The sequence below is a fragment of the Mycobacterium arosiense ATCC BAA-1401 = DSM 45069 genome, from assembly GCF_002086125.1.
In the GTDB taxonomy this organism is placed as follows: domain Bacteria; phylum Actinomycetota; class Actinomycetes; order Mycobacteriales; family Mycobacteriaceae; genus Mycobacterium; species Mycobacterium arosiense.
Window position 1 is genome coordinate 56,231 of record NZ_MVHG01000010.1, and the last position, 45,720, is coordinate 101,950.

50 protein-coding genes and 1 pseudogene (1 of these 51 running past the window's edge) are annotated in these 45,720 nt (G+C 68.5%); 25 read left to right on the forward strand and 26 right to left on the reverse strand.

Annotated features, from left to right (window positions below; genetic code table 11):
• A protein-coding gene (locus BST14_RS06855) for an LGFP repeat-containing protein (RefSeq protein ID WP_083063823.1) crosses the window boundary here: on the forward strand, positions 1-900 show its final stretch. It extends 1,302 nt beyond the left edge of the window; 900 of the gene's 2,202 nt are visible here — the last part of the coding sequence; its start codon lies off the left edge, out of view; it ends in the stop codon at positions 898-900.
• 11 nt (positions 901-911) lie between these two features.
• Here BST14_RS06855 and lexA read toward each other — a convergent pair whose 3' ends face one another.
• Complete coding sequence (gene lexA / locus BST14_RS06860) at positions 912-1,610, reverse strand: transcriptional repressor LexA (protein WP_083063829.1); 699 nt, start codon at positions 1,608-1,610, stop codon at positions 912-914.
• A 291-nt stretch (positions 1,611-1,901) separates the two neighbouring features.
• Here lexA and BST14_RS06865 point away from each other — a divergent pair, with 291 nt between their 5' ends.
• The 3 genes from BST14_RS06865 (at position 1,902) to BST14_RS06875 (ending at position 3,499) form a co-directional block, all read left to right on the forward strand.
• Complete coding sequence (locus BST14_RS06865; protein ID WP_083063830.1) at positions 1,902-2,396, forward strand: LysM peptidoglycan-binding domain-containing protein; 495 nt, start codon at positions 1,902-1,904, stop codon at positions 2,394-2,396.
• Positions 2,397-2,494: 98 nt separating this feature from the next.
• Positions 2,495-2,959: a transcriptional regulator NrdR gene (gene nrdR, locus BST14_RS06870; protein WP_083063831.1), complete on the forward strand. Its 465-nt coding sequence runs from the start codon at positions 2,495-2,497 to the stop codon at positions 2,957-2,959.
• A gap of 54 nt (positions 2,960-3,013) precedes the next feature.
• A complete protein-coding gene (locus BST14_RS06875; RefSeq protein WP_083063832.1) occupies positions 3,014-3,499 on the forward strand; it encodes a peroxynitrite isomerase in 486 nt (161 codons plus the stop codon).
• A gap of 23 nt (positions 3,500-3,522) precedes the next feature.
• On the opposite strand, the gene BST14_RS06880 is transcribed toward BST14_RS06875, so the two are convergent.
• The 3 genes from BST14_RS06880 to BST14_RS06890 all read right to left on the reverse strand — a co-directional run bounded on the left by BST14_RS06880 (position 3,523) and on the right by BST14_RS06890 (position 6,320).
• A complete protein-coding gene (locus BST14_RS06880; protein WP_083063838.1) occupies positions 3,523-4,209 on the reverse strand; it encodes a PhzF family phenazine biosynthesis protein in 687 nt (228 codons plus the stop codon).
• A gap of 45 nt (positions 4,210-4,254) precedes the next feature.
• Positions 4,255-5,286 (reverse strand): alpha/beta fold hydrolase, encoded by a 1,032-nt coding sequence (locus BST14_RS06885; RefSeq protein ID WP_083063840.1) that lies wholly within the window; start codon positions 5,284-5,286, stop codon positions 4,255-4,257.
• 62 nt (positions 5,287-5,348) lie between these two features.
• Complete coding sequence (locus BST14_RS06890) at positions 5,349-6,320, reverse strand: proteasome assembly chaperone family protein (RefSeq protein WP_083063841.1); 972 nt, start codon at positions 6,318-6,320, stop codon at positions 5,349-5,351.
• A gap of 228 nt (positions 6,321-6,548) precedes the next feature.
• Between BST14_RS06890 and BST14_RS06895 the strand changes: the two genes are divergently transcribed.
• Positions 6,549-7,385, forward strand: coding sequence for a trypsin-like serine peptidase (locus BST14_RS06895; protein ID WP_083063843.1), 837 nt, complete (start codon positions 6,549-6,551; stop codon positions 7,383-7,385).
• Between the two features lie 95 nt (positions 7,386-7,480).
• Positions 7,481-7,793 (forward strand): annotated as a pseudogene (locus BST14_RS30780) (IS110 family transposase); the annotation flags it as partial.
• A gap of 217 nt (positions 7,794-8,010) precedes the next feature.
• On the opposite strand, the gene sthA reads toward BST14_RS30780, so the two are convergent.
• Positions 8,011-9,426 carry a Si-specific NAD(P)(+) transhydrogenase gene (sthA, locus tag BST14_RS06905; RefSeq protein WP_083063845.1) on the reverse strand — a complete coding sequence of 472 codons (1,416 nt, stop codon included), beginning with the start codon at positions 9,424-9,426 and terminating at the stop codon, positions 8,011-8,013.
• Between the two features lie 112 nt (positions 9,427-9,538).
• Between sthA and BST14_RS06910 the strand changes: the two genes are divergently transcribed.
• Positions 9,539-10,597 (forward strand): DUF4192 domain-containing protein, encoded by a 1,059-nt coding sequence (locus BST14_RS06910; RefSeq protein WP_083063898.1) that lies wholly within the window; start codon positions 9,539-9,541, stop codon positions 10,595-10,597.
• Positions 10,598-10,639: 42 nt separating this feature from the next.
• Here BST14_RS06910 and BST14_RS06915 read toward each other — a convergent pair whose 3' ends face one another.
• From BST14_RS06915 to BST14_RS06925, 3 genes are all read right to left on the reverse strand, one after another.
• Entirely contained in the window at positions 10,640-11,329 is a 690-nt protein-coding gene (locus BST14_RS06915) for an iron-dependent transcriptional repressor DtxR (RefSeq protein ID WP_083063847.1), read from the reverse strand.
• A gap of 129 nt (positions 11,330-11,458) precedes the next feature.
• Positions 11,459-12,418 carry a sigma-70 family RNA polymerase sigma factor SigB gene (sigB, locus tag BST14_RS06920; RefSeq protein WP_007774892.1) on the reverse strand — a complete coding sequence of 320 codons (960 nt, stop codon included), beginning with the start codon at positions 12,416-12,418 and terminating at the stop codon, positions 11,459-11,461.
• Between the two features lie 166 nt (positions 12,419-12,584).
• A complete protein-coding gene (locus tag BST14_RS06925; protein WP_142279292.1) occupies positions 12,585-13,031 on the reverse strand; it encodes a DUF3099 domain-containing protein in 447 nt (148 codons plus the stop codon).
• 58 nt (positions 13,032-13,089) lie between these two features.
• Between BST14_RS06925 and BST14_RS06930 the strand changes: the two genes are divergently transcribed.
• Entirely contained in the window at positions 13,090-13,329 is a 240-nt protein-coding gene (locus BST14_RS06930) for a DUF3039 domain-containing protein (RefSeq protein ID WP_083063854.1), read from the forward strand.
• A gap of 1 nt (position 13,330) precedes the next feature.
• On the opposite strand, the gene BST14_RS06935 is transcribed toward BST14_RS06930, so the two are convergent.
• Positions 13,331-14,335: a YihY/virulence factor BrkB family protein gene (locus BST14_RS06935; RefSeq protein WP_083063855.1), complete on the reverse strand. Its 1,005-nt coding sequence runs from the start codon at positions 14,333-14,335 to the stop codon at positions 13,331-13,333.
• Positions 14,336-14,401: 66 nt separating this feature from the next.
• The gene (locus BST14_RS06940; RefSeq protein WP_007774888.1) at positions 14,402-14,587 is read right to left on the reverse strand and encodes a DUF7455 domain-containing protein; all 186 of its coding nucleotides are present in this window, start codon (positions 14,585-14,587) and stop codon (positions 14,402-14,404) included.
• 131 nt (positions 14,588-14,718) lie between these two features.
• Between BST14_RS06940 and BST14_RS06945 the strand changes: the two genes are divergently transcribed.
• Entirely contained in the window at positions 14,719-15,078 is a 360-nt protein-coding gene (locus BST14_RS06945; RefSeq protein WP_438502135.1) for a DUF952 domain-containing protein, read from the forward strand.
• Here the strand turns inward: BST14_RS06945 and BST14_RS06950 are convergent.
• The 3 genes from BST14_RS06950 to ppgK all read right to left on the reverse strand — a co-directional run bounded on the left by BST14_RS06950 (position 15,033) and on the right by ppgK (position 18,084).
• Positions 15,033-15,440: a Rid family hydrolase gene (locus BST14_RS06950; RefSeq protein WP_083063857.1), complete on the reverse strand. Its 408-nt coding sequence runs from the start codon at positions 15,438-15,440 to the stop codon at positions 15,033-15,035. The genes BST14_RS06945 and BST14_RS06950 overlap by 46 nt on opposite strands.
• Positions 15,441-15,565: 125 nt before the next feature.
• A complete protein-coding gene (locus BST14_RS06955; RefSeq protein WP_083063858.1) occupies positions 15,566-17,098 on the reverse strand; it encodes an RNA polymerase sigma factor in 1,533 nt (510 codons plus the stop codon).
• 176 nt (positions 17,099-17,274) lie between these two features.
• Positions 17,275-18,084 carry a polyphosphate--glucose phosphotransferase gene (ppgK, locus tag BST14_RS06960; protein WP_083063859.1) on the reverse strand — a complete coding sequence of 270 codons (810 nt, stop codon included), beginning with the start codon at positions 18,082-18,084 and terminating at the stop codon, positions 17,275-17,277.
• Between the two features lie 101 nt (positions 18,085-18,185).
• On the opposite strand from ppgK, the gene BST14_RS06965 reads away from it, so the two are divergent.
• Positions 18,186-19,073 carry an inositol monophosphatase family protein gene (locus BST14_RS06965; protein ID WP_083063860.1) on the forward strand — a complete coding sequence of 296 codons (888 nt, stop codon included), beginning with the start codon at positions 18,186-18,188 and terminating at the stop codon, positions 19,071-19,073.
• 9 nt (positions 19,074-19,082) lie between these two features.
• Here BST14_RS06965 and cei read toward each other — a convergent pair whose 3' ends face one another.
• Positions 19,083-19,733: an envelope integrity protein Cei gene (gene cei / locus BST14_RS06970; protein WP_083063861.1), complete on the reverse strand. Its 651-nt coding sequence runs from the start codon at positions 19,731-19,733 to the stop codon at positions 19,083-19,085.
• A gap of 193 nt (positions 19,734-19,926) precedes the next feature.
• Here cei and BST14_RS06975 point away from each other — a divergent pair, with 193 nt between their 5' ends.
• The gene (locus tag BST14_RS06975; RefSeq protein ID WP_036468275.1) at positions 19,927-20,229 is read left to right on the forward strand and encodes a DUF4193 domain-containing protein; all 303 of its coding nucleotides are present in this window, start codon (positions 19,927-19,929) and stop codon (positions 20,227-20,229) included.
• A gap of 9 nt (positions 20,230-20,238) precedes the next feature.
• Here BST14_RS06975 and BST14_RS06980 read toward each other — a convergent pair whose 3' ends face one another.
• The gene (locus tag BST14_RS06980) at positions 20,239-20,724 is read right to left on the reverse strand and encodes a DUF3093 domain-containing protein (RefSeq protein WP_083063862.1); all 486 of its coding nucleotides are present in this window, start codon (positions 20,722-20,724) and stop codon (positions 20,239-20,241) included.
• A gap of 25 nt (positions 20,725-20,749) precedes the next feature.
• Here BST14_RS06980 and dut point away from each other — a divergent pair, with 25 nt between their 5' ends.
• The gene (gene dut, locus BST14_RS06985; protein ID WP_083063863.1) at positions 20,750-21,214 is read left to right on the forward strand and encodes a dUTP diphosphatase; all 465 of its coding nucleotides are present in this window, start codon (positions 20,750-20,752) and stop codon (positions 21,212-21,214) included.
• An 85-nt stretch (positions 21,215-21,299) separates the two neighbouring features.
• Positions 21,300-22,061, forward strand: a complete 762-nt coding sequence (locus BST14_RS06990; RefSeq protein ID WP_083063864.1) for a DUF3710 domain-containing protein — start codon at positions 21,300-21,302, stop codon at positions 22,059-22,061.
• Positions 22,062-22,064: 3 nt separating this feature from the next.
• Here the strand turns inward: BST14_RS06990 and BST14_RS06995 are convergent, their stop codons facing one another.
• Complete coding sequence (locus BST14_RS06995) at positions 22,065-22,763, reverse strand: hypothetical protein (RefSeq protein WP_083063865.1); 699 nt, start codon at positions 22,761-22,763, stop codon at positions 22,065-22,067.
• 138 nt (positions 22,764-22,901) lie between these two features.
• On the opposite strand from BST14_RS06995, the gene BST14_RS07000 reads away from it, so the two are divergent.
• Both BST14_RS07000 and BST14_RS07005 read left to right on the forward strand, forming a co-directional pair.
• Positions 22,902-23,270, forward strand: a complete 369-nt coding sequence (locus BST14_RS07000) for an OB-fold nucleic acid binding domain-containing protein (RefSeq protein WP_066860686.1) — start codon at positions 22,902-22,904, stop codon at positions 23,268-23,270.
• Between the two features lie 53 nt (positions 23,271-23,323).
• Entirely contained in the window at positions 23,324-23,980 is a 657-nt protein-coding gene (locus BST14_RS07005; protein WP_083063866.1) for a DUF3159 domain-containing protein, read from the forward strand.
• On the opposite strand, the gene BST14_RS07010 is transcribed toward BST14_RS07005, so the two are convergent.
• Both BST14_RS07010 and BST14_RS07015 read right to left on the reverse strand, forming a co-directional pair.
• Positions 23,981-24,658, reverse strand: a complete 678-nt coding sequence (locus BST14_RS07010) for a potassium channel family protein (RefSeq protein WP_083063867.1) — start codon at positions 24,656-24,658, stop codon at positions 23,981-23,983. It abuts the gene before it with no gap.
• Between the two features lie 37 nt (positions 24,659-24,695).
• Positions 24,696-25,361, reverse strand: coding sequence for a potassium channel family protein (locus BST14_RS07015; protein ID WP_142279296.1), 666 nt, complete (start codon positions 25,359-25,361; stop codon positions 24,696-24,698).
• 116 nt (positions 25,362-25,477) lie between these two features.
• Here BST14_RS07015 and BST14_RS07020 point away from each other — a divergent pair, with 116 nt between their 5' ends.
• The 4 genes from BST14_RS07020 (at position 25,478) to dxs (ending at position 32,249) form a co-directional block, all read left to right on the forward strand.
• Entirely contained in the window at positions 25,478-27,472 is a 1,995-nt protein-coding gene (locus BST14_RS07020; protein ID WP_083063868.1) for an APC family permease, read from the forward strand.
• Positions 27,473-27,513: 41 nt separating this feature from the next.
• Positions 27,514-28,692, forward strand: coding sequence for a class I SAM-dependent RNA methyltransferase (locus BST14_RS07025; protein WP_083063869.1), 1,179 nt, complete (start codon positions 27,514-27,516; stop codon positions 28,690-28,692).
• Positions 28,693-28,805: 113 nt separating this feature from the next.
• Positions 28,806-30,278: a cation:proton antiporter domain-containing protein gene (locus BST14_RS07030; RefSeq protein ID WP_245845328.1), complete on the forward strand. Its 1,473-nt coding sequence runs from the start codon at positions 28,806-28,808 to the stop codon at positions 30,276-30,278.
• A gap of 45 nt (positions 30,279-30,323) precedes the next feature.
• Positions 30,324-32,249, forward strand: a complete 1,926-nt coding sequence (gene dxs / locus BST14_RS07035; RefSeq protein WP_083063871.1) for a 1-deoxy-D-xylulose-5-phosphate synthase — start codon at positions 30,324-30,326, stop codon at positions 32,247-32,249.
• A 67-nt stretch (positions 32,250-32,316) separates the two neighbouring features.
• Here the strand turns inward: dxs and BST14_RS07040 are convergent, their stop codons facing one another.
• The 3 genes from BST14_RS07040 to BST14_RS07050 all read right to left on the reverse strand — a co-directional run bounded on the left by BST14_RS07040 (position 32,317) and on the right by BST14_RS07050 (position 35,196).
• Positions 32,317-33,645: an HRDC domain-containing protein gene (locus BST14_RS07040; RefSeq protein ID WP_083063872.1), complete on the reverse strand. Its 1,329-nt coding sequence runs from the start codon at positions 33,643-33,645 to the stop codon at positions 32,317-32,319.
• 1 nt (position 33,646) lies between these two features.
• Positions 33,647-34,270 carry a DUF3000 domain-containing protein gene (locus BST14_RS07045; RefSeq protein WP_083063899.1) on the reverse strand — a complete coding sequence of 208 codons (624 nt, stop codon included), beginning with the start codon at positions 34,268-34,270 and terminating at the stop codon, positions 33,647-33,649.
• Between the two features lie 131 nt (positions 34,271-34,401).
• The gene (locus BST14_RS07050) at positions 34,402-35,196 is read right to left on the reverse strand and encodes an enoyl-CoA hydratase/isomerase family protein (protein WP_142279294.1); all 795 of its coding nucleotides are present in this window, start codon (positions 35,194-35,196) and stop codon (positions 34,402-34,404) included.
• A 52-nt stretch (positions 35,197-35,248) separates the two neighbouring features.
• Here BST14_RS07050 and hemE point away from each other — a divergent pair, with 52 nt between their 5' ends.
• The 4 genes from hemE to BST14_RS07070 are packed head-to-tail and all read left to right on the forward strand — an operon-like array spanning position 35,249 to position 39,124.
• Positions 35,249-36,298, forward strand: coding sequence for a uroporphyrinogen decarboxylase (gene hemE / locus BST14_RS07055; RefSeq protein ID WP_083063873.1), 1,050 nt, complete (start codon positions 35,249-35,251; stop codon positions 36,296-36,298).
• Positions 36,295-37,671, forward strand: coding sequence for a protoporphyrinogen oxidase (locus tag BST14_RS07060; protein ID WP_083063874.1), 1,377 nt, complete (start codon positions 36,295-36,297; stop codon positions 37,669-37,671). The genes hemE and BST14_RS07060 overlap by 4 nt, the downstream gene beginning before the upstream one ends.
• 5 nt (positions 37,672-37,676) lie before the next feature.
• The gene (gene hemQ / locus BST14_RS07065) at positions 37,677-38,372 is read left to right on the forward strand and encodes a hydrogen peroxide-dependent heme synthase (RefSeq protein WP_083063875.1); all 696 of its coding nucleotides are present in this window, start codon (positions 37,677-37,679) and stop codon (positions 38,370-38,372) included.
• The gene (locus BST14_RS07070) at positions 38,369-39,124 is read left to right on the forward strand and encodes a class I SAM-dependent methyltransferase (RefSeq protein WP_083063876.1); all 756 of its coding nucleotides are present in this window, start codon (positions 38,369-38,371) and stop codon (positions 39,122-39,124) included. The genes hemQ and BST14_RS07070 overlap by 4 nt, the downstream gene beginning before the upstream one ends.
• A gap of 150 nt (positions 39,125-39,274) precedes the next feature.
• Here the strand turns inward: BST14_RS07070 and BST14_RS07075 are convergent, their stop codons facing one another.
• The 5 genes from BST14_RS07075 to BST14_RS07095 form a co-directional block, all read right to left on the reverse strand.
• A complete protein-coding gene (locus tag BST14_RS07075; protein ID WP_083063877.1) occupies positions 39,275-40,123 on the reverse strand; it encodes a type IV toxin-antitoxin system AbiEi family antitoxin in 849 nt (282 codons plus the stop codon).
• 169 nt (positions 40,124-40,292) lie between these two features.
• Positions 40,293-40,703 carry a peptide-methionine (R)-S-oxide reductase MsrB gene (gene msrB, locus BST14_RS07080; protein WP_142279297.1) on the reverse strand — a complete coding sequence of 137 codons (411 nt, stop codon included), beginning with the start codon at positions 40,701-40,703 and terminating at the stop codon, positions 40,293-40,295.
• An 11-nt stretch (positions 40,704-40,714) separates the two neighbouring features.
• On the reverse strand, positions 40,715-42,025 hold the full coding sequence (gene aftC, locus BST14_RS07085; protein WP_083063879.1) for an arabinofuranan 3-O-arabinosyltransferase: 1,311 nt from the start codon (positions 42,023-42,025) through the stop codon (positions 40,715-40,717).
• Positions 42,026-42,053: 28 nt separating this feature from the next.
• Positions 42,054-43,619: an alpha/beta fold hydrolase gene (locus tag BST14_RS07090; protein WP_083063880.1), complete on the reverse strand. Its 1,566-nt coding sequence runs from the start codon at positions 43,617-43,619 to the stop codon at positions 42,054-42,056.
• Between the two features lie 14 nt (positions 43,620-43,633).
• On the reverse strand, positions 43,634-44,395 hold the full coding sequence (locus BST14_RS07095) for a pyrimidine reductase family protein (RefSeq protein WP_083063881.1): 762 nt from the start codon (positions 44,393-44,395) through the stop codon (positions 43,634-43,636).
• Between BST14_RS07095 and zapE the strand changes: the two genes are divergently transcribed.
• Positions 44,394-45,539, forward strand: a complete 1,146-nt coding sequence (gene zapE / locus BST14_RS07100) for a cell division protein ZapE (RefSeq protein ID WP_142279295.1) — start codon at positions 44,394-44,396, stop codon at positions 45,537-45,539. The two genes, BST14_RS07095 and zapE, sit on opposite strands and share 2 nt — an antisense overlap.
• Before the next feature lie 3 nt (positions 45,540-45,542).
• The coding region (locus tag BST14_RS31655; RefSeq protein WP_142279208.1) for a transposase at positions 45,543-45,720 on the forward strand (178 nt) is incomplete at its 3' end.

Here is a 45,720-nt window from a genome sequence, read left to right on the forward strand (position 1 = left end):
GTGCTGTTCGTCTGGCGCCGACGCCGGCCCGAGCAAGCCGACGCCGCGGGTTATGCGCCCGACTACGGCCGGGACTTCGGCTACGACGCCGACCGGCCCTGGGGCCGCGACGATTCCGACCACGATGCCGAGTCGTTCACGCCGCTGAGCGCGCCGGCCGAAATGGCGCCGGACGCCGGGCGGGTCAGCTGGCAACGTCAGGCTCCGGCGATGAGCGAATACGCGTTCGAGCAGGAAGACCCCGACGCCGTCGACACCGACTCGATCCCCGTCGTGTCCGAGGAAATGCTGTCGGAGGCCGACTATCCCGCCGCCGAGGCCGACCACGGCGACTACGCCGACGAGGTCCCCGAACTCGCCGAGCCCGAGACCGCGGACGACGCCGCCTACGTCGACGCCGAGGCCCCCGACGCGGGTTACGCGCAGGAGACCTACCCGGACGACGAGCATCCCGACGTCGCGGTTCCCCGTACCCCGCCGGACACCGACGACGTGACGGGCGCTCTGGAGACCGCCGAGCCCGACGACGACCACCTCGACCTCGCCACGCCGGAGCCCGACGCCGACTCGGCGGACACCGCGGCGGGAGCCGACGCGGCAGACGCAGTGGTCGCCGGTGCGGTCGCGGCCGAGACGTCGGCGCGCAGCGGTCGGCACGCCGCCGCCGACGACGCCGAGGACGGCTCGGAAAATGGTTTGGCGGGCCCGGACGGCCGGCCCACGATCCACCTGCCGCTCGATGACCCGTACCAGGCGCCCGACGGATACCCGATCAAGGCCAGCGCCCGGTATGGGCTGTATTACACGCCGGACAGTGACCTGTATCAGGACACGCTCGCCGAACTCTGGTTGTCGAGCGAAGAAGTCGCGCTCGCCAACGGATTCACCCGGGCCGACTGACCCGGTGGGCGTTAGACCTTGCGGATGACCGTGACGACCTTGCCGAGCACGCTCGCGTCGTTGCCGGGGATGGGGTCGAACGTCGGGTTGTGCGGCATCAGCCACACCTGACCACCGGCGCGCTTGAACGTCTTGACGGTCGCTTCGCCATCGAGGAGCGCCGCGACGATGTCGCCGTTGTCGGCGACGTTCTGCTGACGCACCACCACCCAGTCGCCGTCGCAGATCGCGGCGTCGACCATCGAATCACCGACCACCTTGAGCAGGAAAAGCGTTCCCTCGCCGACCAATTCGCGAGGCAGCGGAAAGATATCCTCGACGGCCTCCTCGGCCAGGATCGGTCCGCCGGCCGCGATACGGCCGAGCACCGGCACAAACGTCGGTTCGGGCAGGGCATCCGAGCCGGCCACCTCGGTGGCGGGCACCGCCACGTCGTCGTCGGCCCCCCGGACATCGACCGCTCGCGGGCGGTTGGGGTCGCGCCGCAGGTATCCTTTGCGCTCCAGGGTGCGTAGCTGGTGCGCCACCGATGACGTCGACGTCAGGCCGACGGCGTCGCCGATCTCCCGGATGCTCGGCGGGTAGCCGCGGCTGGTGACCGAGGCGCGGATGACATTCAGAATGGTGCGCTGCCGCTCGGTCAGCGAGGAATCCACGGAGTGCAACCGACCTTCGGGGCCGGCCGAGGAAATGTCGTTGCTATCACCCATGGCACTGAATGTAGCCGCACCCCAACCAATAATCAAACATGTGTTCGAGTGGCGTGTCGCGCCGCCCGGCGCCGACGGGAAAAGGCTCACGGGCGGTGAATCACAAATGTGTAACTCTTCGAGATATCGGGTATTTGCGCCTCGTGACAGTGGTAGAGGCCGACGAACTTGTCGGTGGTGTGATCTAGCATTTGCTCGTGCGACACGCTTCGCTCAAATGTTCGGGTTTCGAACACACAAGCGACTAATGTCGAACACACGAGCGAGAGCTAGTTGACCGAAGGAACGAAGATGACAGTCATACACACGCCGGCGCCGCGTACCAGCAGTCTTCGGCGCCCGATCAACGGACCCGTCCAGGGCGCTCGGTATGGACGCGACGGGCTGGCCCGGTCCCGCAGGCCCGCGCCGGCGCGGCCCGCGGGTGTGCCGACGCGCTACCACGGCACCGGGGTGGCGATGTCGGTCACTCCGCACCGCAGGCGCGCCACCACCTGGGCGTCGACCATCGCACTGGCGTTGGCCGCTGGGTCGATCACGCTGTGGCTGGGTCTCGTCGCGAACGTCGGCCAAGTGCTCAATGGCGACTCCACCAACTCCGCGGCCCACGTTCCCGACCGGCTCGCCGTCGTCCGCGTCGACGCGGGGGAGTCGCTGCGGGACTTTGCGCACCGGGTGGCGCCCGACGCGCCGACCGCCCAGGTCGCCGACCGCATCCGCGAACTGAACGCGCTGCACTCGCCCAACCTGATGGCGGGCCAGACCCTCATCGCTCCGGTCGGCTGACAACCGTTGCGCGAAAACACCTCTGCTGGCCGCGCAGATCACCGCGCGGGTACGCTCAAAGTCCTGCGGTTGGTTGTCGGCACGGTGAAGGAGCGGTCATGCACTGTCCGTTCTGCCGCCATCCCGACTCCCGGGTGATCGACTCGCGCGAAACCGATGAAGGTCAGGCCATCCGGCGGCGCAGATCCTGTCCCGAGTGCGGACGACGTTTCACCACGGTGGAAACCGCGGTGCTGGCGGTGGTCAAGCGCAGCGGCGTCACCGAGCCGTTCAGCAGGGAGAAGGTGATCAGCGGTGTCCGCCGCGCCTGCCAGGGCCGCCAGGTCGATGACGACGCGCTGAATCTGCTGGCCCAGCAGGTCGAAGACACCGTGCGCGCCGCGGGTTCCCCCGAAGTCCCGAGTCACGAGGTAGGCCTGGCGATCCTCGGGCCGCTCCGCGACCTCGACGAGGTGGCCTACCTGCGGTTCGCCTCGGTGTATCGCTCGTTCGAGTCCGCCGACGATTTCGAACGCGAGATCCAGGCGCTACGCGATCACCGCGGAGTGGCCACACCGGGCTGACCGGACTCGCCGGGCCGTCCCGGCCCGCATCGTCACCCGGTTAGGCTCGGTTTCATGCCCCCTGACTTGCATCCCGACCTTGCGGCGCTGGCCCCGCTCCTGGGGACCTGGTCCGGCCAGGGCGCGGGAAAGTACCCAACGATCGCGCCGTTCGACTACCTCGAGGAAGTCGTGTTCGCCCACGTCGGTAAACCCTTTCTGGCCTACGGGCAGAAGACCAAGGCGGTGGCCGACGGCAACCCGCTGCACGCCGAAACCGGGTATCTCCGGGTGCCCCAACCGGGTCATGTCGAGCTGGTGCTGGCGCATCCCAGCGGCATCACCGAAATCGAAGTCGGCACCTACACGGTCACCGGTGACCTCATCGAAATGCAGATGGCCACCACCGCCGTCGGGTTGACCCCCAGCGCCAAAGAGGTGACGGCGCTTGGCCGTTCCTTCCGCATCGACGGCGACGAGCTGTCCTACACCGTGCAGATGGGCGCGGTCGGGCAACCACTGCAGGATCACCTCGCCGCGGTGCTGCACCGGCAAAGCTAGACCACCCGCGACGGACCGGGCCGTCAGTCCAGGTGCCGCACACCGTCATTGACGACCCGCCCGGCCACCCCGACCCAGCCCTCGGCGCTCCACGTCGTGTCGATGACGGAGCCCCCGCCCTGGGTGATCCGGAGGTCCTGGCTCAGGTAATCGGTGATGCGCATCGCGGCCGAGCCGGTGGCCTCGTCCTCGATCACACCGAGGTTGGCAGCGAACATCCGCACCCGCAGCGACCCGGTCACCGGGTCGGTCCAGGCCCACAGGTAATGGGCGGTGTCGTCGGGAAAGTCCGCCGGGTCGGCGGCGAGAACCTCGTCGGCCGAGGCGAGTTCGTGCAGGGCGAAGTCGGGCGCCCACTCGGCGCGGGCGTTGATGCGGGCGCGGTGTTCGTCGTAGCCCACCTGCACGATGCCCGCCGGTACCCGCAGCGTGTTGATGGGCGAACCGTTCTCGCGCAGCCACCACGTCGCGCCGACGGTCGGGTGGCCGGCGAACGGCAGTTCGGTGCGCGGCGTGTAGATGGTGGCGTGGGCGGTTGAGGAGCCGGCGGCCGGGAGGTCCACGAATACCGTCTCGCTGTAGCCCAATTGGGTCGCCAGCCGCTGCCGGTCGGCGGGGCGGACCCGGCGGGCGTCCACCACGCCCAGCGGATTACCGAAATGGCCGTCCGAATCGGTGAACACCCGCAATACCGTCACGTCGATCCCCATTGCCCGACTGTACGACGCCGCAGGCGTCCGCATCGATGAAGAGGGTCAGGTGGCACTGCGTTCGTCGGACCCCATCGCGTTCAGGACGGCGACCCGAGTGGGAGCGGGACCCGAGACAGCCCGCTCGCCGCCGCCGCTGCGCAGCAGGCTGCGCAGATTGGCCTGATCGTATTCGGCGGGATCGGTGGAATCGATGAAGCGCTCGACGACGTCGATGAAACGGGCCGGGTCGTCGTGGAAGGGGAAGTGGCCGGAGCCTTCGAATATCTCCAGACGTGAGCCGGGCATCGCGGCGTGCGCCATCCACGCGTGCCGGACCGGGACCACCACATCCTTTGTGCCCCAGATGATTTGCACTGGAATGGCTTCGGTCAAATAACATCGGTCGAGCATGGTGACGATCTGCCCGCGCCAGTCCACCACCGCTCGCAGCGTCCGGCTGAACGCCGCGGACGCGGTCGGTTCGGGCAGGTCATCGAGGATGCGTAGCACGTTGGGCAGATCGCGGGCGAGGCCGCTGCTGCCCAGCGCCATGCCCAGGACGCGTCCCATGAGTTGGACCGCCGGCAGCACCAGCGGCAGCCGCAGCACGGCGATCGCCTCGCTGCCCAGCGGCAGCGACGCCCACCGCAGGACGAAGTTGACGTCCTTGGTCACCCCGCCGGCGCCCACCAGGATCAGCCGATCCACCAAATGCGGGAACTGGTAGGCGAATTGCATGGCCACGCCGCCGCCCAGTGAATGACCGACGATCGTCACCCGCTCGATGTCGAGCACGCTGAGCAGATCGCGCATCCCGTTCGCGTAGGCCGCAATCGAGTAATCGGCGCGCGGCTTGTCCGATCGCCCATGTCCCAGCAGGTCCGGAGCGATCACCGTGAAACGCTGGGCGAGCTTGGCCTGCACCGTATTCCAGGTCGTGGAGTTGTCACCGATCCCGTGGATCAGCAGGAGCGCCGGTCCGGAACCGGCGATGCGGTAGGCCCGCTTGTAACCGTGGATGGTGCGGAACTCGAGTCTGGGTGCGGTCACTTGACGCACCGGGCGGAGCGTGGGATTGCGCTTCCGCTCGGTCATATCGCCAACCTTGGTGTCGGGCCGGGCTGAGCCGGTCTGGCTAGGGGCTAGTGCTGCGCGGGTCAGGCATGGTCGTCGTCGTCGAACTTCTTCTCCGCCTGCTGGGCCAGAAATCGCTCGAACTCTGCGCCTAGTTCATCGCCGCTAGGCAGATCCTCGTCGCGAGCTAGTAACGACCTGTTCTCCTGAGCGTCGATGAAGACATCGTACTGGCGCTCCAGCGCGGCCACCACTTGAGCGACCTCCGCGCTCGCCTCGACCTGTTCGTCGATCTTGGCCCGAATCACCTCGGCCGCCTCGGTCAACGCGGTCAGCGGCAGCTCCAGCGACGCGGTCTTGGCGACCTGCTCGAGCAGCGCCTGCGCGGCGGCCGGGTAATCGGTCTGGGTGAGGTAGTGCGGGACGTGCACCGTGTAGCCGACGACCTCATGACCGTGCTGGCCCATCCGGTATTCGAGCAGGTTCGACGCGCTGCCGGGGACCTGGATTTCTGCGATCCACGGCTGAAAGTTGGCGATCAGCTCCGGATTGTTCGAGTGGGCCGTCATGGTGGTGGGCCGGGTGTGCGGAACCGCCATCGGGACGGTGCCCAGGCCGATGGTCTGGCGCACGCCGAGGCGCTCGGCCAGCAGCCGCACCGCGGTGATGAAGCGCTCCCACTTCAGGTCCGGCTCCATGCCGGCCAGCAACAGGAACGGGGTGCCGACCGTGTCGCGCATCGCGTACAAATTCAGCTCGGGGTCTTCGTAGTGTGTGAAGTGATCGGTCTTGAACGTCATCAGCGGCCGCCGGGAGCGGTAGTCCAGCAACTCGTCGATCGCGAAAGACGCGACCAACTCGGTGTCGAGCACCGCCTTCAGATGCGCGGAGGCCAGCTTGATGGCGTGGCCGGCGTCGGAAAAGCCCTCCAGGGCGTGCACCAGCACCGGACCGCGGCCGTCGGACGTCGACAGCTGCGGCGCCGGCAGCTCGAGCTCGTACATACCGGCCTGCCCCGGCTGGTACCGGTCAGCTGGGTCTTGGTGGTGAGCCATCTGCGATCGCCTCCTCTCGGGGGTCCTTACAGGGTGCCCTACCAAGTGTCCCCCGAATCAGCCGGCACCCGCATCGATCAGCGAACTTTGCGTCACGCTTATAGCTGAAACGCAATAATTGCCAGACGTAATCCGATCCGAACGCGCGGGGGGTCACTTGCGGGCGCGACAGCAACCCCGTGGCGCACCGCAATGTGCGGGAGTCGGCTTGCCGCTTCCTGGTCAGGCATGATGAAGGCGATGCGCATTCGGATTCTGGTGCTGTGCTCGGTGGTGGGGGTGGCGACATCGCTGATGTCGTGTCACCGGCCCGTCGAGCATGTTTCGGGTGCGCCGGTGTCCGCCCCGCGCATCGGCGGCCCCGTACAACGGCTCAGCCAGCCCGAACAGAAGGCCGTCGCCGGTCCGGTCGAGCCGGATCGGCGCATCGGGGCGATCTTCATCGACGGCGGCCCGCTGCACGTGTGCACCGGTTCCGTGGTGCATTCGACGGGCGGCAACTTGATCATGACCGCCGCGCACTGCCTGGCCGGAGCGTCGCTGATCACATTCGTTCCCGGTTTCGCCGGCGATGCCGCACCCGGTCCCGTCGATGTGTGGAAGGCCGACGCGGTCTACCTCGATCCGCGCTGGACCGCCAGTAAAGACCCGCACGCCGACTATGCGATCGCGCGGGTCAGCAACGACGCCGGCGCTTCCGTCGAGTCGCGGGTCGGCCTGGCGCTGACGCTGGGTGTGACGCCTCCGCCGGGCAGCCGTATCACCGTGCTGGGGTATCCGGCCGGCGTGGGAGGCTCGCCCATCGCGTGTCAGGCCAGCACATCGGTCACCGACAGCGGGTTTCCGGCGCTGGCCTGCGAGGGGCTGGTGGACGGCACCAGCGGCGCGCCCTGGGTCAGCGGTACGACGCTGATCGGGGTGATCGGCGGCCTGGAGCGGGGTGGCTGCGCCCCGAACGTGTCGTATTCGGCGCCGTTCGACGCGCACACCGCGGAGCTACTGGCCCGCGCCGAGGCCGGCGGTCCCGGCGATCCGGTCCCGGGCGAGGTACAAGACGCCTGTTAGACGGTATGGGGGGCTGGGGCCTCACTCACATGTGAACGTGGGTTGCGGTCAGGAATTGGGTCCTGGCTGTAGAGCCACGGATGTGGGAGGCCCCAGTGAAGGTTCAGCGTACGAGTGTCGGGTTGGATGTGCACGCACGATCGGTGGTGGCGTGCGGGTTGGATGGGGATACCGGGGAGGTGTTCGAGCGCCGGTTATCCCCCGATCGGGGTGAAATCCTGCAGTGGGTTCGCTCGTTGCCAGCTCCGGTGGCGGTGACCTATGAGGCGGGACCGACGGGATTTTGGTTGGCTCGGTTCTTGCTGGCAGCGGGGATCGATTGTGGTGGCGGCGCCCTCGAAGTTGATCCGTCCGGCTGGAGACCGGGTTAAAACTGATGCTCGTGATGCTCGGAGACTGACACGCGTCGCACGACACGCTCGACACCCGACACTCACCTGGTCAACGAAGCGGCCGGCCCGACGACGGTCGCGGCCGCCGCTTCACCCTGCCCACTTGACAAAATGCCTTCCATATCAGTGGCGATCGCCAGGGCGGCGGAGCCGGGCGCAGCGGGTCGCCACCATCGGATTAGTGGCGATCGCCAGGGCGGCGGAGCCGGGCGCAGCGGGTCGCCACCATCAAATTACTGGCGGAACTGATTGAGCGCCCGGATCTTATTCATCACGTCGAGCGCCGCCACCTTGTAGGCCTCGGAGAACGTGGGGTAGTTGAAGACCGCGTCCACCAGATACTCGACCGTCCCGCCGCAGCCCATCACGGCCTGCCCGATGTGCACCATCTCGGTGGCACTGGTACCGAAGATGTGCACGCCGAGCACCTTGAGGTCCTGGGTGGACACCAGCAGTTTGAGCATCCCGTAGGAGTCGCCGGCGATCTGCCCCCGGGCCAGCTCGCGGTACCTGGCCACCCCGACCTCGTAGGGAACCGAGTTCTTGGTCAGCTCCACCTCGGTGGCGCCGACGTAGGAGACCTCGGGGATGGAGTAGATGCCGATCGGTTGCAGATCGGTGATGCCGTCGCTCGCTTCGCCGAACGCGTGGTAGGCGGCCAACCGGCCCTGCTCCATCGAGGTGGCGGCCAGGGCGGGGAAGCCGATGACGTCGCCGACGGCGTAGATGTGGGGCACCTTGGTCTGGAAGTTGTCGTCGACAAAGATGCGTCCGCGGTTATCGGCCTCCAGCTCGGCATTGTGCAGATCGAGGTGATCGGTCTGGCCCTGTCGCCCGGCCGAGTACATCACCGTCTCGGCGGGAATCTGCTTGCCGCTGGCCAGGGTGGTGACGGTGCCCGCGGAGCCGACGTCGACGGCGGTCACCTCCTCGCCGAACCGGAACGTCACCGCCAGGTCGCGCAGGTGAAACTTGAGCGCCTCGACGACTTCGGGGTCGCAGAAGTCGAGCATGTCGTTGCGCTTTTCCACCACGGTGACCTTGGTGCCCAGCGCGGCGAACATCGAGGCGTACTCGATGCCGATGACGCCGGCGCCGACCACCACCATCGAGGTGGGCAGCGACTTGAGGTCGAGGATCCCGTCGGAGTCGAGCACCCGGTGTTCGTCGAACTCGACGCCGGAGGGGCGCGCCGGTCGGGTGCCGGTGGCGATGACGACGTATTTACCGGTGATGGTTATCTTTTCGCGCCGCGACGGGTCCTCCACCTCGATGGTGTGCGGGTCGATGAAACGCCCGTGGCCGGTCAGCAGGTCGATCCGATTGCGCATCAGCTGGTTGCGCACCACGTCGACTTCCTTGCCGATCACGTGCTGGGTGCGGGCCAGCAGATCGGCCGGGGTGATCTTCTCCTTCACGCGGTAGCTGGCGCCGTAGAGTTCGCGCTGGCTCATCCCGGTGAGGTAGAGGACCGCCTCGCGCAACGTCTTTGACGGGATGGTGCCGGTCTGCACACACACGCCGCCAAGCATCTGGCCGCGTTCGACGACGGCGACCGACTTTCCGAGCTTGGCCGACGCGATGGCGGCCTTCTGCCCGCCGGGCCCGGACCCGATGACCACCATGTCGTACTCTTGCGCCGAACTCATGGCTTAAACAGTAAGGCAGCACAACGCACAGTGCTGGGTTCATCCACAGGTCCCTCCTCCGCTCCATGTACCTGCGCACCGCTTGACGGTGGCCGCCGTCAACGTGGTGCCCATGACGACGCATCGAGCAGACTTCGAACTGTCCCGCCCCGGCGCACTCATCGCGGCGCTGCCGGCCGTTCTCGGCTTTGTTCCCGAAAATTCATTGATATTAGTGTCTTTGGGCGACGGCGAACTCGGGTCGGTGATGCGCGTCGACCTCTCCGAGGGCATCGTCGACCGGGTGGGGCACTTGGCGGAGGTCGCCGCCGCGGCTGCCCCCGAGGCCGTGATCGCGGTCATCGTCGACGCGGACGGGGCTTACTGCCCGAGCTGCAACGAGGAATACCGCCGGCTCTCCATGGCGCTCGCAGAAGCCTTGTCAGAGCACGACATTGAGCTCTACGCCGCCCACGTGGTGGACCAGGTGGCGCTCGGCGGGCGCTGGCATTGCGCCGAGGGGTGCGGGTCGAGCGGCGTCGTCGAAGATCCCGCGGCCTCGCCGCTGGCGGCCGCGGCGGTACTGGACGGCAGACGGCTCTATGCGCGTCGCGCCGACCTGCAGGCGGTCATCGCGCCCGACGATCCGGCGCGCTGCGCTGCGCTGGCCGGTGTGGTCAGCAAGCAGGCCGCCCGGCGCCGCGCGGCGCACCGCGCGCACCCGGTGCGCTGCATCCGCCGCGACGTGCAGGCGGCGATGGCCGCCGCTTCGCGGGTCGCGGGCGGGGAATCGCTGTCGGACGCCGAGGTGGCGGCGCTGGGCTGTGCGCTGCGCGACGCCCAGGTGCGCGACATCCTGTATGCCCTGGCGGTGGGGGAGAGTGCCGGCGAGGCCGAGTCGCTGTGGGCGCTGCTGGCGCGCACGTTGCCCCCGCCCTGGCGGGTCGAGGCGCTGGTCCTGACCGCGTTCAGCGCCTACGCCCGCGGCGACGGCCCGCTCGCCGGGGTGGCGCTGGCCGAGGCGCTGCGTTGTGACCCCGACCATCGGATGGCGGGCATGCTGGACACCGCTTTGCAATCCGGTTTGCGGCCGGACGACATCAGGGACCTGGCGCTGACCGGTTACCGGCTGGCCAAGCAATTCGGCGTGCGGCTACCACCGCGTCGGCCGTTCGGCCGCAGGGTGGGATAGCAGTAATCACGAGGCACCGCCGCGCGGGGCGTGAGGCGCGGGTCAGACCTTCTCGACCTTGACCGCATGCGCCATCTCGTGCGGCAGGGTGACGTTCTCGTGGCCCGGAATGACGATGGTCACCCCGGCGGAACTGGTCTCAACGGTGACGCGCGCGTTGGGGACGACGCCGGCGTCCTTCAGGCGCGAGATGAGGTCGATGTCGCCCTGGACGTGTTCGGTCAACTGCCGCACCACGACCGCCACCGGCGCGCCGGCGGGTAACTCGGTCAACCTGACCAGGGGGTCGTCCTCGGACCAGGACTCGGGGCCCACACCCAGGTCCAGGAGCCCGGGGATCGGGTTGCCGAAGGGCGAGGTGGTCGGGTTGTTGAGCACCTTCACCAACCGCCGCTCGACGTCCTCGCTCATTACGTGCTCCCAGCGGCATGCCTCGGCGTGCACCTCTTCCCAGGGCAGCCCGATGACGTCGACGAGCAATCGTTCGGCGAGGCGGTGCTTGCGCATGACGGCAACGGCCAGCGCCCGGCCCTTGTCGGTGAGCTCGAGGTGGCGGTCGCCGGCCACGTGAAGTAAACCGTCCCGCTCCATGCGCGACACGGTTTGGCTGACAGTCGGCCCGCTTTGATCCAGGCGTTCGGCGATTCGGGCACGCAGCGGCGTAACGCCCTCTTCTTCGAGGTCGTAGATGGTCCGCAGGTACATCTCGGTGGTGTCAACCAGGTCGTTCATTCAGCACCCTCCGTCGACGCTGAGTCTACTTGCCCAGCTGTGCGAATGGTTGTAACGCCTCCCTGGCAAGCAGTATGCCCGCCGCGGACGCGGCGGGCATACCGTCTGCTACCTAGCTTGAGTGAGGTGTTAGCTCGCGTACGACCGTAACCTGTCGGCGCGTTCCCCGTTGCGGAGTTTGGACATTACGTCCCGCTCGATCTGGCGGACCCGCTCGCGGGACAGGCCGAACAGCTTGCCGATCTGGTCCAGGGTGCGCGGCTGGCCGTCGTCCAGGCCGAAACGCAACCGGATCACCTGGTGCTCACGCTCGTCCAGGGTGGCCAGCACGCTGCGGATGTCGGTGTGCAGCAGCTCGGCGATCACCGCGTTCTCCGCCGACATCGCCTCGGCGTCCTCGATGAAGTCGCCCAGCGGGGCTTCCTCCTCGGATCCGACCGGCATGTCGAGGCTTACCGGGTCACGGCTGTGCTCGAGCAGGTCATTGATCTTTTCCACCGGGATGCCGGATTCGGCGGCCAGTTCCTCGTCGGTGGCCTCGCGTCCCAGGTTCTGGTGCATCTCGCGCTTGATCCGCGCCAGCTTGTTGACCTGCTCCACCAGATGAACCGGCAGCCGGATGGTGCGGCTCTGGTCGGCCATGCCGCGGGTGATGGCCTGACGAATCCACCACGTCGCGTAGGTCGAGAACTTAAATCCCTTTGTGTAATCGAACTTTTCCATCGCTCGGATCAGCCCGAGATTGCCCTCCTGGATCAGGTCCAGCAATGGCATGCCGCGACCCGTGTACCGCTTGGCCAGCGACACCACCAGACGCAGGTTGGCTTCCAGCAGGTGTCGACGCGCCGCCTGGCCATCGCGCACCACGGCCTCTAGATCGCGTTTACGGTTCTCCCCGAGGCGCTTACGCGTTGCGAGCAGGTGTTCGGCATAAAGCCCGGCCTCGATGCGCTTGGCGAGCTCGACCTCGCCGGCCGCATTCAGCAGCGCTGTCTTTCCGATTCCGTTCAGATATACGCGCACTAGATCCGCTGCGGGGCTTTGAGCATCCAGATCGCCGTCAAATCTGCTCGTGCTGGCGTTCGCCATAGCGACCTCCCGTTCGGCTTCGTTCTGTCATCGAGTTCAACGACAGATCAGCTTTGAGAGTTCCCAGCGATTCGCCATCTCACACGTCTTGACGTGCAGAGATGTGCCGCAGACCTGAGAATGTCCTGAGAAGTCCGCACCCGCGGCACCCTGCGGGGAACGACGGCTAGTCGGGATCCATTCCGCCGCGGGCGCCCGGTGGCCAGTCCGATTGCGGTCGTCGCGGAGCCTCCAGCGCGCGACGTTCGGCGCGGGGGAACAGGGGGATGTGATGCCGGGCGTCGTCGAACCGGCGCGGCTCCTCGGCACTGCGCGGCGGTCGATCGTTGGCGATCAGCACGGCCATCCAGGGCAACGGGATGGAGGCCGCCACGATCGCCAGGGAGATCAGCCCGTTGTGCCACGCGCCGTAGGCGACCGCGGCCAGGATGAGCGCCGGAATGCGGAATGCCATCAAGGTCAAGTATTTACGGACACGCGCGCGATGCTGCTCCTCGTAGGAGGTCGCGGCGGCGGTGATGAGCACTGGGCGGCCCTTGTTGCCGTCAAAGTCATCGAACCGGCCGTCGAACCCCGGATCGGAGCCGTGCTTCATTTCTCCACTGTCCCACAACTGGCCGATTCCGGCTCGGGCGGTTTCTGGGGCCCCCCGGCAGTGCACAATGTCAGGTATGCAGACCCAAACGATCGAACGCACCGAGACCGACGAACGCGTCGACGACGGGACCGGCAGCGACACCCCGAAGTACTTCCATTACGTCAAGAAGGACAAGATCGCCGAGAGCGCGGTGCTGGGCAATCACGTCGTGGCGTTGTGCGGGGAGGTGTTTCCCGTCACCAAAGCGGCAAAGCCGGGCTCACCGGTCTGCCCCGACTGCAAGCAGATCTACGACCGGATGAAGAAGGACTGACCTAGCCGGGCGGCTCCGCCGGCGCGACCTCGCGTTGCTGCGTAGCGGGGTTCGTGGTCACCGGATTCGACAACGTGTCCGCCGCCTTCGCCAGCGCGGGCGAGCGCGACAGCAGCCACCTGCGCAGCCGGTGCGCGTGCGTCCTGGGCGCGGGGAATTCCTCCTGGATGGCGGCGTTGAGTTCGGCGCCGATCATGATCGCGAAGCCCCCGAAGAACGAGAACAGCAGGAAAGCGATCGGCGTGGCGAGCGCGCCGTAGGTATACCCCGTACTGGTGATCCACTGCAGGTAGATCCGCAGGCCCAGGGTGGCGATCACGAACACCGCGGTGGCCAGTGCCGCGCCGAGGATCAGCCGATGCGTCGGCAGCGGCTGCGGCAACGACACGCGATACAGGACCGCGACCCCGACCATCAACACGAGGATCAAGGCCGGGTAGTAGCCGTAGCGCAGCAGGTTGGCCAGGCTGACCGGAATGTGCTCACCCACCTTGCGCGGCCCCAAAACCAGCAGCGGCGCCGTCGCCACCACGAACACCAGCCCGACCACGTAGAGGAACAGCGCGAACAGGCGCTGGCGCACCGGGTGGCGCAACGGTGTCTGGTCGTGCGCCTCCACCACCGAGTCGACGAACGCGGAGATGGCCGACGACCCCGCCCACAGCGAGATGATGAAGCCCAGCGACACCACCTCGCCGCGGGCGTTGCTGGCGATGTCGCGCACGGTCGGTTCGATGATCTCGTTGACCACGCTGGGGGAGAACACGCTGTGCGCCGTCGAAATCAGCTGGCGCAGGATGCTGGGCAGCATGTCGGGTCCGAACAGCGGCGCGACGTAGGCCAGCGTGCCCAGCAGCCCAAGCAGCAGCGGCGGCAGTGACAGCGCCGACCAAAAACCAGCCTGAGCCGACTCCGAGAAAATCGAGTCGTCCCAACTCTTGGAGAGAGTCCTCAGGGTGATTCGCCAAATATGGTGGCGCGACGGTTTTGCGACCTGCTCGCTCATACCCGTCCAGCATTACCGAAGATCGCTCGCACCGCCCACATTGGGATGGGCGAGTTCGTCCGCGGGCTAGCTTTCGCTGAACTCCAGCACGGCGTCCAGCTCGGTCAGCTTCGCCTCGTGCTCGTTGGCGTGGTGCTGGCAGAAGAGAAGCTCCAGTCCGGAAGGCAGCTTGGCGCGTACACGGGCCGCAGCACCGCAGCGATCGCAGCGGTCGGCCCGGGTCAGTTCTGGACTCGTCAGAGTTGCATTCATGGCTTCTCCGTTCTTCTACATTCACTGTCTCAGACGTATGGCGTTTTCGCCTTGTTCCCCGATCGTTATCGGGTGTGTCGTTTCTCACGGGCTGGTCAGGTTTGGTTTAAGCGATCTCTAGGGTGTCGAATGTGACCTTCGCCCCGGACGTCCTGGTGCACTTGTGCGGAACCGAGCAGTGGGCACGAGCCCGCCGGCTGGGCGGAATCTCGCCGCGAGACGCCGGCGGCGGTGAGTTCATCCATCTGTCGACACCCGAGCAGGTGCACCTGCCGGCCAACCGGCTCTACCGCGGTCGCGACGACCTGATCCTGTTGCACATCGACCCAGCGCGCCTGGCCGCGCCGGTGCGGTGGGAGCCGGGTGTACCAACCGATCCCGAGTCGATGTTGTTCCCGCACCTGTACGGCCCGCTGCCGGTGGCCGCCGTGGTCCGGGTCACTCCCTACCCGCCGGCCGAGGACGGCACCTTCGCGCCGGCGTCGACGTAGGCGTCGGCTTCGATTTCCACCAGTAACTCGGGCGCGATCAATGCCGAGACCTCGACCATGGTGGCCGCGGGCCGGATGGCACCGAAGACCCGCTCGTGCACCGCTGCAACCTCACGCCAGCGCGAGATGTCGGTGACGTAGATGCGGGTGCGAACCACGTCGGTGAGGGCCGCGCCCGCTTGACCCAACGCAATCTCGATGCGGCGCAGAGCTTCTCGGGTTTGAGCGGCGATATCGCCGGCGGGACCGGCGCCGGCCGTTCCGGCCACCGCCACATGCGGGCCCACCCGCACCGCGCGCGAATAACCGACCGCCGACTCGAAGGCGGATTCGGACGAGACCACGGTGCGGTTGGCGGGCATGCGCCTCACGGTACGACGACGAGCGCGTCGCCGCAGCCGAATTCCCGGGCGGCAGCGCGCGTTTGGCCCACCGGCTTACGCGGGCATCGAGATGACTTGCGCGCCAACCGTTCCGAGACGAACGGCTAGTCGAGGTAGTCGCGCAGCACCTGCGAACGGCTGGGGTGGCGCAGCTTCGACATCGTCTTGGACTCGATCTGACGGATGCGCTCGCGGGTCACGCCGTAAACCTGCCCGATCTCGTCCAACGTGCGGGGCTGGCCGTCGGTGAGCCCGAACCGGAGCCGTACTACGCCCGCCTCGCGCTCCGAGAGCGTCTCGAGGACCGACTGCAGCTGGTCCTGCAACAGCGTGAACGACACCGCGTCCACGGCCACCACGGCCTCGCTGTCCTCGATGAAGTCACCGAGCTGGCTGTCGCCCTCGTCGCCGATGGTCTGGTCCAGCGAGATCGGCTCGCGGGCGTATTGCTGGATCTCTAGCACCTTTTCGGGCGTGATGTCCATCTCCTTGGCCAGCTCCTCGGGCGTGGGCTCGCGGCCCAGGTCCTGCAGCAGCTCGCGCTGGATACGGCCCAGCTTGTTGATGACCTCGACCATGTGCACCGGGATACGAATGGTGCGGGCCTGGTCGGCCATGGCACGGGTGATGGCCTGACGAATCCACCACGTCGCATACGTCGAGAACTTGTAACCCTTGGTGTAGTCGAACTTCTCGACCGCGCGGATCAGACCCAGGTTGCCCTCCTGGATGAGGTCCAAAAACGCCATGCCGCGGCCCGTGTAACGCTTGGCCAGCGACACCACCAGACGCAGGTTGGCTTCCAGCAGATGGTTCTTCGCGCGGTCGCCGTCGCGGCAGATCCACACCATGTCGCGACGCTGGGCGGCGGGAAGTTTGTCGCCGCGCTCGGCCAGCTCGGTCATCAGCTGCGTGGCATACAGTCCCGCCTCGATCCGCTTGGCCAGCTCAACCTCTTCTTCGGCGTTGAGCAGCGCGACCTTGCCGATCTGCTTGAGGTAGGCGCGAACGGAGTCGGCGGAGGCCGTCAACTCGGCGTCCTTGCGGGCCTGCCGCAATGCCTCGGACTCGTCTTCGTCCCACACGAAATCGCCGGAGGCCTTGTCCCTTTCGGACGGCTCGGCAATCTCCTCGTCCTCTTCCGCCGCGGCGTCGCCGGCCTTGGCGGGCTTGACTACGGCCTCTTCCTCGCCTTCGGCCTCGTCGGTGTCGCCTTCCACGGCGTCTTCGCCGTCGGATGCCACCACGTCCTCGAGGTCCTCGAGGGCGAGGTCGGCGTCGATGTCGAGGTCTTCGGCCGGCTCATCCTCGAGGTCGGGTTCGTTGTCGAGATCCTCGACGGCAGCGTCGGAATCGAGGGCGTCGGGCTCCGCCTGCCCGGCCTTGGCCGCTTTGGCTCCGCGCGCGGACGTCGCCTTGGACCCGGCGCTCTTGGCCGCGGCGCGCGTCTTCTTGGGCTCGGCGGCCCCGTCGGCCTCGGACTTGGTGGACGGCGATGCTGTCTTGGCGGCCCGCCTCGCAGGTGCCGAGCCGTTGGCAGCCTTGGCCGCCGGTCGCTTGGCGGGGGAGGACGGAGACTTTGTGGCGGTGCGTTTCACCGGCCCATCCGTTGCCGGGCTTGCTTTCGTCGCTGCCACTTACACCCCTTCGTTTGGGCTCACTCTCGGTGGGTAGTGGGCATGGTTAACCGAAAGTGTCTGCTATGTCGATGTCGGCGTTGTTATCAGCGTGAGTAGTCGCACGCTGTCGGTTGGGCGTTCGCCGAGGACCATTGTAACGACAGTGTGCGGTCCTACGGCTCTGCCGGGCGAAATCAGTGGGTCACGTCCGAGGTGGCGGCCATCGCCGCGCCGACGATCCCGGCGGTGTTGAGCAGGGCCGCGGCAACCACCGGGGTGCGGTTGGTCAGCAGCGGCACCCATTTGTCGGCCTTGCGGCTGATGCCGCCGCCCGCGATGAACAGGTCCGGCCATACCGCGTTCTCGATGCTTGTCAGCACCCGGGTCACCTGCTTGGCCCACCTTTCGTAGGACCAGCCGTTCTTTTCCTTCACCGAAGACGCCGCCCGCTGTTCGGCCTCCTTGCCGCCGACCTCGAGATGGCCGAACTCGGTGTTGGGAATCAGCGTCCCGTTGTGAATCACCGCCGAACCGATCCCCGTGCCGAAGGTCAGCAGCACCACCAGTCCCGACTGACCTTTGCCCGCCCCGTAGTGCTCCTCGGCCAGCCCGGCCGCGTCCGCGTCATTGAGCACGACGACGTCCTGACCGTCCAGTTCGGCGCTGATGATGTCGCGCGCGTTGCTGCCGATCCACGCCTTGTCCACATTGGCCGCCGTCTGCACGACGCCGTGCGTGACGACCCCGGGATAGGTCACCCCCAGCGGGCCGGTCCACCCGAACGCGTTGACCACCTCGGCGATGGTCTTGGCGACCGCCGAGGGCGTCGCGGGCTGCGGGGTCAGCAGCTTCACCCGCTCGCCGATCAGTTGCCCGGTGTCCATGTCGACGATCCCGCCCTTGATGCCGCTGCCGCCGACGTCGATGCCGAATCCGCGGCGCTGCGGCCTGCCGTCGCCGGCCGCGATGCCGGGCGTGTCCGTGGTCGAGTCGGTGCTGGTCATCGAATCTCCTCGGCGTCACTGGGCTGTCCGCTCACCTTAGCGCCGCGGCGGTGTGGCCCGTGGCGTCTGCGCGGCCCCGGCGACTGTGATCCGATAGACCGGTGATTCCTTCCGATGACGAGCTCGTAGGTCTGCGCTCGGTCGCCGAAAGCTTGGCCGCGGATGCCGCCGCATTCGTGAGGCGTCGGCGGACAGAGGTTTTCGGCGCCGAGTCGGGCGGCTTGCGCACCCCTGACAGTGGCGCGGTGCGCGCGAAGAGCACCCCGACCGATCCGGTGACCGTCGTCGACACGGAGACGGAACGGCTGCTGCGCGACCGGCTGGCCGAATTACGGCCTGGGGACCCCATTCTCGGCGAGGAGGGCGGCGGTCCCGACGATGCCGGGGATTCGGCGGCCGCGCCCCCGGGAACGGTCACCTGGGTGCTCGACCCCATCGACGGCACAGTGAATTTCGTCTACGGCATCCCCGCCTACGCCGTGTCGGTCGGCGCGCAGGTCGACGGCGAGTCGGTGGCCGGGGCGGTCGCCGACGTCGTCGGGAACCAGGTGTACTCGGCGGCGCTGGGACTCGGCGCGCATGTCACCGGCGCCGAAGGGACGCAGCCGCTGCAGAGCGCCGCCGTCGACGATCTGTCGATGGCGTTGCTGGGCACCGGTTTCGGCTATTCGCGGCAGCGCCGCGCGGCACAGGCGGCGCTGTTGGCGCGCATGCTGCCGGTGGTCCGCGACGTTCGTCGGATCGGCTCGGCCGCACTGGATCTGTGCATGGTCGCCTCGGGCCGGCTCGACGCCTTCTACGAACACGGTCTGCAGGTGTGGGATCGCGCCGCGGGTGCGCTGATCGCCGCGGAGGCGGGGGCCCGGGTGGTGTTGCCCGCGCCCGGCGTAACCGGGGCCGGCCTGGCGCTGGCCGCCGCGCCCGGAATCGCCGACGAACTGCTGGCCGTCCTGGAGCGCTTCAACGGCCTGGATCCGATTGTGGATTGACCGCCCGCCTCAGCAGCTGCTGGCGTGAATCTTGGCCAGCAGCGTGGGATCTGAGGGTTCGGTGGCGCCGGGACGCAGGGTGGCGAGCACGGCGTCGATGTCGTCGTTGTGCGCCAGCGCGCTGAAGTCGGTGCCCAGGGACAGGTCGACGGAGTCGTCGGCGCGGTTGTCGTTGAACAGTTCGGTGCACGGCGCGACCAGCCACACGGCGGCCGCGGTGGCCTGTCCGGCGGTGCCAAAACGGATTTGGCCCTGACAGGTCAGCCGGGTCCCCGCATAGAGGGGGTCGTTGGCGGCGGTCGGTTGGGCGAAGCCGAGGTCTTTCATGGCGCCCGCGACGTCACCGGCCTGGCCGCCCCGGCCGCTTGCGTTGAGGACGCGGACCTTGGTGTCCGCCAGCTTGGCGGGCGTGACGTCCATCATCGCGCTGCGCGACACCTGCTCGCCGAGCTGGGCCGGCGCCGAACCGGCCGACTGCGGCGGGGGATTGCACACCGCGGCCTCGTGCACCTTGGCGGGCCGTGTCAGCGCGATCGTCCAGATGACGCCGGTGGCCACCGCGAGCAGTATCGCCACGATGATGGCGGGCCGGGGGTTACGGCGCCGAAAAGGCCGACCGTGCTTGTCAAACGCTGTACCCTCGGTGATTTGCGTGACCACAAATGCACTCTAGCGGCACGCTAAACCCACTGTTCAAAGGCAAGCGCAAGGGTAAAAATGGCGTTGTGATGTAAATCACACCTTAAGGGACCGCGATACGGGCACGAATCATTTGGTGGATGCGTTCGACGCTGGTACAAAGCGATGCTTGGACATCGCGGGCATAAAGAGGCAATAGGGCAGGGGAAGAGATATGCCTACCGACTACGACGCTCCACGGCGCACCGAAACCGACGACGTTTCGGAGGATTCGCTGGAGGAGCTCAAAGCGCGACGGAACGAGGCGGCTTCGGCCGTCGTCGACGTCGACGAATCTGAATCCGCTGAGAACTTTGAACTGCCGGGTGCCGACTTGTCCGGGGAAGAACTGTCGGTGCGCGTGATTCCGAAGCAAGCTGACGAGTTCACCTGCTCGAGCTGCTTTTTGGTGCAACACCGCAGTCGGCTGGCCAGCGAGAAGAACGGCGTGATGATCTGTACCGACTGCGCGGCCTGATAGCTGCACTTACCGTGTCAGGGCCGACAGCACCCGCTCGGGGTGACGGCAGCTCACCAGCCAGTACGGTGTCGGATCGTCCGGGTCGTCGAGTACGACCAGGACCATCGGGCCCACCCATGCCCTGTGCAGGACGTACGCGGCCGGGTCGAGCTGGCGGCCCAGCGCCGCGGACTTGGCCGACGGCGCTATCGGCGCGGATCGGGCGATCACTGTGACCGGCAGGTGCGCCTGGCCGGCCCACAGCTGCACTTCGCCGGGCGCGGTCGGGTCGGCGGTCACCCGGATCTCGATGCGGCCCAGCCACACCAGCGCCGCGGCCGCCACCGCGAACAGCGTCGCGTACGGCCACCAGGCCGACTGGCGGGTGACGCCCATGTTGAATTCGAAAGCGATGATGCCCGCGAGCGCGAAGGCCGGTGGCCACCACCACCACGGAACCCACAATCGTTCGCGATACCGCACGTTGTGCGGCGCGACGCGCGTATCGGACACGCAGTCAAGGGTAATCTGTGCCCCCGTGTCGACCAGTCTGGCCATCGTCCGCCTTGACCCCGAGCTTCCGCTGCCCGGCCGCGCCCACGAAGGCGACGCCGGGATCGATCTCTACAGCGCCGAAGACGTCAGACTCGAGCCGGGGCGCCGCGCCCTGGTGCGAACGGGGGTCGCGGTCGCCATCCCGTTCGGCATGGTCGGCTTGGTGCACCCACGGTCGGGATTGGCTGCGCGAGTGGGACTTTCAATCGTCAACAGCCCGGGCACCATCGACGCGGGCTATCGCGGCGAGATCAAGGTCGCGCTGATCAACCTGGATCCGACCGAGCCGATCGTGGTGCACCGCGGCGATCGCATCGCCCAGTTGCTGGTGCAGCGAGTCGAATTGGTGGAGTTGGTCGAGGTGGCGTCGTTCGACGAGGCCGGGCTGGCCGAAACATCCCGTGGCGATGGCGGTCACGGTTCCTCCGGCGGACATGCGAGTTTGTGATGTGCCGGCGACCATGCAGAGCAAAAGCGATGAGGGGGTACCTCCTGCTTGCGGGGGAAACTTGCGGGGGAAAGGAGCGGCGCTGATGGCTGCATTCGGTAGGCGCACACCCAAAGACGACGACGCCTCGAGCGCCGACATCCCGGCGGCGGACAAGGTGGCGGCCCCTGACGCCGACGAGCCGGCCCCCGAGGAGCTCGAGGGACCGTTCGACATCGAGGACTTCGACGACCCGGCGGTCGCGGAGCTGGCCCGCCTCGACTTGGGCTCGGTGCTGATTCCGATGCCGGAGGCCGGGCAGCTGCAGGTCGAGCTGACCGAAACCGGTGTGCCGAGCGCGGTCTGGGTCGTCACGCCCAACGGTCGGTTCACCATCGCCGCCTATGCCGCGCCCAAGACGGGCGGCCTGTGGCGTGAAGTGGCGAGCGAGCTCGCCGAATCGCTGCGCAACGACTCGGCCCAGGTGAGCATCAAGGACGGCCCCTGGGGCCGCGAGGTGGTGGGCACCGCCGCCGGCGTCGTGCGTTTCATCGGCGTCGACGGCTATCGCTGGATGATCCGCTGCGTCATCAACGGTCCGCACGAGACGATGGAAGCCTTGGAGCAGGAGGCGCGAGCGGCCTTGGCGGACACCGTGGTTCGGCGCGGCGACACCCCGCTTCCGGTGCGCACGCCGCTGACCGTGCAGCTGCCCGAGCCCATGGCTCAGCAGCTGCGCGAAGCCGCCGCGCAGCAGGCAGCGGCGCAGCAGGCCGAGGGGCAGCAGGCACCGCCCAACGAGCCGGCCGCGCGCCGCAGCGTCGACGGGTCGGCCATGCAGCAGTTGCGCACGACCACCGGCGGGTAGCGGCTACAGTTCGGCCAGCGCGCGCAGGCAGGCCGCGCCCAGGGCGGCGGGATCGGCCCCGATCTGGTCGAGCGTCACCGTCCGCAACGCCGCGCGCGGCGCCGCGGCGACCCAGTCGATCCCGGCCTGCAACGGGTGGATCGGATCGTCGACCGCCGACGCCACCCCCAGCGGCGCGGCCAGCCCGGCCAGTTCGTCGCAGCTCGGCGCGACATAGGCGGCCGCTTCCTCCATGGCGTCGGGCAGGTGTGGCCATTGGGCTCCCCACGACCGGGTGAGCTCGTCGGCCAGCCACGGCGGGCTGGACGCCCGCATCTGGGTCGTGGTGGCCGCCAACCCGGCGGCGCGCAACTGTGACGCCGAATACCGCGCCGCAAGGGCCGCGGGCGCCGCGCCGGGCGCGCCCGCCCAGGCCGGCAGTGCGGCCAGCACCGCGACCGTCCGGTCGGGGTGGGCCAACGCCCAGGCGGCCGCCACCGCGGCGCCGATCGAGACCCCGCCCACCGCGATCGCCCGCCCGTGCGCCGCGCCGTCCAACGCCGCCAGATAGCCCTCGATCAACCGGTCGGGCCGCGGCGCCGGGGTCACCAGCACCGCCCCGACCTCCGCTAAGGGCCGGGAAAACGCGCGGTGAACGTAGTCGTCGTCGGAGCCGGTTCCGGGCAACAACACCGTCGTGACACCGCGCAGATCGGCCACCATCTCTAGATAGTGCCCCGCCGTTCATGTGCCCTCCAACACGAGGTTTGAGTCGGTTGGCGCTGGGGAACCAAGAGGTCTACGGTGTCCGTTGGCATAAATGGAAGCATCGAGGCTTATCAGCATTTGTCAGGAGTGGCCATGGGGGCCCAAGGGTATCTGCGCCGGCTCACCCGTCGGTTGACGGAGGATCCGGAGCAACTCGATTCGGAGGAACTGTCCGACGAGGTCGCAAGCACCGGCGCGCAGCGCGCGATTGATTGCCAGCGGGGCCAAGAGGTCACGATGGTGGGCACGCTGCGCAGCGTCGAGTGCAACGGCAGGGCCTGCTCCGGCGGCGTACGCGCGGAATTGTTCGACGGCAGCGACACCGTCACGCTGGTGTGGCTGGGCCAGCGCCGCATCCCCGGCATTGACTCGGGCCGCACCTTGCGGGTGCGTGGACGCCTCGGCAAGCTGGAGAACGGTAACAAGGCGATCTACAACCCGCACTACGAAATTCAGCGGTGACTGATCCCGAAGATCCGGGGGCAACCCCGCCGGGGTCGGGCACGTCCGAACGAATGAGCACCAGCCGCATCAGCCCCGAACGCCTGCTGGCCCAGGCAGGCGGGGTCAGCGGTGTCATCTATTCGTCGCTTCCGGTGGTGGTCTTCGTCATCGCCTCGAGCGTGTGGGGACTGGTTCCCGCGATCGTGGCCGCGCTGGGTGTGGCCGCGCTGATCCTGGTGTGGCGGCTCATTCGCCGCGACTCCCCACAGCCGGCCTTCTCGGGCTTCTTCGGGGTCGCGCTGTGCGCGCTGATCGCCTACGTGTTGGGCGAGTCCAAGGGCTACTTTTTGCTGGGCATCTGGATGTCGCTGGTGTGGGCGGTGGTTTTCGCGGCATCGGTGCTCGTCCGCCGGCCCCTGGTGGGTTACGCGTGGAGCTGGGCCACCGGGCGGGGCGACCGCTGGCGCGAGGTGCCGCGGGCCGTCTACGCCTTCGACGTCGCGACGGTGGGTTGGGTGCTGGTGTTCACCGCGCGGTTCGTGGTGCAGGGGCTGCTGTATGACGCCGACCGGACCGGTTGGCTGGCGGCGGCGCGGATCGGGATGGGCTGGCCGCTGACCGCGCTGGCCGCGCTGGCCACGTACGCGGCGATCAAGTCGGCGCAGCGGGCCATCGCCGCAGCCGATGCTCCCGCGGTCGAAATGGAGCGCGGCGCCGTCAGCGACTGATCAGTTGCCGCCCGGGCTGTGGCTGCCCAGCAGCAGCTTCTGCAGCTCCTCTTCCGCCTCGGCGACGGCGACGAACAGCAGCTCGTCGCCGCCCTCCAGCGGCTCGTCCTCCTCGGGCACGATCACCCGCGGACCACGCAGGATCGTCACCAAGGAGGTGTCGCGCGGCAGTTGCAGCTTGCGCACCGGCTTGCCGCCCCACGGCGTGTCGTCGGGCAGGGTGATCTCGACGAGGTTCGCCTGGCCCTTGCGGAATTCCATCAGCCGCACCAGATCTCCGACCGCGACGGCCTCCTCGATGAGCGACGCCAGCATCCGCGGCGTCGATACCGCAACGTCGACCCCCCAGGCGTCGGTGAACAGCCACTCGTTGCGGGGGTCGTTGACCCGGGCCACCACCCTCGGGACCGCGAACTCGGTTTTGGCCAGCAGGCTCAGCACGACGTTGACCTTGTCATCACCCGTCGCGGCCACCACCACGTCGAACTCCTGCATCTGCACCGACTCCAGCAGGCTCAGTTCGCACGCGTCGCCCAGCCGCCAGTGCGCGGCCGGGATGGCGTCGACGTCGACGTGATCGGGGTTGCGTTCGATGAGCGTCACATCGTGGCCGTTGGCGATGAGTTCCCGAGTGACCGAGCGCCCGACCGCGCCTGCGCCGGCGACAGCTACTTTCATCGGCGCCGCTCCTCAACAAGGTGTTCGCTCGAAGTCATCACAGATCTTCACTGGGCGGTAGCGCGGCGATGGCCACGGCCTCGGCGGCGCGCCCGGAGATCGCGGCGACATAAACCTGGTCGCCGGCCTGGATCACCGACTTGGGCTCCGGCAACACCCCGGCGCCGAACCGGATCAGGAACGCGACCCGGGCGCCGGTGGCCTGCTCGAGGTCGGTGACCCGGTGCCCGATCCAGTCCTCGTGCAAGACGACCTCGGACACGGCGACGGTGCCGGTCGGATCGCGCCACTTGGCCGTCTCCGTTTCGCGCAGCAACGCGTTGAGCAGGCGGTCGGTGGTCCAGGGCACGGTCGCGATGGTGGGAATGCCCAGTCGTTCGTAGACCTCGGCGCGCTTGGCGTCGTAGATGCGGGCCACGACTCGCTTCACGCCGAAGGTCTCCCGCGCCAGTCGCGCCGAGATGATGTTGGAGTTGTCGCCGGACGACACCGCGGCGAACGCGTCGGCTTCGTCGATGCGGGCCCTCAGCAGCACGTCCCGGTCGAATCCCTGGCCCAGCACCCGCTCGCCGGCGTATTCCGGGCTGAGCCGGTTGAAGGCGGTGCTGTCCCGGTCGATGACCGCGACGTCGTGGCCGATGCGGGATAACCCGTCGGCGACCGATGAACCGACCCGGCCGCAGCCCATCACCACTACTCGCAACTTCTGAGTCCTCTCGGCCGCGTCACCGGCAACCCACGTCGGCCAGCCGTTTCGGTCGGCGAACATTCTCCTACGAACGCTACCGCCAAACCCGTCTGGGCTTACTCTTGGCTCTCGTGTCCAAACTTTCAACCGCCACTCGTCGGTTGCTTATCGGTCGGCCGTTTCGCAGCGACCGGTTGAGTCACACCCTGTTGCCCAAGCGGATCGCCTTGCCGGTGTTCGCCTCCGACGCACTGTCCTCGGTGGCTTATGCCCCCGAGGAGGTCTTCCTGATGCTCTCGGTGGCGGGGCTCACGGCGTACGCGCTGACACCGTGGATCGGGCTTGCGGTGGCCGCGGTGATGCTGGTGGTGGTGGCCAGCTACCGCCAGAACGTCCACGCCTACCCGTCCGGCGGCGGCGACTACGAGGTGGTCACCACGAATCTCGGCGACACCGCCGGCCTGGTGGTCGCCAGCGCGCTGATGGTGGATTACGTTCTCACCGTTGCGGTCTCGACGGCCTCGGCGATGGCGAACATCGGCTCGGCGATCCCGATCGTGGCCGAGCACAAGGTGTTCTTCTGTGTGGCCTCGATCCTGCTGGTGATGGCGCTGAACCTGCGGGGGGTGCGCGAGTCCGGGGTGGCCTTCGCGGTGCCGACGTACGCGTTCATCATCGGCGTCCTGGTGATGATCGGCTGGGGGCTGTTCCGGATCTTCGTGTTGGGTAATCCGCTGCGGGCCGAGTCCGCCGGATTCCAGATGCACGCCGAGCACGGCCAGGTCGTCGGTTTCGCCTTGGCGTTCTTGGTGGCGCGGTCGTTCTCCTCGGGGTGTGCGGCGCTGACCGGGGTCGAGGCGATCAGCAACGGGGTGCCGGCGTTTCAGAAACCCAAGTCGCGCAACGCGGCGACCACCCTGTTGATGCTCGGTGGCATCGCGGTGACGTTGTTGATGGGCATCATCGTGCTGGCCCAGAAGATCGGGGTTCAGCTCGTCGAGGACCCCGCGACGCAACTGGGTGGCGCGCCGAAGGGCTACTACCAGAAGACTCTGGTCACCCAGCTGGCGCAGACGGTCTTCGGGAGCTTTCACATCGGGTTTCTGCTCATCGCCACGGTGACCGCGCTCATCCTGGTGCTGGCGGCCAACACCGCGTTCAACGGGTTCCCGGTGCTCGGCTCGATCCTGGCGCAGCACAGCTACCTGCCGCGCCAATTGCACACCCGCGGAGACCGATTGGCGTTCTCCAACGGCATCCTGTTCTTGTCCGGGGCGGCGCTGCTGGCGATCATCGCGTTCCGCGGTGAGGTCACCGCGTTGATCCAGCTCTACATCGTCGGGGTGTTCATTTCGTTCACGTTGAGTCAGATCGGCATGGTCCGGCACTGGAGCCGGTTGCTGCGCACCGAGACCGATCCGCGGGCCCGGCGCAAGATGATGCGCTCGCGGGTGGTCAACACGGTCGGGCTGCTGTCCACCTGCGCGGTGCTGTTGGTGGTGCTGGTGACCAAGTTCGCCGCCGGCGCGTGGATCGCCCTGTTCGCGATGAGCCTGCTGTTCGGCATCATGAAAATGATTCACCGGCACTACAACACCGTGAACCGCGAATTGGCCGAGCAGGCCGCCGCCCAGGACGACGTGGTGTTGCCTAGCCGCAATCACGCCGTGGTCCTGGTGTCCAAGTTGCACCTCCCGACTTTGCGTGCTCTGGCCTACGCCAGGGCCACCCGACCCGACGTTCTCGAGGCGGTGACGGTCAACGTCGACGATGCCGAGACCCGCGAACTGGTGCACAAGTGGGAGGAAAGCGAGATCAGCGTCCCGCTCAAGGTCATCGCCTCGCCGTATCGCGAAGTCACCCGTCCCGTCTTGGACTACGTCAAGCGGGCCAGGGAGGAGTCACCGCGCACCGTGGTGACGGTGTTCATTCCGGAGTATGTGGTGGGCCACTGGTGGGAGCAGGTGTTGCACAACCAGAGCGCCCTTCGGCTTAAAGGGCGGCTGCTGTTCATGCCCGGCGTCATGGTGACTTCGGTTCCGTGGCAACTGAGTTCGTCGGAACGGCGCAAGACCTTGCAGCCGCACATGGCGCCGGGTGACGCTCGTCGGGGAATCTTCGATTGACCCGCGAATCAACCCGGTCGCCGCGCGCGTCGGCGCCCCCGGTGGGGGAGCTGACGTTGACCACCGGTGCCCCGGCCAACGGCGGCAGCTGCGTCGCGCATCACGAGGGCCGCGTGGTGTTCGTCCGGTACGCGCTGCCCGGTGAGCGGGTGCGTGTCCGGGTCACCGCGGATCGCGGATCCTATTGGCACGCAGAGGTTGTCGAGGTGATCGAGCCGGCTGCCGGGCGCACCGCGTCGCTGTGTCCGATCGCCGGGGTGGGCGGCGCCGGCTGCTGCGACCTGGCGTTCGCCGCCCCCGAGGTGGCCCGCGCGCTCAAGGCCGAAGTGGTGGCCAATCAGCTCGAGCGCCTGGGCGGGCATCGCTGGAGCGGTGAGGCCGAGCCGCTGGCGGATTCCGCGCCGACGGGGTGGCGCACCCGCGTCCGGCTCGACGTGGGCCCCGATCGCCGGCCGGGCTTTCACCGTTATCACAGCGAGGACCTGGTGACCGACTTGCGCTGTGCGCAGCTGCCCGCCGGCATGCTCGACGGGATCGCCGAGGGCGAGTGGCCCCCGTCCGCCCAGCTGCACGTGGCCGTCGATGACGACGGCGCCCGCCACGTCGTGCGCACGCTGCGGCAGGGCAGGCACACGGCGACCAAGGTGATCGAGGGACACTACGAGGGGGTGCAGCGGGTGGCGGGGCGCACCTGGCAGGTGCCGGTGACCGCCTTCTGGCAGGCACACCGCGACGCCGCCGGGGTATACAGCGGTCTGATCGCCGACTGGGCACAGGTGGGCGCCGGGATGCGCGCGTGGGATTTGTACGGCGGCGCAGGCGTTTTCGCGGCCGTGCTCGGCGACGCCGTGGGTCCTTCCGGGCGGGTGCTCAGCGTCGACACCTCACGCGGGTCGACCCGGGCCGCGCGGGCGGCCCTGGCCGACCTGACCCAGGTGCAGATCGTCACCGACTCGGTGCGGCGCGCGCTGGCCGCCGAACGAGGACGCGCCGACGTGGCGGTGCTGGATCCGCCGCGGGCGGGCGCCGGGCGCGAGGTCATCGATCTGCTGGCCGCGGCCGGTGTCCCTCGCGTCGTGCACATCGGTTGCGAGGCAGCATCTTTCGCGCGCGACATCGGAATCTACCTGGGGCACGGTTACACCGTCGAGAAGATCAAGGTGTTCGACGCGTTCCCGCTGACCCACCACATCGAATGCGTGGCGCTGCTGACGCGTTAGCGGCTAGACTCCGTCGCGGTGTGCCGGGAAGTCTGGTCGGCGATGTCGTTGTCGACCGATCGAAAGGCTCAGGTGCTCACCACCAAAGGACGGGCCACCCGATTGGTGCCGTCGTGACCGAGACTCTGCGTTACGCGCTGATCGTGTCGTTCGCCAGTGGCGTCGGCTTGGTTGCGGTGTTGGCGAACCGGCTGACCGAGCGGGTCAAGATCCCCGTGCCCCTGCTCGTGCTGATCGGCACCGCCGTCGTGGCGCACTCCGTGTCCGTCGTGCAGCCCCCCTCCGAGCAGACCGTGGAGCGGGTGATCACCGTCGCGCTGGTGCTGGTGCTGTTCGACGGCGGCATGCATATCGGGCCGTCGCGGTTCCGCGCCGCGGCCGTCCCGATCCTGTCGGTGGGCGTGGTGGGCACCGCGCTGACCGCCGCGGGGGCGGCGCTGGTGGTGCACTACGTTTGCGGGATCGACTGGTTTCCGGCGGCGCTCGTCGCCACGGCCGTCGCTCCCACCGATCCGGCAGTGGTCTTCTCCGTGCTGGGCAAACGCGAGATCAGGGGCCGCAGCAGCACCATCCTGGAGGGCGAGTCCGGCGCCAACGATCCGGTGGGCATCTCCTTGATGTCCAGCCTGGTCGCCGCCGGTGGCCTCAGCGCGGCCGGATTCGCCGGCGTGGGAACCCGATTCGTTCTGCAGATGGTGATCGGCCTGGCCGTCGGTGTGATCGGCGGTCGAGCCCTCCTCGTGTTCATGCGCAGGGTGGCGTTGCCGAGCGAAGGCCTGTACCCGCTGCGAACGCTGGCGTGCTGCCTGATGTTGTACGGCATTGCGACGCTGGCGCACGGGTCAGGATTTCTGGCCGTGTTCGTGGCCGGCATCGTGATCGGCGACGCCCGCGCGCCCTACAAGCCGGAGATCAAGCGATTCCACGCCGCGCTGGCCGGTCTGGCGGAAATCGTCGCCTTCGCCGTCCTGGGTTTGACCGTCGATCTCACCGTGCTCGGCCAATCCCACGTGTGGATCCCCGGGCTCGTCCTCGCTGTGGCTCTGACGGTGCTGATTCGGCCGCTGGGGGTGGGCGCGTGCCTGATTCCCGTAGCTCTGCGGCGAAACGAACGCATCTTCGTGCTGTTCGCCGGGCTCAAGGGCGCGGTGCCGATCCTGCTGGGCGAGTTCCTGCGGGCCGCCCACATCGCCGACGCCGAACGTCTGTACGGCATCGTGGTCATCGTGGTCGTCTTCTCGGTGCTCGTGCAGGGCAGCTCGGTGCCCGGCGTCGCCAGGCTGTTGCAGCTGCCCATGCGAACGGTGCAGACCCAGCCGTGGGAGATAGGCGTGCGACTCGCCGACGAACCGGAGGGGGTGCACCGCTTCAGCGTCGCCGCCGGATCCCCGGCCGAGAAGTCCACGGTCGAGGGTCTCAGTGACCGGGTCGGCGACATCTGGGTGAGCATCGTGGTCCGCACCACCGGTCTGGTGCCGGTGCGGGGCGACACCGAACTCGAGGCCGGCGACGAGGTCGTCATCCTGGCGGATCCCGAGCTTCACGACGCCTTGGCCGAACTGTTCGGCCCGGCGTCGGCGCGGTGAGCGTCGCGACCGTGCCATCCGGCGGCCGCTGCGTAGACTGACTGGATGCTGGAACAGATCCGCGGGCCCGCTGATCTGCAGCACCTTTCTGCGCATCAGCTTCGCGATCTGGCCGCCGAGATTCGCGAGTTCCTGATTCACAAGGTTGCTGCCACCGGGGGACACCTGGGGCCCAATCTGGGTGTGGTCGAGCTGACCCTCGCCCTGCACCGGGTGTTCGACTCACCTCACGATCCGATCATCTTCGACACCGGCCATCAGGCCTACGTCCACAAGATGCTGACGGGGCGGGCCCGCGAGTTCGAGAGCCTGCGCAAGAAGGGCGGCCTGTCCGGGTATCCGTCGCGCGCCGAGAGCGAACACGACTGGGTGGAGTCCAGCCACGCCAGCGCGTCGTTGTCCTACGCCGACGGCCTGGCCAAGGCCTTCGAGCTGAGCGGGCACCGCAACCGGCACGTGGTGGCGGTGGTCGGCGACGGCGCGCTCACCGGCGGCATGTGCTGGGAGGCGCTGAACAACATCGCCGCCTCCGACCGCCCGGTCATCATCGTGGTCAACGACAACGGCCGCAGCTATGCCCCGACGATCGGCGGTGTCGCCGACCATCTCGCCTCGCTGCGGCTGCAGCCGGCCTACGAGCAGGCCCTGGCGAAGGGCCGCGACGCGCTGCGCGCGCTGCCGCTGGTCGGCAAGCTCGCCTACCGGGTCATGCACAGCGTCAAGGCCGGCATCAAGGACTCGCTCTCACCACAGCTGCTGTTCACCGATCTGGGGCTGAAGTACGTCGGCCCGGTCGACGGCCACGACGAACGCGCGGTGGAGGCCGCGCTGCGGCACGCCCGCGGCTTCGGCCGGCCGGTGATCGTGCACGTGGTGACCCGCAAGGGCATGGGCTTCGCGCCGGCCGAGGACGACGAAGCCGAGCAGATGCATTCCTGCGGCGTCATCGACCCGGTCACCGGCCAGGCGACCAAGATCGCCGGGCCGGGCTGGACGGCGACGTTTTCCGATGCGCTCATCGGTTACGCCCGCAAGCGCCGCGACATCGTGGCCATCACCGCGGCCATGCCCGGCCCGACCGGGCTGACCCCGTTCGGGCAGCAGTTCCCCGACCGCCTGTTCGACGTCGGCATCGCCGAGCAGCACGCGATCACCTCCGCGGCGGGGCTGGCCATGGGCGGCATGCACCCGGTGGTGGCTATCTACTCGACGTTCCTCAACCGGGCGTTCGACCAGATCATGATGGACGTGGCCCTGCATAAGCTGCCCGTCACCATGGTGCTCGACCGGGCCGGCATCACCGGTTCGGACGGCGCCAGCCACAACGGCATGTGGGACCTGTCGATGCTGGGCATCGTGCCCGGCATGCGGGTGGCCGCACCCCGGGACGCCACCCGGTTGCGCGAGGAGCTCGGTGAGGCGCTCGACGTCGACGACGGCCCCACGGCGCTGCGTTTCCCCAAAGGCGATGTGGGCGAGGACATCCCGGCCATCGAGCGCCGCGGATCCGGCATCTCGGGCGTCGACGTGCTCGCGGTCCCGGCCGGCGGCTGCAACCACGACGTGCTGCTGATCGGCGTCGGCGCCTTCGCGCCGATGGCGCTGGCGGTGGCCAGGCGACTGCAGGACCAGGGGATCGGCGTCACGGTCATCGACCCGCGCTGGGTGCTGCCGGTCTCGCCGAGCGTTTTAGAGCTGGCCGAGCAGCACAAACTCGTCGTCACGTGCGAGGACAACGGGGTCAACGGCGGGGTCGGGTCGGCGGTCTCGGCCGCCCTGCGCCGCGCCGAGATCGACGTCCCCTGCCGCGACCTCGGGCTGCCGCAGCAGTTCTACGAGCAGGCCGCCCGCGGTGAGCTGCTCTCGGACCTGGCCCTCACCGACCAGGATGTGGCCCGCCGCATCACCGGCTGGGTCGCCGCGCTGGGCAGCGGCGTCGCCGAAGCGGAGATCCGCGAGCACCTCGACTAAGTCGCGAGCGCGACGGAGCCGGGGAGAGCCGGCTGGCCCCAATTCGAAATCGACGCTACCGCGACCCTTACTCGAACTTTTCCGCGCTGGCGTCGATTTCGACGTCACCATCCTGGGCGGGCGCGGCCTGCAGCGCCCGGGCCAGCACCGGGTCCACCAGTTCCCGCTGCCACGGGCGGGCCTGGCCGGCGCGCAGAAAGTTCTCGACGGCGTCGAGCGGATCGGGCGCGGGCGTCCAATCCCAGCACAGCCGTCGCACCAGTTCCGGTGACACCAGGTTCTCGGTGGGGACGCGGACCCGCTCGGAAACCTCGGCCAGCGCCGAGCGCGCGGCCTCCAATCGGGCGGCGGCCTCCGGCTTGCGCCTGCTCCATCGCGCCGGCGGTGGCGGGCCGTTCGCCGGTTCGCTGTCGGCGGGTGGGTTCTTGGTGCGAGCCTCATCCAGCGCGGCCAGCCACGTCGCGGCGCTGCGCCGCTGATTGCGCCCCCCGAACACGGGCAGGGCGACCAATTCCTCGACGGTCGTCGGGTTGGCCAGGGCGGCGTCGATGATGGCCGAGTCGGGCAGGATGCGGCGCGGCGCGATGTCGCGGCGCTGCGCGATCCGGTCGCGGGTCAACCACAGTTCGCGCACCGCGGCCAGGCCGCGCTGATCGCGCACCCGGTGGATGCCCGACGTCCGCCGCCACCGGTCCCGGCGCGCGGCGGCCCCCGGATCTTTCGCACCCGCGTCGCGCAGGTAATCGAATTCCTGTGCGGCCCAATCACTTTTGCCCTGGTCGGCCAGCACGTCGGCGATCGCCGCGCGCAGTTCGATGAGCAGCTCCACGTCCAGCGCCGCGTAGTTGAGCCACTCGGCGGGCAGCGGCCGCTTGGACCAGTCGGCCGCGCCGTGGCCCTTGGCCAGCCCGAAGCCCAGCAGCCGCTCGACCATGGTGGCCAGGTTCACCCGTTCGAACCCGGCCAGTCGTCCGGCGAGTTCGGTGTCGTACAGCGCCGGTGGCCGCAGGCCCACCTCCGCCAGGCAGGGCAGGTCCTGGTCGGCCGCGTGCAGGATCCATTCGTCGGTGCCCAGCACCTCGGCCACCGGCCGCAGGGCCTGCAGCGGGTCGGCGCCGTGGCTCACCGGATCGATGAGAACGGTGCCGGAGCCGGCCCGCCGGACCTGAATCAGGTAGGCCCGGTTGGAGTAGCGGAAACCCGACGCCCGCTCGGCGTCCACCGCGAAGGGCCCGTGGCCACGGTCCAGTCGCTGCGCGGCGGCCTCGATGTCGCGGACGCTCACCGAGATCGGCGGGACGCCCTCGGTAGGGTGCGGCAGCGGGGTGGGCGCGGGGTCGGTGCCTGCGTCGCCGGGCGCGCTGCCGCCCGGCGAGTCGGCCGCCGGTTCGCCCATGCTAGGCGCGTGACCGTGAGCTCAGGTCGGTGACTCCGGCGGGTGGTAGGCCCGCGGCATGCTCCAGCACCTCGCAGAACGCCTCGACATGGCCACCGACCGCGGGTGAGGTCGCGGTCCATGACGCGCGCAGCTCGAGCTGGTGCGCGCGCGGCGGCCCGGAGATGTCTCCGTAGCGCACCGATGTGGTGGCGGTGACGGTGCCGCCCAGGGCGACGACTTGTTCCATACGTGACTCCAGTGCCTCGACTAGCCAGCTCCACGCTACTTCGGGCAGCAGCGGGTCAACCGCCTCACTGGGGTCGAGGTCGGCCTGGATGTAGGCGACCATGCGGATGGTGCCGTCCCACGCGTCGGCCCCCTCGGGATCGTAGAGCAGGATCAACCGTCCGAAGGCGTCGCCGTCGGACCGTTCGGGAATGATGTCGTGATCGGGATGTTTGACCTCGGCGCCCAGAGCGTAGCTGTGGGGAGCCAAGCGTTGCGGTGGCCGGATGGGACCCAACTCGATCTCCGGCCGCACGACGACGGCGTTCATCGCCGCTACCGCCTCGCGGAAGGGGGCCGGTTCGGATGAGGTCACTTGGCGCCGCTCCTGTCCATCCCGACCGTTCTGCGTCGTCACGGCACGGGTCACAGGGATCGACGGTAGACCCACAGTCCGACACGCCGCGACAGGCGCGCCGGGTTTCAAACCCGCCGCGATCAAGCCGTTACCGGGCCTCCACCAAAGCTATATGTGCAGCTCAGAGGTGATTAGCGGGTGAAACGGGCCTGGCGTTTCTCGCGGTGCGCGGCCAGGCCTTCCTGCACGTCGGGGCCGCTGAAACTGAGGAATTCCAGGCCCACCGATGTCTCGAAGGTGGGGCCCATCATGCGATACCAATGGTTGAGGCTGCGTTTGGTCCATTGGATCGCGTGCTGCGCGCCCTGCGCCAGGTTCTCGGCGATGCGGGCGGCGGTGCTCAGCACGTCGTCGTCGTCGACGCAGGTCGACACCAGCCCGATGCGCTCGGCTTCCTCACCCAGCAGCGTCTCGCAGGTCAGCAGGTAGTACTTGGCCTTGGCCATGCCGACCAGCAGCGGCCAGCAGATCGCGGCGTGGTCGCCGGCCGCCACGCCGAGCTTGGTGTGCCCGTCGATCAGCTTCGCGGTCCGGCCCGCCACCGAGATGTCGGCGAGCAGGGCCACCACCAGACCCGCGCCCACCGCCGGCCCCCGGATCGCCGACACGACCGGGGTGTCGCAGTTGATCATGTTGTGCACCAGGTCGCGGGCCTCGCGCATGATGCGGATCCGGCCCTCGTAGTCGCTGATGGTCTCGTCGATCAGGTCGAAGCTGCCGCCGGAGGAGAAGGCCTTGCCCTCGCCGCGGACCAGGACGGCGCGCACCGCCGGATCGCGGTCGATCACCGGCCAGATGTCGGCGAGGTCGCGGTGCATCTGCGGCCCGACCGAATTGAGGCCGGGGGAATCGAGCACCAGCGTCAGCACCCCGTTGTCCCCGAGCTCGCGGCGCAGACTTGGGAACTCGTCGTAGTTGACTGGCATCGGGATGATGTTACGCAAGCGGTTATAAGCCCCCATGGCAGCATTGAGGCTGATGAGTACTCGCCGCGACCTTCCCGAGTCGCCGTATCTGGCGGCCGCCAGCGGCCGCAAGCCCAACCGGGTGCCGGTGTGGTTCATGCGCCAGGCCGGTCGCTCGCTGCCCGAATACCGGGCGCTGCGGGCCCAGACCGACATGTTGTCGGCCTGCTTCGACGCCGAGTTGGTCTGCGAGATCACCCTGCAGCCGGTGCGTCGCCACGACGTCGACGCGGCGATCTTGTTCTCCGACATCGTGGTGCCGCTGCGCGGGGCGGGCGTCGACCTGGACATCGTCGCCGGGGTGGGGCCGGTGATCGAGTCGCCGGTGCGCACCGCCGCCGCGGTACAGGCCATCAAACCCCTTGACCGGCAACGGGTTCAGCCGGTTTCCGACGCGGTGTCGCTGCTGGTGTCCGCGCTGGGCGACGTCCCGCTGATCGGTTTCGCGGGCGCGCCGTTCACCCTGGCGTCCTATCTGATCGAGGGCGGCCCGAGCCGTCACCATGCGCGCACCAAGGCGATGATGCTGGCCGAGCCGGATACCTGGCATGCGCTGATGGAGAAGCTGACCGACATCACGGTGGGCTTCCTGCGGGTGCAGCTCGACGCCGGGGTGGACGCCATTCAGGTGTTCGACTCGTGGGCCGGGGCGCTGTCCCTGGCGAACTATCGCACTTACGTGCAGCCGCACAGCGCCCGGGTGTTCGCCGCCCTGGCCGGCTACGGCGTGCCGATGACCCACTTCGGGGTCGGCACCGCCGAACTGCTGGGCGCGATGTCGTCGGTCGGCGCGAACGTGGTGGGCGTCGATTGGCGGACCGCGCTGCCCGACGCGGCCGCCCGTGTTCAACCCGGTACGGCGTTGCAGGGCAACCTCGATCCGGTCGCGGTGCTGGCGGGCTGGCCGGTGGTGGAACGCGCGGCGCGCGCCGTCGTCGACGAGGGCCGGCGGGCGGTCGACGCCGGCGCCGCGGGCCACGTCTTCAACCTGGGCCACGGCGTGCTGCCCGAGACCGATCCCGGTGTGCTGACCGACCTGGTGTCGCTGGTCCATTCCCTATGAGTGCCCCCTCGTATTGCGTTGTGGGGGGCGGTATTTCGGGCCTGACGGCGGCCTATCGGCTCCGCGCGGCCGCCGGTGAAGGCGCGGCGATCGCGCTGTTCGACCCGGGGGAAAGGCTCGGCGGGGTGCTGCGCACCGAGCCGGTCGGCGGACAGCCGATGGATTTGGGTGCCGAGGCATTCGTGCTGCGCCGCCCCGAAATGCCGGCGCTGCTCGCGGAGCTCAATTTGGCTGAGCGCCAGCGGGTTTCGACCGGCGCGCGCCCGCTGATCTACAGCGGCCGGCAGTTGTGTGCGCTGCCGACGGGCACCGTCGTCGGGATCCCGTCGTCGGCGGCCTCGGTGGCGGGACTGGTCGACGAGGCCACGGTGGCCCGCATCGAGGCCGAACCCAGCCGCCCGCTCGCCTGGCGGGCGGGCGGCGACCCCGCGGTGGCCGACCTGGTGGGCGAGCGGTTCGGCGACCAGGTGGTGTCGCGGTCGGTGGATCCCCTGCTGAGCGGGGTGTATGCCGGCTCGGCGGCCACCATCGGGCTGCGCGCGGCGGCCCCGACGGTGGCGGTGGCCCTGGACCGCGGCGCCACCAGCCTCACCGACGCGATCCGTCAGGCGCTGCCGCCGGTCACCGGCGCGCCGGTGTTCGGCGCGCTCGAGGGCGGCTACCAGGTGCTGATCGACGAGCTCGTCGCGCGTGCTCGCCCGCGCCGGGTGCGCGCCGCGGTGTCGCGGCTCGAGCCCGCCGGCGCGGGCTGGACGGTGATCGACGACACCGGCGCTCGCTGGCCCGCCGACGCGGTGATCCTGGCCGTCCCGGCGGGGGAATGTGCCCGGCTGCTGGCCGGGGCGGCCCCGCGCAGCGCCGCCGTCGTCGGGCGCATCACCAGCGCCTCGTCGGTGGTGATGGCGCTGGCCGTGCCTGCCGATACCGCGTTCCCGCAGTGTTCGGGCGTGCTGGTGGCGACCGGTGAGTGGCTGCGAGCCAAGGCCATCACGCTGTCGTCACGCAAATGGGGCCTCCGCGGCGACGCGCAGCTGCTGCGGCTGTCGTTCGGGCGGTTCGGCGATCGCGTCGCGGCGGACACCCCCGACGACGAGCTGCTGAGCTGGGCGGTGGGCGACCTGGCCACCGTGTTCGGGCTCACCGTCGACCCCGTCGACGTCCGCATTCGGCGCTGGATCAATGCGATGCCGCAGTACGGTCCCGGCCATGCCGATCTGGTGGCCGAGGTGCGCGCGGGCCTGCCCCCGACGCTGGCGGTGGCCGGTAGTTATCTGGACGGCATCGGCGTGCCGGCCTGCGTCGGCGCGGCGGGGCGCGCGGTCGAACGTGTGATCAGCGCCATCGGAGACTTGGACGCGCAAGTGGCACGATAGGTTCCATGCCAAAGCTCGACTACGACTCGCTCAATTCCCAGATCCGCTACCTGATGTTCTCGGTGTTCTCCGTCGAGCCGGGTGAGCTGGGCGAACAGCGCGAAGACGTCGTCGATGAAGCGTCGACGTTTTTCAAGCAGCAGGAGGAGCGCGGCGTCGTGGTGCGCGGCCTCTACGACGTCGCGGGCCTGCGGGCCGACGCCGATTTCATGATCTGGACCCACGCCGAGCGCGTCGAGGCGCTGCAGGCCACCTACGCCGATTTCCGGCGCACGACGGCGCTGGGCCGGGTCAGCGCGCCGGTGTGGAGCAGCGTGGCGCTGCATCGTCCGGCCGAGTTCAACAAGAGCCACATCCCGGCGTTCCTCGCCGGCGAGGAACCCGGCGCCTACGTCTGCGTGTATCCCTTCGTGCGGTCCTATGAGTGGTACCTGCTGCCCGATGATGAACGCCGTCGCATGCTCGCTGAGCACGGCATGGCCGCGCGCGAATACAAGGACGTGCGCGCCAACACGGTCCCGGCGTTCGCGCTCGGTGATTACGAGTGGATCCTGGCCTTCGAGGCTCCCGAACTGCACCGCATCGTCGACCTGATGCGCGAGCTGCGTGCCACCGACGCCCGTCGGCACACCCGCGAGGAGACGCCGTTTTTCACCGGCCCCCGGGTGTCCGTCGAGCAGCTGGTGAATGCGCTGCCATGACAACCGCGCCGTTCGACCCCAACGACCCCACCCGCTTCGAGGAAATGTACCGCGACCAGCGGACGTCGCATGGCCTGCCGGCCGCCACGCCGTGGGACATCGGCGGCCCGCAGCCGGTGGTCCAGCAGCTCGTCGCGCTGGGAGCGATCAAGGGCGAGGTGCTCGACCCGGGCACCGGCCCGGGCCACCACGCCATCTACTACGCGTCCAAGGGCTTTTCGGCGACCGGCATCGACGGGTCGGCGACCGCCATCGAGCGGGCCCGGGAGAACGCCCAAAAGGCCGGTGTGTCGGTCAATTTCGAGCTGGCCGACGCGACGAAGCTGGACGGGTTCGACGGCCGGTTCGACACGGTGGTCGACTGCGCCTTCTACCACACCTTCAGCACCGAGCCCGAGCTGCGCAGCTCGTACGTGCGGGCGCTGCACCGCGCCACCAAGCCGGGCGCGCGGCTGTACATGTACGAGTTCGGCGAGCACAACGTCAATGGCTTCAAGATGCTGCGGTCGTTGTCCGAGAACGACTTTCGCGACGTGCTGCCCGACGGTGGCTGGGAGATCACGTATTTGGGCACCACCACCTATCGGGTCAACGTCAGCGTCGAGTCCATCGAGGCGATGGCGGCGCGCAATCCCGACATGGCCGATCAGGCGGAGAAGTTGCTGGAGCGCTTCCGGGTGATCGAGCCGTGGCTCGAGGGCGAACGGGCGCACGCCCCGTTCTGGGAAGTGCACGCCACGCGGGTCGACTGACGTCGAGGCCGACCGCGGCCTCCCCATGCCGGGCCGCCCCGGGCCGCTCCGCGCCCTCCCCATGCCGGGCCGCCCCGGGCCGCTCCGCACCCTCCCCATGCCGCGAAACTTAAACTGCTGCGATCCTTTTCGGCGTGTCGTCGCAACCGGTTAAGTGTCGCGGTATCCGCGGCGGATGAGCGCACGGCGCACGCGGCCCACAACGTCGTCCGGCTTGTCGTCGGCGATCACCCGGATGACCGTCCACCCCAGGTCGTCAAGCGTGCGCAGCCGGCGCTGGTCGCGCGCGTACTGCCTACGGTTCGTGCGGTGGTGATCGCCGTCGTACTCTGCGGCCACTTTGTACTCTTCCCAGCCCATGTCGAGGCAGGCGATAAGCCGCCAATTCTGTTGCACCGGTAACTGCGTGGCCGGGGCGGGCAGGCCGGCCTCGATCAACAGCAAACGCAGCCATGTCTCCTTGGGCGAGGCGGCGCCGGGATCTACCAACGGGAGCGCTGATCGCAGCACCCGCAGGCCGCGCGCACCGCGGTATCGCTTGGCCAGCAGCAGCACATCCTCGCGCGAGAACGGTGTGGCACGCATCAACGCGTCGATCCGCGCCACCGCCTCGCCGATGGGCGCTTGCCGGGCAAGGTCGAACGCGGTCCTGGCGACAGTGGTCACCGGCAGGCCGCTAATCCGGGTGACTTCGTCCGGCTGGATGCGCTGATTTCGGGTGATCACACCGCGAGGCGGATGCGGGTTGCGCCAGATCAACTCGATGGGCTCGTCGTCGTCGATCCACTGCGACCCGTGCAGCGCCGCCGCGGCGAGTCCCGCCACGACCCCGCGCCGCCCTGACCACAGAAACGCCCCGGTCGACCGCGTTCTCAGCGACAATGTCGCAGCGTTCGACAGATAGATGTCCGGATAGATCGCGCGGAAGCATGTCCGCAACTGATACGGGCTCACGAGCCCGAGCCGCGCTGCCTCGCTGCCCACGAATACGTCCTCCACAACGTCAAAGACGCCACGATGTGTCGGTAAGATCCCGCGAGACTTAAACCGCTGCGATCCTTTTCGGCGTGTCGTCGCAACCGGTTAAGTGTCGTGGCACCCGTGGCACCCGTGGCACCCGCGGCACCTGGGCCGCCTGGGTGCACGGGAGCCGCGCGCCCTATCCGCCCTATCCGCCCGCCGGCACCAGCCGCAACGAGACCGAGTTGATGCAGTAGCGCTGATCCGTCGGTGTCGGATAGCCCTCGCCGGCGAACACGTGGCCCAGGTGGCTGTGGCAGTTCGCGCACAACACCTCGGTGCGCGTGGTGCCCATCGAATGGTCGGGGCGCAGGATCACCGCGTCGGAGTTCGCCGGGTCGAAGAACGACGGCCACCCGCAATGCGACTCGAATTTCTCTGTGCTGCGGAACAATTCGGCACCGCAGGCCCGGCACTGGTACACGCCTTCGGTCTTGGTGTCGGTGTATTCACCGGTGAAGGGCCGCTCGGTGCCGGCCTGACGCAGCACGTAGAACTCTTCTGGGGACAGTTTCTTGCGCCACTCATCGTCGCTGAGTTGCACCTTCGGACGCGACACGTCGGGGGAAGTCATGGCTCCACGCTAGCTCGCTCGCGCTCGTCCGTCAGCCACGCCGGATCGATGCCCTCGTCCAGCCGGTTTTCGGCCTTGGCGTCCAGGTACCGGTAGAGCAGCACGGTGAACGCGACGATCAGCAGCAGCGACCAACCGTAGGTGATCTTGAGGTAATGCAGTGCGCGGCCGTACCGCATCGCCCGGTAGATCAGCCAGTCGTCCAGCGTCATGAACCCATAGATCCCCAGCCAGGCCGGCCAATTGCGGATCAGCGAGTTGCGCAGCACCACCGTCATCAGGAACGGGAAGAGCATCATCGAGTAGTAGCCCTGCGCCAGCGGGAGCACCAGCCAGGAACACAGCAGCAGCACGCCCGAGGAGCTGGTGAACCAGAACAGCGGGTCGCGGGTGCGGTAGTAGCGGTACAACAGCCACAGCGCGCCGATCGTGATCAGCACGAACAGGATTCGCATGAACACGATCAGCCAGGTGGGCAGGCCGAAGTACACGCCGTTGCCCTCGATCGAGCTGTTGAAGTAGTCGCGGGTGCCCCCGATGTAGGGCAGCGTTTTGGTGACGAAGTCCATCGGGTCGCTCACCAGCGGCCACGCCGCCAGATTGACGACGACGGGCACCGCGATGGCCGGCACCAGCGTCCGCCACTGCCGGTTCAGCAGGGGTAACAACAGCAGTGGGCCCAGTACGGGCTTGAGCGTGAGCGTCAGCCCGATGGCAATGCCGGCCCACCACTGCCGGCTCACCCGCCCGTCCAGCAGCCAGCGCAAAAACAGCATCTCGGCCAGCAGGACGCAGCCGTTGATGTTGGTGAACACCAGCGTGCTGGTGACGCTTTCGGTGCAGAACATGGCCAGCAGCAGCGCGGGCGCGGCCACCGAGGCCAGCGTGAAATTGAACATCCGCAGCAGCAGGTACCAGGCGATCAAAATCGCGAGGGTGTTGATCAGGATGAACAGAAACCGCGACGGAGTGAACGGCAGGTACCCGAAAGGGGCCATCAGCAGCGTGCCGCCCGGCGGGTACAGATAGTGCGGGTCGACGTAGTCGAAGTGCTCGTTGTAGATGTCCCAGCCGCGCCGGAAGTTGAGTACCGCGCGATATACGGGTTTGAAGTCGTCGGTGATGTTGCCGTTGATGGAAAGCGGAATGCTGCGGTGCAGCACCGAGAAGATGGCTATCGGCCACAACGCGTACCGCAGCACGGCCGCGACGCTCGGCGCGCCGGTGCGGGGACTACAGGCGGCCAGTGTCCGATCGCGCAGGCCGGTTCGGGTCGATTCAGCTGCCGTCACCAGCGCACCGTACACCGGCGCCGGTGTGCGCCCGAAAGCAGCGTCAGGCCGGGCAGTAGGTGTCGGTGTTGGGCAATTTGCCGCTGTTGAGGTAGCCGATCAGCGGCGGCACGGCGCAGCCGGAGAAGATGCTGGCGCCGTGCCCGATGCCCTGCCACATCACCCGCTTGCTGGCGGCGTTGGCGTTGATGACGCCGGCCGCGGTCGCCGCGACGCCGTCCGTGCCGACGATGGGGTCGTTCTGCACGCCGAGCAGCAGCACGTCGACCTTGAGGGTCTTCGGCGTGGGCGGCGGGGAGCTGGTGGGCCAGTGCACGCACTTGACCATGTTGAGCGCGCCGACGGTGCCGAATTCGGGGTAGAGCTTGCCCCAGGCGACGACGAGTTCGCGCACCCGGTCCGGGGTGGGGCGGTTGACCGCGTCGCTGCACACGTTGACGAACTGGCCGTCGGAGTCCTGGACGGCGTTGGCGTGGTTGATCAGATTGTTCAGCGCGTTGGTGTCGCCAGACCGCGCGCCCGCCAGCGCGTTGGCCAGGTCGGTGGTGGCGTTGACGCGGCCGCCCGAGGGATAGCCCAGCGCGACGGTGATGGCGTTGGCCACCTGCGCCACCGACGCGCCGCCGGGGCCATGGCCGGCGCGGGCGTCGGCCAGCAGGGCGGAGACGGCGCCCTTGGGGTCCGCGCCCAGCGCGCAGTTCACCGCGATGCATTGGGCGGCGAAGGCGTCGAGCGCGGCCTGCTGTCCCTTGACCTGCTGCTCGGCGGCGGCCTCGGCGCTGGTGCCCAACGCAACCGGTGAGTCGAGGATCAGCCGGGAAACCTTGTCCGGCCGCGCTCCGGCGTAGGCCAGCGCCACCTGGGCGCCGTTGCCGATGCCGACCAGGGCCAGGGCCGGCACGTCCCACAGGGCGCGCAGCCGCTCGATGTCCGAGGCGGCGTGCGCGTCGTCGTACGAGGATGCGTTCGGCCCGATGCCGACGGCGTCGCCGCAGTTGGTGGTGGCGGTGTTGGACACCTCGGACAGGTTGGCCACCGGATCGTCGCCGGCCTGGAACTGCGACTGGTCGCGCATTTGTTGGCGGTCGAATTTGTCCCGGCAGTCGATGGGGCTCGACATGCCGATGCCGCGCCGGTCGACGGAGACGACGGGGTGGCTGGCCAGCACCTCGGCGCCCGACCGGGACAACCAGACCGGCAGCTGCGCCGAGGACGGCAGATCGGAGCCGGTGGTGAAGACCAGCGGGCCGGCATCGTGGGGTGTCTGGTTGGAGCGGGCGCGCACCACGCCGATGCTCAGGCTGCCGCCCCCGCCGTTGACCGGGTCCAGGTCGGCGTCGTAGCTGGCGCAGTCCAACTGGACACCGGCGGCGGCGGGCACCGCCGCGTCGGCGAACACCCGCGAGGTGCAGTCGTGCCACGCCAGGTCGTTCTTGGGCGCCGCGAGCGGCGGCGGGCCGCTGGGCGGCGGCTTGGAGGTCGCCGCTCCCTGCGGTCGCGCACCGGAATTGGTGGCGAACCGCGGATTGGCGGCCAGACCCGGGACGCAACCGGCCAGCAACGCGGTCACCGCAACCAGGATCGTGGCGCAGGTGTACGGCCGACTCATGCCGACCACAGTAGCTAGGCCTTGACGTAGCGGGTGTAAAGGTAGCCGGCGTCGTCGGTCAGGACATGGACACACCGCATCCGGGTGAGCAGTTGCCCCGAGCCGCTCGCGATGCGTCGTGCCTGGCCGCCGACGAGGCAGGGCGCGATCGTCAGGCACAGCTCGTCGAGCAGGTCGCGCCGGATCAGCCTGTCCAGCAGCGTGGGGCCGCCCTCGGTGAGTATGCGGCGCATGCCGCGCGCGCCGAGGGCCATCAGCAGAGCGGCCTCGTCCACCGTTTCGGGATCGCTGCCCGAGCAGTCGAGCACCTCGCACAGGCCGCCGAGCGCCCGGCGAATCTGCTCGAGCGCCGCGGTGCAGGTGAGCACCAGGGGCTGCACCTCGGTGCGGGTGAACACCGCCATGTCCCGGCTGACATTGCCCGATCCGGTCACGATCGCCAGCTGCGGAACCTCGGTTTGCCCGCGGGCCTGCCGGTGCTGACGCTGGGTGACGCTGAGTTGCGCCCCGGAGTAGCCCTCGACCCGTACGGTGCCCGCCCCGACGACGATGACGTCGGCGAGTTCACGCAGCAGGTTGAAGATGAATCGGTCGCCCGGGCCGCCCATCGCGCCGCTGCTGCCACCCGAGGTGGCCCCGCCGTCGACGCTGGTGATGAAGTTCGCCCGCACCCACGTCCCGTCGTGTTCGGGATAGGCATAGAGCTGGGGGAGGTCGCCGTCGTCGAGTCCGCGCACCGATCCGAGCAGCGACAGTGCGGCGCCAGAGTCGGGCATGGGTTCGATTGCAGCACGTCGCTACAGTGCCTGCATGCACGGGTCCACCTCCGCGGGCGCTGCGGGCGGCGTGGCGCACCTGGTGGATCGGCACCCTACGGTGTCAGCGGAGCGGCTGATCGCCCAATTGAGGCCGCCACCGACGTTCGCCGACGTGAGCTTCGCGACGTATCGGCCCGATCCGGCGGAGCCGACGCAGGCGGCCGCGGTGGTGGCATGCCGCGACTTCTGCCGGCAGGCCGTGCAGCGTCGCGCCGGCCGCCGAAAGTTGTTGGGGCGGCGCGAACTTCTGCCCGGCGTCGGGCTGTACCTGGATGGCGGGTTCGGCGTGGGCAAGACACACCTGCTGGCGTCGGCCTACCACGAGCTGCCCGGTGCCGGGCCGGGAGCGTCGCCCGATGGTTTGGCCCGCAAGGCGTTTGCGACGTTCGGGGAGCTGACCCAGCTGGCCGGGGTGTTCGGCTTCGTCGAGTGCGTCGAGTTGCTGGCCGACTACACGGCGGTCTGCATCGACGAATTCGAACTCGACGACCCGGGCAACACCACGCTGATCTCGCGGTTGCTCTCGTCGCTGGTCGAGCGTGGGGTGTCGGTGGCCGCCACCTCCAACACGCTGCCCGAGCAGCTCGGCGAGGGCCGCTTCGCCGCACAGGATTTCTTGCGTGAAATCAACACGCTGGCAAGCATTTTCACGACGGTGCGAATCGAGGGGCCCGACTACCGGCACCGCGGTCTGCCGCCGGCGCCCCAGCCGCTGTCGGATGACGAGGTGGCCGCGCGCGCCGCGCAGGTCGAGGGCAGTACGCTCGACGACTTCGATGCGCTGTGCGCGCACCTGGCCACCATGCACCCGTCGCGCTACCTGGCGCTGATCGATGGCGTGCGTGCGGTGTTCGTGACCGGCGTGCACGGCATCGACGACCAGAACGTCGCGCTGAGGCTGGTGTCGCTCACCGACCGGCTCTATGACGCGGGCGTTCCCGTCGTGGCCTCGGGGACGAAGCTGGACACCATCTTCAGCGAGGAGATGCTGGCCGGGGGATACCGAAAAAAGTACCTGCGGGCCACCTCCCGGCTGGTGGCGTTGACCGCGGCGGCTAGGGCGTGTCTGGCAAAGATTTTGGATGTTGTGCCCGAGGCTTGAGTCATGTCGCGGTTTCAGTTGCTCACCGATGCTCAGTGGTCGTTGATTGAAGATTTGCTTCCGACTCGGACAGGCAAGCGGGGCAGGCCCTTTCAGGATGCCCGCTCGATGGTCGAGGGCATTATTTATCGGTACCGGTGTGGGATCGCCTGGCGAGACGTGCCCGGGGCGTTCGGGCCGT

What these genes read in the sequence shown, in the direction of transcription:
- nrdR (WP_083063831.1), top strand. Translation starts at nt 2,495, where the DNA reads ATGCACTGTCCGTTCTGCCGCCATCCCGACTCCCGGGTGATCGACTCG.
- BST14_RS06910 (WP_083063898.1), top strand. Translation starts at nt 9,539, where the DNA reads ATGACGACGCATCGAGCAGACTTCGAACTGTCCCGCCCCGGCGCACTC.
- BST14_RS07070 (WP_083063876.1), top strand. Translation starts at nt 38,369, where the DNA reads ATGACAACCGCGCCGTTCGACCCCAACGACCCCACCCGCTTCGAGGAA.
- BST14_RS06895 (WP_083063843.1), top strand. Translation starts at nt 6,549, where the DNA reads ATGATGAAGGCGATGCGCATTCGGATTCTGGTGCTGTGCTCGGTGGTG.
- BST14_RS07040 (WP_083063872.1), bottom strand. Translation starts at nt 33,645, where the DNA reads ATGGGCGAACCGGCGGCCGACTCGCCGGGCGGCAGCGCGCCCGGCGAC.
- BST14_RS07060 (WP_083063874.1), top strand. Translation starts at nt 36,295, where the DNA reads ATGAGTGCCCCCTCGTATTGCGTTGTGGGGGGCGGTATTTCGGGCCTG.
- BST14_RS07050 (WP_142279294.1), bottom strand. Translation starts at nt 35,196, where the DNA reads ATGCCAGTCAACTACGACGAGTTCCCAAGTCTGCGCCGCGAGCTCGGG.
- BST14_RS06890 (WP_083063841.1), bottom strand. Translation starts at nt 6,320, where the DNA reads ATGGCTCACCACCAAGACCCAGCTGACCGGTACCAGCCGGGGCAGGCC.
- ppgK (WP_083063859.1), bottom strand. Translation starts at nt 18,084, where the DNA reads ATGACCAGCACCGACTCGACCACGGACACGCCCGGCATCGCGGCCGGC.
- BST14_RS07095 (WP_083063881.1), bottom strand. Translation starts at nt 44,395, where the DNA reads ATGCCCGACTCTGGCGCCGCACTGTCGCTGCTCGGATCGGTGCGCGGA.
- BST14_RS06865 (WP_083063830.1), top strand. Translation starts at nt 1,902, where the DNA reads ATGACAGTCATACACACGCCGGCGCCGCGTACCAGCAGTCTTCGGCGC.
- BST14_RS06995 (WP_083063865.1), bottom strand. Translation starts at nt 22,763, where the DNA reads ATGGTGGCCGATCTGCGCGGTGTCACGACGGTGTTGTTGCCCGGAACC.
- BST14_RS06950 (WP_083063857.1), bottom strand. Translation starts at nt 15,440, where the DNA reads ATGCCCGCCAACCGCACCGTGGTCTCGTCCGAATCCGCCTTCGAGTCG.
- zapE (WP_142279295.1), top strand. Translation starts at nt 44,394, where the DNA reads ATGGGTTCGATTGCAGCACGTCGCTACAGTGCCTGCATGCACGGGTCC.
- dxs (WP_083063871.1), top strand. Translation starts at nt 30,324, where the DNA reads ATGCTGGAACAGATCCGCGGGCCCGCTGATCTGCAGCACCTTTCTGCG.
- sthA (WP_083063845.1), bottom strand. Translation starts at nt 9,426, where the DNA reads ATGAGTTCGGCGCAAGAGTACGACATGGTGGTCATCGGGTCCGGGCCC.
- BST14_RS06875 (WP_083063832.1), top strand. Translation starts at nt 3,014, where the DNA reads ATGCCCCCTGACTTGCATCCCGACCTTGCGGCGCTGGCCCCGCTCCTG.
- BST14_RS06990 (WP_083063864.1), top strand. Translation starts at nt 21,300, where the DNA reads ATGGCTGCATTCGGTAGGCGCACACCCAAAGACGACGACGCCTCGAGC.
- BST14_RS06940 (WP_007774888.1), bottom strand. Translation starts at nt 14,587, where the DNA reads ATGAATGCAACTCTGACGAGTCCAGAACTGACCCGGGCCGACCGCTGC.
- BST14_RS07005 (WP_083063866.1), top strand. Translation starts at nt 23,324, where the DNA reads ATGAGCACCAGCCGCATCAGCCCCGAACGCCTGCTGGCCCAGGCAGGC.
- BST14_RS06915 (WP_083063847.1), bottom strand. Translation starts at nt 11,329, where the DNA reads ATGAACGACCTGGTTGACACCACCGAGATGTACCTGCGGACCATCTAC.
- hemE (WP_083063873.1), top strand. Translation starts at nt 35,249, where the DNA reads ATGAGTACTCGCCGCGACCTTCCCGAGTCGCCGTATCTGGCGGCCGCC.
- lexA (WP_083063829.1), bottom strand. Translation starts at nt 1,610, where the DNA reads ATGGGTGATAGCAACGACATTTCCTCGGCCGGCCCCGAAGGTCGGTTG.
- BST14_RS07090 (WP_083063880.1), bottom strand. Translation starts at nt 43,619, where the DNA reads ATGAGTCGGCCGTACACCTGCGCCACGATCCTGGTTGCGGTGACCGCG.
- sigB (WP_007774892.1), bottom strand. Translation starts at nt 12,418, where the DNA reads ATGGCGAACGCCAGCACGAGCAGATTTGACGGCGATCTGGATGCTCAA.
- BST14_RS06935 (WP_083063855.1), bottom strand. Translation starts at nt 14,335, where the DNA reads ATGAGCGAGCAGGTCGCAAAACCGTCGCGCCACCATATTTGGCGAATC.
- BST14_RS06930 (WP_083063854.1), top strand. Translation starts at nt 13,090, where the DNA reads ATGCAGACCCAAACGATCGAACGCACCGAGACCGACGAACGCGTCGAC.
- BST14_RS06975 (WP_036468275.1), top strand. Translation starts at nt 19,927, where the DNA reads ATGCCTACCGACTACGACGCTCCACGGCGCACCGAAACCGACGACGTT.
- BST14_RS06885 (WP_083063840.1), bottom strand. Translation starts at nt 5,286, where the DNA reads ATGACCGAGCGGAAGCGCAATCCCACGCTCCGCCCGGTGCGTCAAGTG.
- BST14_RS06880 (WP_083063838.1), bottom strand. Translation starts at nt 4,209, where the DNA reads ATGGGGATCGACGTGACGGTATTGCGGGTGTTCACCGATTCGGACGGC.
- BST14_RS07010 (WP_083063867.1), bottom strand. Translation starts at nt 24,658, where the DNA reads ATGAAAGTAGCTGTCGCCGGCGCAGGCGCGGTCGGGCGCTCGGTCACT.
- hemQ (WP_083063875.1), top strand. Translation starts at nt 37,677, where the DNA reads ATGCCAAAGCTCGACTACGACTCGCTCAATTCCCAGATCCGCTACCTG.
- BST14_RS07000 (WP_066860686.1), top strand. Translation starts at nt 22,902, where the DNA reads ATGGGGGCCCAAGGGTATCTGCGCCGGCTCACCCGTCGGTTGACGGAG.